This is a genomic window from Methanosarcina sp. MSH10X1, assembly GCF_004099695.1.
In the GTDB taxonomy this organism is placed as follows: Archaea; Halobacteriota; Methanosarcinia; order Methanosarcinales; family Methanosarcinaceae; genus Methanosarcina.
This window is the reverse complement of record NZ_SCHL01000013.1, coordinates 1-57,671: the sequence shown is the minus strand read 5'-3', so window position 1 is coordinate 57,671 and position 57,671 is coordinate 1. Positions and strand designations below refer to the sequence as shown.

Annotated in this window: 49 protein-coding genes and 2 pseudogenes; 23 read left to right on the top strand and 28 right to left on the bottom strand. The window is 43.8% G+C overall.

Annotated elements, in window-relative coordinates; all coding sequences use genetic code 11:
- Window positions 1-69 precede the first annotated feature (69 nt).
- Entirely contained in the window at window positions 70-1,494 is a 1,425-nt protein-coding gene (locus tag EQO05_RS10875; RefSeq protein ID WP_128506435.1) for an MBL fold metallo-hydrolase, read from the top strand.
- 122 nt (window positions 1,495-1,616) lie between these two features.
- Here EQO05_RS10875 and EQO05_RS10870 read toward each other — a convergent pair whose 3' ends face one another.
- The 4 genes from EQO05_RS10870 to EQO05_RS10855 form a co-directional block, all read right to left on the bottom strand.
- The gene (locus tag EQO05_RS10870) at window positions 1,617-2,432 is read right to left on the bottom strand and encodes a hypothetical protein (RefSeq protein ID WP_128506434.1); all 816 of its coding nucleotides are present in this window, start codon (window positions 2,430-2,432) and stop codon (window positions 1,617-1,619) included.
- Between the two features lie 266 nt (window positions 2,433-2,698).
- The gene (locus EQO05_RS10865; protein WP_240664585.1) at window positions 2,699-3,085 is read right to left on the bottom strand and encodes an SET domain-containing protein; all 387 of its coding nucleotides are present in this window, start codon (window positions 3,083-3,085) and stop codon (window positions 2,699-2,701) included.
- Window positions 3,086-3,230: 145 nt separating this feature from the next.
- On the bottom strand, window positions 3,231-4,550 hold the full coding sequence (locus tag EQO05_RS10860) for an APC family permease (protein ID WP_128506433.1): 1,320 nt from the start codon (window positions 4,548-4,550) through the stop codon (window positions 3,231-3,233).
- A 561-nt stretch (window positions 4,551-5,111) separates the two neighbouring features.
- Complete coding sequence (locus EQO05_RS10855) at window positions 5,112-5,756, bottom strand: hypothetical protein (protein WP_128506431.1); 645 nt, start codon at window positions 5,754-5,756, stop codon at window positions 5,112-5,114.
- 482 nt (window positions 5,757-6,238) lie between these two features.
- On the opposite strand from EQO05_RS10855, the gene EQO05_RS10850 reads away from it, so the two are divergent.
- Window positions 6,239-7,051, top strand: a complete 813-nt coding sequence (locus tag EQO05_RS10850; RefSeq protein WP_128506429.1) for a sulfite exporter TauE/SafE family protein — start codon at window positions 6,239-6,241, stop codon at window positions 7,049-7,051.
- A gap of 199 nt (window positions 7,052-7,250) precedes the next feature.
- On the opposite strand, the gene EQO05_RS10845 is transcribed toward EQO05_RS10850, so the two are convergent.
- Together EQO05_RS10845 and eno are read right to left on the bottom strand one after the other, a co-directional pair.
- Complete coding sequence (locus EQO05_RS10845) at window positions 7,251-8,420, bottom strand: ABC transporter permease (protein WP_128506427.1); 1,170 nt, start codon at window positions 8,418-8,420, stop codon at window positions 7,251-7,253.
- A 413-nt stretch (window positions 8,421-8,833) separates the two neighbouring features.
- Window positions 8,834-10,120 (bottom strand): phosphopyruvate hydratase, encoded by a 1,287-nt coding sequence (gene eno, locus EQO05_RS10840; RefSeq protein ID WP_128506454.1) that lies wholly within the window; start codon window positions 10,118-10,120, stop codon window positions 8,834-8,836.
- Between the two features lie 608 nt (window positions 10,121-10,728).
- On the opposite strand from eno, the gene EQO05_RS10835 reads away from it, so the two are divergent.
- A complete protein-coding gene (locus EQO05_RS10835) occupies window positions 10,729-11,118 on the top strand; it encodes a transcriptional regulator (protein WP_128506425.1) in 390 nt (129 codons plus the stop codon).
- Between the two features lie 238 nt (window positions 11,119-11,356).
- Here the strand turns inward: EQO05_RS10835 and EQO05_RS16230 are convergent.
- The 7 genes and pseudogenes from EQO05_RS16230 to EQO05_RS10805 all read right to left on the bottom strand — a co-directional run.
- Window positions 11,357-11,401: pseudogene (locus EQO05_RS16230) on the bottom strand (hypothetical protein); the annotation flags it as partial.
- Window positions 11,402-11,439: 38 nt separating this feature from the next.
- Window positions 11,440-11,673: a PCC domain-containing protein gene (locus EQO05_RS15990; RefSeq protein WP_240664584.1), complete on the bottom strand. Its 234-nt coding sequence runs from the start codon at window positions 11,671-11,673 to the stop codon at window positions 11,440-11,442.
- Window positions 11,674-11,682: 9 nt separating this feature from the next.
- Window positions 11,683-12,366 carry an ABC transporter ATP-binding protein gene (locus EQO05_RS10825; RefSeq protein WP_128506423.1) on the bottom strand — a complete coding sequence of 228 codons (684 nt, stop codon included), beginning with the start codon at window positions 12,364-12,366 and terminating at the stop codon, window positions 11,683-11,685.
- A gap of 153 nt (window positions 12,367-12,519) precedes the next feature.
- Window positions 12,520-13,401: a DMT family transporter gene (locus EQO05_RS10820; RefSeq protein WP_128506421.1), complete on the bottom strand. Its 882-nt coding sequence runs from the start codon at window positions 13,399-13,401 to the stop codon at window positions 12,520-12,522.
- A gap of 129 nt (window positions 13,402-13,530) precedes the next feature.
- Complete coding sequence (locus tag EQO05_RS10815) at window positions 13,531-14,424, bottom strand: EamA family transporter (protein WP_240664582.1); 894 nt, start codon at window positions 14,422-14,424, stop codon at window positions 13,531-13,533.
- Window positions 14,425-14,631: 207 nt separating this feature from the next.
- Window positions 14,632-16,284 (bottom strand): adenosylcobalamin-dependent ribonucleoside-diphosphate reductase, encoded by a 1,653-nt coding sequence (locus tag EQO05_RS10810; RefSeq protein WP_240664580.1) that lies wholly within the window; start codon window positions 16,282-16,284, stop codon window positions 14,632-14,634.
- A gap of 262 nt (window positions 16,285-16,546) precedes the next feature.
- Window positions 16,547-17,014: a peptidylprolyl isomerase gene (locus EQO05_RS10805; RefSeq protein ID WP_128506418.1), complete on the bottom strand. Its 468-nt coding sequence runs from the start codon at window positions 17,012-17,014 to the stop codon at window positions 16,547-16,549.
- Between the two features lie 649 nt (window positions 17,015-17,663).
- On the opposite strand from EQO05_RS10805, the gene EQO05_RS10800 reads away from it, so the two are divergent.
- The gene (locus tag EQO05_RS10800) at window positions 17,664-18,074 is read left to right on the top strand and encodes a hypothetical protein (protein WP_128506416.1); all 411 of its coding nucleotides are present in this window, start codon (window positions 17,664-17,666) and stop codon (window positions 18,072-18,074) included.
- A 229-nt stretch (window positions 18,075-18,303) separates the two neighbouring features.
- Here the strand turns inward: EQO05_RS10800 and EQO05_RS10795 are convergent, their stop codons facing one another.
- Window positions 18,304-18,939: a hypothetical protein gene (locus EQO05_RS10795; RefSeq protein ID WP_128506414.1), complete on the bottom strand. Its 636-nt coding sequence runs from the start codon at window positions 18,937-18,939 to the stop codon at window positions 18,304-18,306.
- Between the two features lie 311 nt (window positions 18,940-19,250).
- Here EQO05_RS10795 and EQO05_RS10790 point away from each other — a divergent pair, with 311 nt between their 5' ends.
- The 7 genes from EQO05_RS10790 (at window position 19,251) to EQO05_RS10760 (ending at window position 26,657) form a co-directional block, all read left to right on the top strand.
- On the top strand, window positions 19,251-20,054 hold the full coding sequence (locus tag EQO05_RS10790; RefSeq protein ID WP_128506412.1) for an indole-3-glycerol-phosphate synthase: 804 nt from the start codon (window positions 19,251-19,253) through the stop codon (window positions 20,052-20,054).
- A gap of 307 nt (window positions 20,055-20,361) precedes the next feature.
- A complete protein-coding gene (trpB, locus tag EQO05_RS10785; protein WP_128506452.1) occupies window positions 20,362-21,561 on the top strand; it encodes a tryptophan synthase subunit beta in 1,200 nt (399 codons plus the stop codon).
- Between the two features lies 1 nt (window position 21,562).
- Window positions 21,563-22,354, top strand: a complete 792-nt coding sequence (gene trpA, locus EQO05_RS10780; RefSeq protein ID WP_128506410.1) for a tryptophan synthase subunit alpha — start codon at window positions 21,563-21,565, stop codon at window positions 22,352-22,354.
- Between the two features lie 97 nt (window positions 22,355-22,451).
- Window positions 22,452-23,552, top strand: a complete 1,101-nt coding sequence (trpD, locus tag EQO05_RS10775) for an anthranilate phosphoribosyltransferase (RefSeq protein WP_128506408.1) — start codon at window positions 22,452-22,454, stop codon at window positions 23,550-23,552.
- On the top strand, window positions 23,549-24,259 hold the full coding sequence (locus EQO05_RS10770; protein WP_128506406.1) for a phosphoribosylanthranilate isomerase: 711 nt from the start codon (window positions 23,549-23,551) through the stop codon (window positions 24,257-24,259). The genes trpD and EQO05_RS10770 overlap by 4 nt, the downstream gene beginning before the upstream one ends.
- The gene (trpE, locus tag EQO05_RS10765; RefSeq protein ID WP_128506404.1) at window positions 24,246-25,889 is read left to right on the top strand and encodes an anthranilate synthase component I; all 1,644 of its coding nucleotides are present in this window, start codon (window positions 24,246-24,248) and stop codon (window positions 25,887-25,889) included. The genes EQO05_RS10770 and trpE overlap by 14 nt, the downstream gene beginning before the upstream one ends.
- A gap of 165 nt (window positions 25,890-26,054) precedes the next feature.
- A complete protein-coding gene (locus tag EQO05_RS10760) occupies window positions 26,055-26,657 on the top strand; it encodes an aminodeoxychorismate/anthranilate synthase component II (protein WP_205793787.1) in 603 nt (200 codons plus the stop codon).
- Here EQO05_RS10760 and EQO05_RS15575 read toward each other — a convergent pair.
- The 7 genes and pseudogenes from EQO05_RS15575 to EQO05_RS15985 form a co-directional block, all read right to left on the bottom strand.
- The gene (locus tag EQO05_RS15575) at window positions 26,630-26,779 is read right to left on the bottom strand and encodes a hypothetical protein (RefSeq protein ID WP_164888532.1); all 150 of its coding nucleotides are present in this window, start codon (window positions 26,777-26,779) and stop codon (window positions 26,630-26,632) included. The genes EQO05_RS10760 and EQO05_RS15575 overlap by 28 nt on opposite strands.
- A complete protein-coding gene (locus EQO05_RS10755) occupies window positions 26,760-27,512 on the bottom strand; it encodes a hypothetical protein (protein ID WP_128506400.1) in 753 nt (250 codons plus the stop codon). The genes EQO05_RS15575 and EQO05_RS10755 overlap by 20 nt, the downstream gene beginning before the upstream one ends.
- Before the next feature lie 1,272 nt (window positions 27,513-28,784).
- Window positions 28,785-29,669 carry a hypothetical protein gene (locus EQO05_RS10750; RefSeq protein ID WP_128506398.1) on the bottom strand — a complete coding sequence of 295 codons (885 nt, stop codon included), beginning with the start codon at window positions 29,667-29,669 and terminating at the stop codon, window positions 28,785-28,787.
- Between the two features lie 280 nt (window positions 29,670-29,949).
- On the bottom strand, window positions 29,950-31,452 hold the full coding sequence (locus EQO05_RS10745; protein WP_128506396.1) for a NosD domain-containing protein: 1,503 nt from the start codon (window positions 31,450-31,452) through the stop codon (window positions 29,950-29,952).
- Between the two features lie 478 nt (window positions 31,453-31,930).
- Entirely contained in the window at window positions 31,931-32,695 is a 765-nt protein-coding gene (locus EQO05_RS10740) for a hypothetical protein (protein WP_240664578.1), read from the bottom strand.
- Window positions 32,696-32,941: 246 nt separating this feature from the next.
- Window positions 32,942-33,883 (bottom strand): hypothetical protein, encoded by a 942-nt coding sequence (locus tag EQO05_RS10735; protein WP_240664576.1) that lies wholly within the window; start codon window positions 33,881-33,883, stop codon window positions 32,942-32,944.
- 326 nt (window positions 33,884-34,209) lie between these two features.
- Window positions 34,210-34,345 (bottom strand): annotated as a pseudogene (locus EQO05_RS15985) (monomethylamine:corrinoid methyltransferase); the annotation flags it as partial.
- A 119-nt stretch (window positions 34,346-34,464) separates the two neighbouring features.
- Here EQO05_RS15985 and EQO05_RS10725 point away from each other — a divergent pair.
- Window positions 34,465-34,785, top strand: coding sequence for a hypothetical protein (locus tag EQO05_RS10725; protein WP_128506393.1), 321 nt, complete (start codon window positions 34,465-34,467; stop codon window positions 34,783-34,785).
- 10 nt (window positions 34,786-34,795) lie between these two features.
- Here EQO05_RS10725 and EQO05_RS10720 read toward each other — a convergent pair whose 3' ends face one another.
- Window positions 34,796-36,250, bottom strand: a complete 1,455-nt coding sequence (locus EQO05_RS10720) for an NAD(P)/FAD-dependent oxidoreductase (RefSeq protein WP_128506391.1) — start codon at window positions 36,248-36,250, stop codon at window positions 34,796-34,798.
- Between the two features lie 950 nt (window positions 36,251-37,200).
- Between EQO05_RS10720 and EQO05_RS10715 the strand changes: the two genes are divergently transcribed.
- The 6 genes from EQO05_RS10715 to EQO05_RS10690 all read left to right on the top strand — a co-directional run bounded on the left by EQO05_RS10715 (window position 37,201) and on the right by EQO05_RS10690 (window position 44,157).
- A complete protein-coding gene (locus tag EQO05_RS10715; protein WP_128506389.1) occupies window positions 37,201-37,872 on the top strand; it encodes a flavodoxin family protein in 672 nt (223 codons plus the stop codon).
- 44 nt (window positions 37,873-37,916) lie between these two features.
- Entirely contained in the window at window positions 37,917-38,711 is a 795-nt protein-coding gene (locus EQO05_RS10710; RefSeq protein WP_128506387.1) for a DUF169 domain-containing protein, read from the top strand.
- Window positions 38,712-39,268: 557 nt separating this feature from the next.
- The gene (locus EQO05_RS10705; RefSeq protein ID WP_128506385.1) at window positions 39,269-39,670 is read left to right on the top strand and encodes a hypothetical protein; all 402 of its coding nucleotides are present in this window, start codon (window positions 39,269-39,271) and stop codon (window positions 39,668-39,670) included.
- 12 nt (window positions 39,671-39,682) lie between these two features.
- Window positions 39,683-42,346: a DUF5074 domain-containing protein gene (locus tag EQO05_RS10700; protein WP_128506383.1), complete on the top strand. Its 2,664-nt coding sequence runs from the start codon at window positions 39,683-39,685 to the stop codon at window positions 42,344-42,346.
- A gap of 393 nt (window positions 42,347-42,739) precedes the next feature.
- The gene (locus tag EQO05_RS10695) at window positions 42,740-43,582 is read left to right on the top strand and encodes a fumarate hydratase (protein ID WP_128506381.1); all 843 of its coding nucleotides are present in this window, start codon (window positions 42,740-42,742) and stop codon (window positions 43,580-43,582) included.
- Window positions 43,582-44,157 carry a FumA C-terminus/TtdB family hydratase beta subunit gene (locus EQO05_RS10690; protein WP_128506379.1) on the top strand — a complete coding sequence of 192 codons (576 nt, stop codon included), beginning with the start codon at window positions 43,582-43,584 and terminating at the stop codon, window positions 44,155-44,157. The genes EQO05_RS10695 and EQO05_RS10690 overlap by 1 nt, the downstream gene beginning before the upstream one ends.
- A gap of 107 nt (window positions 44,158-44,264) precedes the next feature.
- On the opposite strand, the gene EQO05_RS10685 is transcribed toward EQO05_RS10690, so the two are convergent.
- The 4 genes from EQO05_RS10685 to EQO05_RS10670 all read right to left on the bottom strand — a co-directional run bounded on the left by EQO05_RS10685 (window position 44,265) and on the right by EQO05_RS10670 (window position 47,612).
- Entirely contained in the window at window positions 44,265-44,543 is a 279-nt protein-coding gene (locus EQO05_RS10685; RefSeq protein ID WP_128506377.1) for an ArsR family transcriptional regulator, read from the bottom strand.
- A gap of 215 nt (window positions 44,544-44,758) precedes the next feature.
- A complete protein-coding gene (locus EQO05_RS10680) occupies window positions 44,759-46,585 on the bottom strand; it encodes an MFS transporter (protein WP_240664574.1) in 1,827 nt (608 codons plus the stop codon).
- A gap of 34 nt (window positions 46,586-46,619) precedes the next feature.
- The gene (locus EQO05_RS10675; RefSeq protein WP_128506375.1) at window positions 46,620-47,003 is read right to left on the bottom strand and encodes a hypothetical protein; all 384 of its coding nucleotides are present in this window, start codon (window positions 47,001-47,003) and stop codon (window positions 46,620-46,622) included.
- Window positions 47,004-47,042: 39 nt separating this feature from the next.
- Window positions 47,043-47,612 (bottom strand): HdeD family acid-resistance protein, encoded by a 570-nt coding sequence (locus EQO05_RS10670; RefSeq protein WP_128506373.1) that lies wholly within the window; start codon window positions 47,610-47,612, stop codon window positions 47,043-47,045.
- A gap of 641 nt (window positions 47,613-48,253) precedes the next feature.
- On the opposite strand from EQO05_RS10670, the gene EQO05_RS10665 reads away from it, so the two are divergent.
- From EQO05_RS10665 to EQO05_RS10655, 3 genes are all read left to right on the top strand, one after another.
- Window positions 48,254-48,775, top strand: coding sequence for a DUF367 family protein (locus EQO05_RS10665; protein ID WP_128506449.1), 522 nt, complete (start codon window positions 48,254-48,256; stop codon window positions 48,773-48,775).
- A gap of 98 nt (window positions 48,776-48,873) precedes the next feature.
- Window positions 48,874-49,356: a TIGR00725 family protein gene (locus EQO05_RS10660; RefSeq protein ID WP_128506371.1), complete on the top strand. Its 483-nt coding sequence runs from the start codon at window positions 48,874-48,876 to the stop codon at window positions 49,354-49,356.
- 356 nt (window positions 49,357-49,712) lie between these two features.
- Entirely contained in the window at window positions 49,713-52,004 is a 2,292-nt protein-coding gene (locus tag EQO05_RS10655) for a DNA topoisomerase I (protein ID WP_128506369.1), read from the top strand.
- 311 nt (window positions 52,005-52,315) lie between these two features.
- On the opposite strand, the gene EQO05_RS10650 is transcribed toward EQO05_RS10655, so the two are convergent.
- Window positions 52,316-53,440, bottom strand: coding sequence for a nitrous oxide reductase family maturation protein NosD (locus tag EQO05_RS10650; RefSeq protein WP_128506367.1), 1,125 nt, complete (start codon window positions 53,438-53,440; stop codon window positions 52,316-52,318).
- Between the two features lie 847 nt (window positions 53,441-54,287).
- On the opposite strand from EQO05_RS10650, the gene EQO05_RS10645 reads away from it, so the two are divergent.
- Both EQO05_RS10645 and EQO05_RS10640 read left to right on the top strand, forming a co-directional pair.
- Window positions 54,288-55,529 carry an MBL fold metallo-hydrolase gene (locus EQO05_RS10645; RefSeq protein ID WP_128506365.1) on the top strand — a complete coding sequence of 414 codons (1,242 nt, stop codon included), beginning with the start codon at window positions 54,288-54,290 and terminating at the stop codon, window positions 55,527-55,529.
- A gap of 64 nt (window positions 55,530-55,593) precedes the next feature.
- Window positions 55,594-56,139 carry a ferredoxin domain-containing protein gene (locus EQO05_RS10640; RefSeq protein WP_128506363.1) on the top strand — a complete coding sequence of 182 codons (546 nt, stop codon included), beginning with the start codon at window positions 55,594-55,596 and terminating at the stop codon, window positions 56,137-56,139.
- A gap of 166 nt (window positions 56,140-56,305) precedes the next feature.
- On the opposite strand, the gene EQO05_RS10635 is transcribed toward EQO05_RS10640, so the two are convergent.
- Window positions 56,306-57,463 (bottom strand): LL-diaminopimelate aminotransferase, encoded by a 1,158-nt coding sequence (locus EQO05_RS10635; RefSeq protein ID WP_128506361.1) that lies wholly within the window; start codon window positions 57,461-57,463, stop codon window positions 56,306-56,308.
- Window positions 57,464-57,671 lie beyond the last annotated feature (208 nt).

The window sequence follows — 57,671 nt, the reverse complement described above, 5'->3', positions numbered from 1 at the left end:
GATATTTATACATATAAACGTAAATTTGGAGGAAGTCTTTCATGCTTAACTATATAGGGGATATTATATTTGGTTCAGATAGATATTCTTGGAGGAAAGAATGAAATCGGTGGCAATAAAATTCTTGTAGAGCATGAGGGAACAAGGATCATACTTGACTTTGGAATGAGCTTTAATCAAAACTCTAAATACTTTTCTGAATTTTTACAACCAAGAAAATGTTCTGCTTTAACTGATTTCTTTGAGCTGGGTCTTTTACCTGACATAAAGGGGATTTACAGAACTGACTATCTCGAACACATGGGAAGACAACCAGAAGAACGAGAAATAGATGCTGTTCTCCTTACTCATGCCCATGCTGATCATGCTCAATATATCCATTTCTTAAGATTTGATGTACCAATTTTATGCACAAAAGAAACAAAAATCATATTACAGTGTTTGGAAGAAACAGGAAGTAATACATTCTCAGATTACATTAAAGCTTGTGAAGCCTTTAAATTTTATAGAAATACAAAAGGAAGCTTCTCGCGAGTTACTAAGAAACAACAAGACTTTTTGCATAAAAGAAATTTCCACTTAATGGAACCTGAAAAGAAACTGAAGATCGGCAGTCTCGAAATCGAAATGGTTCCGGTTGATCATTCTTTACCTGGTGCTTGTGGATACATAATTTATACAAGTGAAGGAAATTTAGTTTACACTGGTGATATCCGTTTTCATGGTTCAAACAGACAATTAAGTAGAAAGTTTGTAGAAAAAGCCAAATCAGTCAACCCAAGATGGCTAATCTGCGAGGGCACGCGAATAGACAAGCAGGAGATAGACAGTGAAGATAGAGTAAAAGAGGAAATTACCAGATTCATCTCAAAAGCCAGAGGTCTGGCTTTTGTTGAACACCCGATAAGAGACCTTGATAGAGTGAAAAGCATTTTCGAATCCGCAAGAACCAATGGTAGATATTTTGTAGTTCCTCTAAAAGCTGCCTACCTGATTGAATCGCTAGGTAATTTATGCCCCTTTTGCCTTGATGACGTGAAAATCTTAGTACCTAGGAAGAGCTGGGGATTAATTTATAAAGAAGGTTATGAGCAGGATTTGATAAATAAAGACTATGACTCTTGGGAACAAAATTATATTCATCGATCAAACTCAATAACCTGTAAAGAGTTGCGTCAGAATCCCCTAAATTATGTGGTCTCCATGAGTTTATGGGAAATAAACCAGCTTGTAGACATTCAACCACAAAATGCTATTTGGATAAAGTCATCATGCGAACCGTTTTGTGAGGAAATGGAACTTGATGAGGAAAGAAAGCAAAACTGGCTGGATCGCTTTAAAATTGTAAAATACTCAGCACATGCTTCAGGCCATGCATCTGGTCTAGAACTAATAAAAATGATAAACGAGATAAAACCTGATAGTGTTATTCCAGTCCACACCGAAAAGCCTGATCTTTTTAAGCAAGCTGAAGCAAAGATAATCGTCTATTGACGTTTTTCGATTTTGAGTGACTTTGATTCTTTTTCTTGTTACTAATTTAATTTTGGTATTTAATGCAGTTAGATAGATAACTGTTTATTGAACTGCGCTAGGACATATACCAAGCACACAAACTAATGAAAATAAGCCAGATAATAAGCAAAAGCGCTTAAAACTAGCCTGATTAAAGAAAATACAATCGAAATCATTGAGAAAGCCAGCAGATATACGTTTAGAGCCAGAATGTCCACAAAAAGCCCGGAAAAATCGGCATTTAGGATCAGAGCAACCAGGTTAACCAGCATAATAAAGGTAAAAATCGTTATCAAACCCCTGCCTGCACCTTTAAGGTCTTCCCGGCTCAGGGCTATATGGGAAGAGATGCCGATTGCGAGAGCAAAATAAATCCAGAAATTGAGGGAAAGCAGGTTTTCTGCCGAAAAAATACTTTCAAAAAGGCCCGTGGTAAGGGCGAAGATTTTTGTCAACATATACTGGTCCGGCCGGGCGGGTTCAAGGGCAAGATAATCGGCAGCCCTGGCAAAGGAATCCGGCAGGAGCAGGTGCATCCCCAGGATTAGAGCCGCAGTCCCGCTAAAGATAGGGCCCATACCTATGAAAAAATTCCCTATGTTCTGGTAGAGGCTTTTAGGGTTCCAGCTGTGGTTGACGTATCCAAGGACTCCGTCCTTTGCTTTGCGGTCGAAAAGTTTGAACTTATTTATTCTGTGACGGAATACGTAGCACATCAGCAGGTGGCCGAGTTCATGGATGGGAGTGCCTATCCAGGCTGTAGCCAGAATTCCTTTTCTGCCAAATGTTTTCTGGATATAGAAATTGGCGCGATTCTCAAGAAAGCCGAGTATCATGCCGACAAGAATGAGAGAGCCTGTGACGCAGAAGGTTTCGAACAGGCTTACCCGAAAAACCGTAAGAAGTATGTTTTCCATTTTTAATTCCTTTTATCTGTATTTTAATGAAGCTCCAGCTTTAAATTGTCCCTGATCGAATACCACAGGCAAGTTTTTTACTATAAGGTGGTTGAAGAAAATATAACCTCCGTGCCTGCCGCATACAGATGGAAACGGGCTCGGGAAGAGAAAAGCTTTAGAGCTTAAAAGCTTTCAAGTTTAAAAGCTTTCAAGCTTAAAATAAGGTTAAAAGAATTAAATACTTTTTTTCGAAGAAAAGATAAACATTGCCAACAACTTATTTTTCAGCAAACTTCGAGATCTTCCTGGCCTGCAAGGTCAAACCAGACCGGGGTTGTATCTTCAGGGTCGCAGTTATAGTTTATTGTAATTTCCTCGCCTTCTTCGATATCTCTTATACAGATATATCTCAAAAAGCTGTTGTCAAAATCCTTGCAGTACCTTGCATTCGGGGTGTATGAGTGGTTGTAGAGTGATCCATACCCCAGGGCGATAGCTGCATCTTTTGAATCCGGACCCCAGGCGAAGTAGTAATTATAGAGTTCGGTAAGTTCAAGTGAGTTTATCTCTTTAGCGGGTAAAACTATAACGGGACAGGTTTCTATTACCTCGCCTCGCTTAAAATTCCGCTGTGCAAATACCCCTCTACCTTTTCCAGGTGAATCTTTCACGCTTATCTTCAACATATGACCAGAGTCCTGCAAATCTTAAGAAATTGGCGGTAAACTCTTTTAAACTGTTTTATTATTTTACAAGACATATAATTTATAGATTTCCCTCAAATTTTTCCAAAATACTTTCTATTCACGAAATACCTTATTTTCCGGATACAGGACCTGCGGATTCTGAACTTCCGGATGCAGGGAATCCGGATTCGGGAATTTTATCCGTGTTCCTGAGAAACCTGAAATATCCAAAGCCTATCAAAAAGACAGGATAAACGATTTTCCAGGTAAACCCCGAGACTAAAAAACTCAGGGATAGGAGTGAAAGAACGGAAAAAACCCATTTCTGCCAGCCAGTTTCGGTTTTCCAGTAAGCGATTATAATGAAGGCGTAGAGAAAAACGAAGTTCTGGTTTACGAGCAGCATCATGGCTGACACTGGAATTTCGAAGAGGTAACTTCCGCCGATCAGGAAGATTGAAAGAATATACAGCCCTATCAGGCTGGCTACAGGGATGTTCCCTGTTGAGAGCTTTCCGAAAACCTGAGGGAAAATGCCTGTCCTGCCCCCGGCATAGAGCAGGCGGCTTGCAGTAAAGTTCCATGAGCAGGCATTTGCGGCAATAACTATTATCATGAGCCAGATGAGCAGGCTCCCTCCGGGTGTAAAAAGCACGAGCCCGGAAAGCCCGGCTGCGCCCTCAAGTGTCCTGCCTGAAGTACTGGCTCCCGCGCTGATAAGAGCGAGCACAAGGTATATCGAAGTCACGAGGACAAAACTAAGCCAGTAAAGGCGTGGCACGTTCTTCTCAGGGTTTTTTATCTCCCCCAGGGAAAAAGAAAGATTTTCCCAGCCCAGGAAAGCCCAGAAAAGCAGGGCTGCAACTTTCCAGATGTTATTCAGGTTTATTTGCCCTCCGCCGTTAACCACTTCACTGGCAATTCCGAGACCGGAGCCCAGAAAATCAAGGTTAAAGGCAATGAGCAGGCCTATAAGCAGGAAAAGGACAGCCAGAGCTGCGTAATTTATCATGGAAATAACCTTCATTCCCGCCAGATTGGAAAGAAACATCAGGGTTACAAGCAGGACCGCAAAAAGGGCTGCTTCTACCCCGGACAGCTGGAAAAGCTGCCTCATATATTCGCTGCCTATAAGGGCAACCGCAGGAAGCCCGAAAAAGAAAGAGCCTCCCACAAGATACGAAACCGCATATCCTCCCCAGGGTCCCACCGCTTCTTCAGCATACCCGGCAAGCCCGGCTGTCGAAGGAAATCTCAAACCAAGGCGGGAACAGATCGCAATAAGCGGGACTGCAGCAGCGGCTATAAGGAACCAGCCGAGAATCGCTTCATGGACCGTGCCTGCATCGAGTGCCAGGCCCGGCAGCGCCAGAATGCCTGTACCTATAAGCATGCAGATTGCAAGCCCCATACCCCGGCTGAAGGAAATTGTTTTTTCAAGTTCGGTCATTTTTAGCTCTTAAATTATCTGTAAAATGTTTGATATATTTATTCGTTCGCAAACAGGCTTTCGGATCTTTAACAGGTTTCCGACTATTGATGTGTCATTAGATATTTTCTATCCCGCCCTTCAGTAGAGAGAAGAAATGGATATGGAAGACATATGGAAGACATATGGAAGACATATGGAAGACATATGGAAGACATATGGAAAACATGTGAAAAGCATACGGAAAAGGTATGAAAATAAAGTTCTGATCTACCAGGATGACAGGGGAAGAGTCAGGTATCTTAAATATATAAGCTTTTAGGAGTACCAGCGGTAAAAATCCTATAAACCAGACAGGTTAAAAATATGAAAATTTAGTCCATTAATGCATGTTTAACTGAAAAAAACCTGTAATACAACGCTTAAGGAGGTAGATTTTCAAATCTATTTATCAAATTAATAAAAGACCGGTCGTGCGGACACGACCGATGAGAGCCTGAGGTTATAAGATCAACTCATTTCCAGCAAGGGTTCTAAGATTAATTCTTTCCAGCCGGAGCTGCTGAAAAGATATTTCCGGTTTTACTCTTTCTTCTCAATGCAAATGAGTTCTTCTGCGTACGGCAGGGTCTCTTTCAGCCAGGCGCAGAAATCCCTCCACTCGTCAAGCTTGTGGTGGCGGCGCTGGAAGTAAATGTTGCGGAGCTCGGCATAATTGGTTATAACGGTCCTTTTCTGCAGAAATGCGCTCGGCAGGTCCTGGACGAGTTCCCTGAAAACCGCTTTCCGGTATTCGTTGTCCTCTTCGCTGTCGCCCTCGCGGGATTTGTAGGCTTTGATAAGGCTATTCAGGTGCCGGATCTGGTCGTTCCTGTAATCGGTCAGCGTATCGTAGGAAAAGTCGTGGGGAGCAAGCTCCTTGCTTGTCAGTTTGTGCATCGTTGAGGTGGAGTTCTTTTCTGTGAACTTGTAGGTGTCAAATTCCTTCCACCAGTAGAGGGGAGCCGTAAGGTCAAAACAGACCGTAATGAACCTTAAGAACTTGCCGTGCTCATTCCCTGCAAGGGTCAGGCGCTGGGCCAGGTTCAGGTCCTTTTCCCCGAGCTTGCAGTTCCCCGCCTCGTCAGGCTCACTGCTGTCTATAAGGTGCCAGGAATTCATAGGATTCCTCATGCCGAGAATAGCATAATAGATATTGTATGTACCGTGTAATTTCATTTCAATCATAAAAGCGCCTCTTAAACCCATTACGATAGGCAATTTATAAATCTGTTTGTTGTGAATGATTCATAAAACGACGTGGTAAGCAATTTATAAACCTGTCCATCGTAAATAAACCAGCTCATAAACTGACTGATTTAAACAAATAATTTATTTTAGCAAATGACCGATTTTAAATAGGTTAGCTTATTTTAGACTGCAGGGAAATTGAGCCAGCCTATTTAAAAAAGTAGCCATTGCTCTCGGAGGGGAAATTATTTAAGAGAAATAGTTACCCTCTTAACCCATGTTTTATCCTGTCAGATATGACTTTTCTGCGAGTTCCGGGTATTTCCGTTTGACTATGAGCAGCAGCATCGTATTCTATCCGTACGAGACTGTTAACTTAGATAAACTCGCAGCCCCTTTTAAAAAACAGCCAGAAACCTCTACTTAAATCTGGCTGTTCCCGAACTCGGAAACCGGAATGAAAAAAGCACTGGATCGAAATGATTTCCGTAGAACCTCTTTATCTTGTAATTTTAATTTTCACAGGCGTGTTTACCGGCGTTATCTCGGGCCTGCTCGGTGTAGGAGGGGGCTTTGTCATGACTCCTGTCCAGTACTGGCTTTTGCAGGAAACCGGGCTGGAACCTGACCTGGCTATAAGAATAGCTCTCGGCACAAGCCTTTTCGTGATCCTGCTAAACTCCATGACTGTTGCTCTAAAGTATAACCAAAAGCAGGCAGTCCTGTGGAGGCAGGCAATGATTATGGGGGTTACGGGCTCGGTTTTCAGTTTTGGGGGAGCAGCCATAGCTTCCCGGTTATCGGCTTCAACCCTGAGCGCAATTTTCGGGATCGTGGTCATAATCGGAGCGCTGCGAACCTATGTGACGCCTGCGGTCCGAGAACAGAGTGAAATTAGCCCAAAACCTGAACTTTACATCCTTGCCGGCGTTTCCATTGGTTTTTTCTCAGGGCTTCTCGGCATCGGCGGAGGAGTAATTGCGATCCCTATCATGCTTATTATTCTACATTTCGAAATGCGGAAAGCTGTCGGAACCTCGGCTGCGGTGATAATTTTTACCTCTTTCGGAGGGTCAATAGGGTACATAATCAATGGCTGGGGACAGCCGGGACTTCCCCCTTATTCTCTTGGATATATCAATCTCATTAACTGGGTTATGCTTGCAGTCCCCGGATTTCTTGCAGCAAGAAAGGGCGCGGAAATTGCCCATCTGGTAAACCCGGAGCACCTGAAACACCTCTTTGTGCTTCTCATGGTCTACGTAGGGCTGGAAATGATAGGAATTATTTGAAAATTTACTACTGGAAAAATTATATCGGTACCTTATGATAAGGTTTTAAGATAATATTTTGAGAACATTTTGAGATAATATTTTTGAGAACATTTTGAGATAATATTTTTGAGAACATTGTGAGATAATATTTTTGAGAACATTTTGAGATAATATTTTGATATAATATTTTGATATAATATCTTAACAGAAATCCCCTTCAGGCACTTTCAATAGCCTCTACAGGATCGAGTCTTGCAGCTTTCCGTGCCGGGTAGATGCCTGAAATTATATTGATTATGAAAGCGAAGATAGCCGCATACAAAAAATTAAGGGGCTCAACCTCAAGAGGCAGGGTCTGGAGTCCGAAATACATTTCCTGCGGAACCTCGATCTCGTAGTTTTGAAGTATGACAGTTGCAACGTAGCCAAGAAAGGTGCCGAGCACAAGCCCTATTGCTCCAAGAATAAGGGACTGGAAAAGAAAGATAGTCATTATGCTCTTCTGAGAGGCTCCCATAGCTTTCAGGATCCCGATTTCCGGAGTTCTCTGGGCAACAATGGTAATCAGGGTATTTGCGATCCCGAAACCTGCAATTCCATAGATCAATAAATAGAAAATGTTTACAAAGACTCTCTGGGTATTAAGGAGATTCAGGATTTCCGCATTTGCTTCGAGCCAGCTGACAGCATCAAGTCCGGACTCTCCCTCAATTGAATCTGCGATAATCTCAGCCTGGTACGGGTCTGCGGCCCTGACGCCTATAGTGCTCACAACTCCGGGCTCATTGAAGAAATTCTGTACCGAATCAAGCCTTGCATAGGCTGTTACCTCATCTGCACCAGTTCCGGTGTGAACCAGGCCCACAACCTTAAAGGAAGTGGTTTGCGAGCCAGGAAAAACTGCATCTACACGATCTCCGGCATGAACCTCAAGATTTTCTGCAAGCTTATCCCCAAGCACTATTCCGTGCCTTGTATGGACAAGCGACAGGAAGCTCCCTTCTATCACATCTTCGCTTACTCGCATAACCGTATCTTCAGCTTCAGGATCAATTCCCTGCAGTGAAATTCCTTCGGCATTATCCCGGTATTCCAGGGCTGCCTGACCCATATATTTGGGAGATACCGCTACAACTCCTTCTTTTTCCGCAATCCGGGCGGAGTTATACCTGTAAAGGTGAATAAACTCTTCTTCTTTATCTTGAGGAGTTATAACAATATGCGGATTATTTTCAATGCTTGACTGCACGAGCTCCGCCTGAAAACCCGAAAGCATAGCCATCATTACCGTAATGACGGCTACGGCAAGGGCAACTGCCAGAATGGCAAAAAAGGTTTGCTTTCTTCGGGATAAAACCTGCCTTAAAGCGATTTTCAGCTCGTACATATTGAAAAACTCCTATCGGATGGACGTATCAAGATCAAATTCTATCTGGACAATTCCAATCGGATAAATCCTGTATAATGAATTCCGGATGCGTAAGAAAGTTTTCTTGCCAGTTACAGTCAGCGACCTATTTTTCCTGCCTGTCAGGCATCTGGAATTATTCCTGTAATTATTCTTGTGAAGCTGATTATAAATTAGTTTCCAGTATTCTCGGGAACAGCCTCAAACAACCAGTTGAGAGTGCTGAATCTGCAATGTGTGAATTACAATAAAGAAAAAAACAGGAAAAATTAAAAAAGAAGCTGAAAAAAGAAGCTGAAAAAAGAAGCTCAAAAAAGTTGATGAAAAAGGTTGATGAAAAAAATTGATGGAAAAAATTGATGGAAAAAAGTTGTAATGGGAAATTAAAAAGGTTAGAGTTGCACATAATGTGCAACTTCACCCAGATCTTCCTCGATTCTGAGGAGCTGGTTGTATTTTGCAGTCCTTTCTCCACGGGCCGGAGCGCCTGTTTTGATCATTTCTGCCCCGATTGCGACTGAGAGGTCCGCAATTGTGGTGTCCTCGGTTTCGGCAGAACGGTGGCTTACTATTACGGTATAGCCGTTCCTGGAAGCCATGCTTGCGGCATCAAAAGCTTCGGACAGTGTTCCGATCTGGTTGATCTTTAAAAGAAGGGCATTTCCAGCTCCCATATCAACGCCTTTTGAAAGCCTTTCAATGTTTGTAACAAAAAGGTCGTCACCGACAATAATCGTGTCCCAGAGCTCGTTGGTCAGGGCTTCGAAATCCTCAAAGGCTTCCTCATAGAAGGGATCCTCAATTGAGAGGATTGGATAGGAGTTCACAAGCTCAACGTAGTAGTCCATCAGCTCGGAAGCAGCAAGCTTCTTTCCGTCAATCGTGTAGAGTTCGTCCTCGTAAAACTCGGAGGCTGCAGCGTCAAGCCCGATAGTAACCTCGGTATCGGTGTAGCCGGCTTCCTCGATAGCCTGGACAAGAGCATCAAGGGCTTCAGTTGACTCGCTCATCTTGGGAGCATATCCTCCTTCATAGCCCACGTTAGTAGAAGATCTGCCGTATTTTTTTTCCAGCAGTTTTCCAAGAGTCTGATAAATTTCCGCCCCTATCTGGAGAGCTTCATAGAAGGTTTCCGCACCTTTGGGCTGAATCATGAATTCCTGGATTGCAAGCTCGTTGCCTGCATGCTTGCCCCCGTTAAGGACATTCATTGTGGGTACTGGCAGAGTGAAGGCGTTTGAGCCCCCAAAATAACGGTATAGTGGAATGTTGAGGGAATCGGCAGCGGCTTTTGCAACAGCCATGGATACCCCAAGGATTGCATTTGCCCCCAGATTTGACTTGTTATCGGTCTCGTCGAGCTCGATCATTAGCTCATCGATTTCCCGCTGGTTTCTGACATCAAGCCCCAGCAATTCCTTCTGGATGATGGTGTTCACATTCTTTGCTGCAGTGAGAACTCCTTTTCCTCCGTACCTGTTAGGGTCTGCATCCCGCAGTTCAAGAGCTTCATTCGTACCAGTAGAAGCCCCTGAAGGGACACTGGCTCTGCCAAATCCCTTCGGCGTAAACACATCAACTTCAATAGTGGGATTTCCCCTTGAATCCAGGATCTCCCGAGCATGTATCTTTTGGATTTTATATTCTCCAGAATCCTGCTGTAGACCGATATACGACATCATTTCACCCTTTTTAATCTCTGATCTATTTATACATATATTCTGTTATTTGAAACTTAACCTTAATTTGAAGCTAAATCTTGGTTTGAAGCTTATTTTAACGTGAAACTTAATTAACTTGAGACTTAATCGTTACATGTCCGAATTGTATTTAATTCTTTATCCGGTTAACGCGAATAATTTTAATTAAGTCTTACGCTATTTTCTCATAAGAAACCCTGATTAGCACATAAAGATTATATTCAGGATTCCCGAGGACGGAATTACTTTTGCCTCAAGTATCGGGTATCCTTACATTTCAGAATCCGGGAATATGAGATCCCGAGTGCCTGCAGGAGATTCTCTTACTCTGTAACCGTTAACTCAGGCTCTCCGAATTTCAGGAATGTCCATTTCCTGTAAACACTAGCTTTAAAGGTTTTGGTCAGGATTACAAAACCGATTTTTTTTCCAGAGATTTTCTAATATGAGTATTTATATTAAAACTTTCCAAAAAAGAAATTATCCGGGTTTGATAGTTATTTTACTCCCTAACAATACTCAATTTATTCAAAAAAATAATTTTATCTACATAAAATATATAAACATGAAAGTATTATTCACTTTCGATGACTGACGATTCTCCAGTTAATTTAACCGAAAAAGAGTATTCAATAATTGATATGCTCCAGAGCCTGGGACTCCCGAGGACGGAAGCCACTGCGATCGTATGTCTGAAAGACTGTAGAGAGTTAAGATCCCTCCATATCGAACTTGTATCAGGGCTGAGACAACCTGAAGTGAGTGTGGCCATGCGTCCCCTGAGGGATAGAGGCTGGGTGGATGAAAGGTCTGAAAAAAAGAATAAAGGAAAAGGCAGACCTGTAAAATACTACCAGTTAACAGTGCCTTTCCCTGAAATTGTAAGGGTACTCGAGGGAGAATACTTAAAAGACAATAAGGAAAAAATTATTGCACTCAAAAGGCTTCGCGAACTGGAGATAGTAATGCAAAATTGAGCTTGAGGAAAACTGCCGGACATTTTGCAGGTCTGTATTTTTAGTTCCAGTATTACGCCTGAACTTTCGAACCCTGATTATAGCCTGTTCTACTTGAGTGTTATTCCAGGTTCGAGACCTGCTCAAAACCTACAGGATCAAAACCCTGCTCTTCATCTTCAATTCTTCTGGCAGAAATACCCTCCAGCTCGAAGACGAAAGCCTCAACTACCATAAAAACTTCGCTCTCACCTCTTAAGCACCCGAGTTTTACATTATCCCCTCTGCCTGCACCTGTATGCAGATGGATCTTCGGTTTTCCATCCTTTAGAAAAATATTTCCTATTCCCAGAGTTCATGGGCGTCATTAAAGCCGGACCATACAGGCTCCGCAGGGATTTTATTTTCTTTTGGCCCCGTAACAAGTTTTGCTTCTTTTAATGCACCCAGCAGCATAAAGACCGCAGATTCGATGCGCTCCAGTTCAGCAAGTTTGATAAGCTCCAGAATCAGGTCATCCCCATCGTCAATCCTGACGGCAAATATTCTGCCTATCCTTCCCTTTGAGTACTCCATCTCCTCCCCTCACTGATCTGTGATTTTCCCGTCCACAAGTCTGATAATCCTATCAGCTTTCGAAGCCAGGTCTTCGTTATGAGTAACCACTATAAAGGTCTGATTATACTCTCTGTTCAGCCGCCTGAGCAGCTCATAGATCAGATCCCCCGTTTTTGTATCAAGATTTCCTGTAGGCTCGTCCCCGAGAACAATTGCAGGAGAACAGCTCAGTGCCCTCGCTACCGCTACCCTCTGGTTCTGGCCTCCTGAAAGCTCACCGGGTTTATGATCCATCCGGTCTTCAAGCCCTACTTCTTTCAGAAGTTTTTCTGCAATTTCTTTAGCTTCTTTCCTGCTTTTTCCTGCAATCAAGAGCGGCATTATTACATTTTCCAGAGCCGTGAAATCCGGGAGCAGGTGGTGGTACTGGAAGACAAAACCGAGCATCCTGTTACGCATCTCGGAGCGTTCCTTATCCGACATTTTCGTCACATCCCTGCCGTCTATAAAGAGTGTCCCCAGACTCGGAGTGTCCAGAAGGCCTATCAGATGCATAAGGGTGCTTTTGCCTGAACCCGATGGCCCGACAATTGCTACAAATTCCCCTTTTTTAATTTTCAAATTTGCATTGTCGAGCGCGCGAAATTCCATTCCGTTCTTATATGTTTTTGTCAGGTTTTTAAGCTCGATAATTGGGCTTTCCTCAGTCATGCTTTTCCTGCGTTTTCAAAACCATTATAATAAAAATAGAGAGCTCATAAGTAAATAGCTTTTGGGCAGAGCGCAGGATCTTGTAGAGAAATTCTATTTTGAGGCAACCCTTCCTTTTAATCCGAGAGGAGACTTCTATACTGCTCTCTTATTTCAGACCTTTACCCCATCCCTTTTACTTATCATATAAGCTGCTGCGAGAATGAAACTGCAGCCAAGAAGCGTCGAGATATAAAGAGGATTTTTGAGGACAGTAACGTCAAAGAAAATTCCGGAAACAGGTTCGATCAGGGCGAGAATACTTCCAGTCTGTGCCCTGATTCCAGATATTCCCTTCAGGTAGATTACAGCCGCAAAGGTAACAGTTAAGCCGAAGAGAAGCAGAGTATCAAGGTTTTTAACGAAAACGCCTGGTGGGGTGGCGAGTGCAGCCGGTAGCATAAAGAGAAGACTTATTCCAGTTAGCCAGAAAGTCTGAGCTATTCCTGAGTAATCGTCCCTGAGATACCGGATCGTTATTATAGTGACACCGAATGAGAGCCCTGACAGCAGCCCGAATATAAGTCCTTTCTGGAAATCAAGGCCCGTATCCATCAGGATTTCTCCCGGGCGGGCGATCAGTAAGACTCCTGCAATTGCAAGCAGGAGGGGAAGAAAGCTGTTATTATTCCTGCGCTCCCCGAGAATCGACGGAGCGAGCAAATTAACGTACACCGGAGCCGTATAAAGCAGAAGGACAGCAACCGAGATTCCGCTGTAGCGAATAGATGAAAAGTAACATATACCTGTTATTGCATTCAAAAAGCCCAGGAGCAGAAGGTACTCTCTTCTTTTTCCGGGTTTGAGCTGTCGAAGCCCTTGACTGAGCGACAAATAAATGAAAATCATGCAAAAGCCGAAAAAAAGCCTGAAGAAAAGGATAGATCCGGCTGACATATCCTGAATTCTATCCAGGAAAACCCCGATAGTGCCGTAAATTATGCTGCCAGCTACGACTTCCGAATAGGGCTTCAGAAAATTTTCCTGCACAGGCATGGCCGAGAGTTAAAAGCTTGCAGGTATATACTTTTTTGGATACTTTTTTGGGCTTCGGAAAAGTCAGAACCGGAAAACTTTAAATGATTTTAAAGAATAAAAATAAAAAAAAGTTAAAAGATAAGATTTTTACTTATTATGGATTCTTAAAACCGGTTTTCTCCTGACAAAAGTTTTCTTGCTAAAAACTGTTCTGTCCAGAATGAACAGTTTTCTTAGAGAAACCGAGCCGTCAAGGCTTATGACAATCGCCGCAGCAAGGATGAAAGTACAGCCAGTAAGCATCCCGCTGTGAATCGGATTTCCGAGTACCGTATAATCAAAAAATATGCAGGAAACCGGTTCAAGCAGAGTAAGTATACTGCCCGTAATAGCGCTCACGCCTGTCACGCCTCTTATATAAAACACTGCCCCGATGCCTGTAATCAGTAACCCGAAAAGCATAAGAACTGGAAGGCTTTCGACAAGCACATCCCGTGGTACGGAAACTGCGAAAGGTGAAAGGAAGAACAGGCTTATCACACTTTGCCAGAAGAGCTGGGTAAGCCCGTTATATTCATCTCTCAGGTAGCGAACAGAGATTATTACCCCACTGCTGAAAAGGCCTCCTGTGAGCCCGAAAAGTACTCCTTTAAGATAGTTGCCCCCAAAGTCAAGCTGTTCGAAGCCGCCTTCCGGCCTTGTCACATAGAAAACGCCTATTAAACCCAGGAAGAGAGCAAGTATGGTTTTTCCCGTATTTTTTTCTCCAAGCAAGAGAGGGGCAAGGATTGTCAGGTAAATAGGATCCGTATAAAGCAGCAGCACGGCTGATGAAGCTCCTAAATAACGGATTGCCGAATAATAGGAGAACATTTGTGAAACATACAGGATTCCCAGAAGGAGCAGATAATTTTTCTTTCTTTTCAGAGCGAGCTGACTTAAATTCCCGGTAACTGCAAGATAAAATAGAATGGCTGCGAGCCCGAAGAATACTCTGTAGAAAATAATTGAGCCTACGGACATATCCCCCAACCACTGCATATAAATCCCGACAGTGCCGTAAATTATACAAGCGATTAATAGTTCCAGGTGATGTTTAAAAACGGCAGTCATAGTTTATTTAGAGGGAACGAATGTATATATATTTTTAGTAAGATAATACTCCATAATAATGTTTATGAAGTTTGGTCCCGATAGCGTTTATAAGGTTACTCATTCATCCGTAAGATTACAAACATTTTTTACAGGTCATAGTTCAGTTTTGAAGTTTTTCAGATTGAGCACCACAAGCTGCCTGCTTCCCGTCCTGTAGATAGTAAGCCCTTTGAGCCCGTTTTTCCAGGCGTAAATCAGAGCCTGCCTGATATCCTCCTTTCCTGCGGAATCAGGCATATTGATAGTTTTCGAAATTCCGGCGTGACAGTGCCGTTGAAACGCTGCCTGCACATCAATATGAGCCTTCCAGTCAATATCAAGCGCTGACCTGAAGAGTCGCTTTTCTTCTTTGTTTACGAGTTCCGGGTTATCAACATTCTGCAGGGTACCGTACTTATAAACGTGCTCAGTAAGCCAGTTATAGTCAGCTTCAGGCAGTTTTGATTTGAAATGTGCCTTAAAATAAGGATGAACAAGCATAAATTCCCTGCCTACGGTCCGGGTCCGCCTGTATACCCAGCTAAAAACAGGTTCAATTCCTGCCGAACAGCTGGCAAGAATGCTGATCGTGCCTGTCGGAGCGACGGCCGTTAGTGTAGCATTTCTTATAGGAAGTTCCCATGTGGAGTCCTCGTACTCAGGAAAAGGTCCTTTTTCCGTAGCAAGTTTTCTTGATTCCCGGATTGCAGCCCAGGTAACCTGTTCCATAAGTTTTTCCCCAAGCACGAGAGCTTCCTCGGAGTCATAGGGCAGCCCGAGCTTCAAAAGCATATCGTGGAAACCCATTACCCCAAGCCCTACTTTCCGGGTCTTCTTTGTCGCAGCCTCAATCTCCGGAACAGGATATGTATTCTTATCAATTTCGTTGTCCAGAAAACGAATAGCTCTTCCGGCTGCCTGCCTGAGAAAGTCCCAGTTTAATTTTTCATCCACGACGAAAAGTGAAAGATTTATGCTGCCCAGGTTGCAGGATTCAAAAGGCAGAAGCGGCTCTTCTCCGCAGGGATTCGTGGCTGAGATATCGCCAATTGCAGGCGTGAAATTATCCCTGTTTATGCGGTCGTAAAAGAGGATACCCGGTTCCCCGTTTCTCCAGATTCCCTCGACAATTTCGGTGAATATCTGCCCGACTGTCACACCTGTTTGTCTGTTCCAGATTTCGCCGGCCCTATCGGCTTCAACAAGCTCCATGAAAGCATCAGGGACCATAACCGAGATATTGAAATTACTCAATTCCCCTTCGACCTGTTTTGCCCTGATGAAAGAAAGGATATCATTGTGGGAAATATTAAGGATGCCCATATTGGCTCCCCGGCGCCTTCCGAACTGTTTTACGATTTCAGTTGCCTCATTGAAAAGTTTCATGACAGCTACCGGGCCGCACGTCGCATCATCTTCATTGAGACCGGGAGAGCCGCAAGGGCGTATTTTTGAGAAATCAAAACCTGTCCCTCCCCCGGTTTTCTGGATCAGGGCTGCGGTTTTGATCGAATCAAAGATCTCCTCAACGCCGTCTTCCACGGGAATCACAAAACAGGCTGCAAGCTGTCCGAATTCAGTACCCGCATTCATGAACGTGGGTGAGCTCGGAAGGAAAATCTTTCTGACCATCAGGTCTTTAAATTTCAGATACTCTTCCTCAGTCATCGAAATTGCCTTTGCAACCCTCTCGCAAACGTCCTCCCAATTTTTTTCCCCCTCGCGCAGATATCTGGCTTTAAGGGTCTCACTTACCAGAAAATCCAATTCCTCTCCTGTTTCCTACACAAAAATCTTTTCTCCTGTGAACATCCAGCAGGCTTCAATCTCCGCTAAAAGAAGTTATATTCATATTGGACGGGCTTTTTTATCATTGTATCCGAAAATGCGGTTAGAACTTATGATGAGAAAGAGAGATCCATAAAATGTGTATGTAAGAAAGAATAAAGAGTAAAAATATAAACTAAAAGATAAAAAGTAAAAAAGGAACTAAGAAAAAAAGAATAGGGTTGCCCTGAAGCTTAAAAGTTCAGACCAGTTCAGCCTTTATAATTTTCACTTCAGTTTTCGGGCGGTCCTGGCGGTCAGTTTTTACTTTACCGATAGAATCTATGACGTCCATGCCGTCAACTATTTTCCCGAAGACAGGGTGCATTTTATCAAGATAATTGTTGTTCACAAGGTTGATAAAGAACTGGCTGCCGCCTGTGTTCGGGCCTGCGTTTGCCATTGACAGGGTGCCCCTGTCGTTCCGGTTGTGGTTCGTGAACTCATCCGGAATCTCGTAGCCAGGACCTCCCATACCTGTGCCTGTCGGGTCTCCGCCCTGGATCATGAATTTGTCAATGACCCTGTGGAAAATAACTCCGTCATAGAAGCCTTTCTCTACGAGTTTTGCGAAATTTCCTGCCGTAATCGGCATGTCCTCAAATAGTTCTATTGTTATATCGCCCATAGTGGTGTGCAGAACCACTTTCTTTCCTTTCCATACAGCCATTGCTTTTCCTCTGCCAGTCTTTTAATTTTATTTTTATTTGTTCCGGACTTTCTGTCGGCTTTTTGTGCACTTTATGCTCACCTTACATGTAAATGCTTCGCTGCCCGAGTCCCGCAAGCCTTTTTGTAAAAGGCTTGAGCGAAAACATTTTGAGAAAAGGTTTTATCGCAAACTTTTTTTGAAAAAGTTTGCGATAAAACCCATGCTCCATCTAGACCGGTGTAACCGGGGCGTGATAAACCGGCGCAACGGTTTCGGGTCAACGGTCGCAACACAACGGTTTCAATGCAATGGTTTTGATCAAGTGACGCTATACTTGCGCTCAAGAAGGCTAATTCAAGGAAAAAGATGCTGAGTTACGATTGAAAAAGCGGACTCAAGGGAAGAAAAAAAATTGTTTTTGAGCTCACGGAAGAGGATATTATGAATAAATAGTGCTGCTTTTTCTTCGCTCAGATAAAGTAACAGCTAAAAAGCTGGATTTTACTTAACTACAGGGTTTCTTTTAGAAGTCCGTTACTTTTGTGAATATGTTATACTTGTTCTATAATTTTATACGAATCGGTAATTCTTTATAGTCAAGTTGGTTTATACATTAACAATAGAGGATCTCTATTAAATTAGTGAAGTAATAGTGGGGGAAATTCTTATGAGCAGACGCCAGGTTTTTTACCTGCGGATAGCAGCAATTCTCCTGGTTATGCTACTGATGCTTCCGGTCTCAGTAGCGTTGGATCAGAAAATGGAGGATATTCTGGAGGATCAAATCGGTGGGACAGATTCTATAACAACACAAAATGAAACTGAACTGATGGTACAGGAAGTGGGCTCAAGTTTCAATTTCTCTAAATCCATGCTTCAAATGCTTGATCCCAACCTTAACCTCATAAACGGGGCTCTGGACGCCCTTGTTGGGGAATATATTTTCCTGCAGCCTGCAATCGAGGATACAGATATGATGGAAGCTGCCAATTCGACCCCTGGAGTGCCTGACAGTACCATACCCGTGATCGAAGGCATGTCCTACAGTTTGAAAACTATGTTAGAGGTGCTGAACTGAGGTTGATAATTAGGATTGAGAATGATATTTGAGAGTAATATTATTTTGAACACAGGCTAATAAGCTTATGTTTTGCAAATATCCAGATTGATTATCCGGTCATTTTAAGCCGATATCCTGTCGGCAGATTAATTTCTTTTTTAGCGGTCTGCAGGAAAGACTTTGCAGAATATATGGTATGCGCTGGCGCAGGCAATTCCATCGTCCTTCTGCCAGCTTCAGCCGCACGTTAACCAATTAACTCTTCTGAAGAGTCGATAAACGACTCTAATTTCCTTCTCACCTCTTCCGGATCATGTTTCCCTTCCATGCGCCAGACCTCACGTTCTTCAAAGTCGTATAATATTGATAGAGGCAACGTATTTTTCTCGTACCTATTCTTCAATTCCGGGCAGTTTTCTATGCTCAGTACCTCAATAGACAATGCATTGCTGAATTTGGGTTCTGTCAGCAGTAGCTCACGCATGAAAAGTGCCAAGTCCTGACAATCCTTGCAGTTAATTGATTTTGTATTTATACGGTACACCAGCTTATTGCCACAGTATGAAAGCAGCAAGCGTTGCAAGACCGTGTTTATTGATTCATCAGGGTGAATTTTAGCTTCATCAAGCCTGTTGTAAAGGTCTTGAGTGATTCTTACATTCTCCGTAGCATTCGACAGTTCATGAAACTTCCGTCTCCTGCGGTTAATCAGAAACCAGTAATTACCTTTCTCATGTGTAAGTTGACAGGTATCATCATATCGTGCCAGCAGTTTTGTAATTATCGTGCCTTTGGATTCCCATCCGCTGTCACTGTCCCTATCTCTGCAAAAATCGAGCGCTGCATATAATTCTGCACTGATTTTAATCGTTTTCGTTTCCATAAACGCACCTTAATCCGGTGCATACGTTTGGTTAAATATATATAGGGTTCGCCATGGCACCCGGGCGGTTTTCTAGTAAATGGTGACGGCTGGCTCGAAAAAGCCACAGACTTTTAGGTAAAAAGGATAAAATGTGGGTCTAGCTACCGGAGATAAGCCCGCTTCAGTGCAAGAAGCTCATCGATTTCTGTTTTTGTGAGTAAAAACCCCTGAGTGATTCACTGCTCCTGTTTTAGCCTTCATCCAAAACCTTTTTATAGAAAGTACTTCATTAGACGTTGATGTACACAAATATACTTCAGTGATAAACAATGCACGATTCAATTCTCCATATTCTCAACACAACAAAAACCCGCGTACAGGCTTTAGGGTCACAAACCTGCCTTGAAGACCTGAGCAGGGGCTTTGAGAGAAGGGATTTTTTCTCTGCGGTGGCAGATGCAAAGAATGACGGGCGGGTGCCTGTAATTGCTGAGGTCAAGCCTGCATCGCCAGGGAGAACTTTCAGGGAGATTTCACCTGCAACGGCTGCCAGGCTTGCCTGGGAGATGGAAGAAGCAGGTGCTGTTGCAGTTTCGGTCCTGACCGAGCCCGGAGTGTTCCGGGGTTCGCTTGAAAACCTGGACGCAGTCCGGAGAACCATATGCTTGCCTGTCCTGAGAAAAGACTTTATTATAGACAGGGTGCAGCTTGAAGAAGCAAAAAGTGATCTTGTGCTCCTTATTGCGGGCATTCTCGGGGAAGAACTTGAAGCTTTTGTCGAGCTTGCCCTTGAGAAGGGACTTGAGCCACTGGTTGAGGTTCATAACAGGAAAGAACTTGATTTCGCCCTGAAAACCGGTGCAAGAATTATAGGAATTAATAACCGGGATTTTGAGACACTAAAAATCAGCCTCGCTACCACGGAAGGACTTGCACCCGTTATCCGGGAATATGACCTTGACCACGGGACAAATCACCTTATAATAAGCGAAAGCGGTATGAACGGCGCAGGGGATGTAAGGCGGGTAATTCAGGCAGGTGCGGACGCCGTGCTTATAGGATCTGTACTTATGGAAAGCGCTTCTGTTTTTGATAAAACGAAAGAATTCGTCCAGAGCGCCGGTTGGCGTTAATAACTGTTTTTCAGACTTTTCGGTGCTTTCAGCCTGCTGGACAGGGTTGAAAAATGCACTTAAAATCAATTTAAAATTCACTCCGGATTCGTTAAGGGTTCTTTCAGGATCCGGCAAAGGTCCGTTAAAAACTAAATTTTGCTTCAGCTATCACGCTAAAAACCATGTTGCAATGTAGTTGAAATAACGCCACGGTTTATATCAAAAAGACAAGGGAGTAGTTGAATTGACAGAAATTAACATTTCAGAATTTCCGACAAAAATCTCATCTTTAAGTGAGCTCGCAGATTCAAAGGAAAATTCCGGAATTGGTGAGACAAGCCCGGTAAAAGGGAAATACGGGAAATATGGAGGACAGTACGTACCAGAAGTTCTCATGCCAGCCCTGGAAGAACTGGAAGAAGGCTACGAGCGGTACAAAAGCGACCCTGAATTCCTTTCCGAACTAGACTATTACCTGAAGGAATTTGCAGGCAGGAAGACCCCGCTCTATTTTGCCCGAAACCTGAGCAGGAAGTACGGGTCAAAGATCTATCTCAAAAGGGAAGATCTTGTGCACGGAGGAGCCCACAAGTTAAATAATGCCATTGGGCAGGCTTTGCTTGCAAAATACATGGGGAAAACCAGGCTGATCGCCGAAACCGGAGCAGGGCAGCACGGGACTGCAACAGCTATGGCAGGGGCAAATCTCGGATTTGAAACCGTTGTATACATGGGCGCAAAGGATGTCAAACGCCAGCAGATGAATGCCTACCGCATGGAATTAATGGGCACGGAAGTAAAGCCCGTGGAAACCGGCTCAAAAACCCTTAAGGATGCCATTAACGAGGCTTTCAGGGACTGGGTCACAAACATAGGAAACACGCATTACCTCATAGGCTCGGTTGTAGGACCCCATCCCTATCCTGTAATAGTAAGGGATTTCCAGAGCGTTATAGGGCGTGAGGTAAAGGAACAGATTTTGCAAAAAGAAGGGCTCATGCCTGATTCCATCATTGCCTGTGCAGGCGGCGGAAGCAATGCAATGGGAATTTTCCACCCTTTTGTCGAGAATACCGAAGTTGAACTGATTGCTGTCGAAGCCGGTGGAAAATCCCTGAAATGTACGGAAAAAGCAGCCCTGCACTCAGCTTCCCTCTGTGCAGGCGAAGAAGGAATCCTGCACGGAGCTCGAACAAAAGTACTGCAGGACAAAAATGGACAGATCCTTGAATCCGAATCCGTTTCAGCAGGACTTGACTACTCAGGAGTCGGGCCTGAACTGGCTTATCTGTCCGAAAGCGGACGGGTCACAGCCCGGTATGCTACTGACAATGAAGCGCTCGAAGCTTTCCATGAACTGAGCAGGCTTGAAGGAATAATTCCTGCACTGGAATCCTCCCATGCCCTTGCCTACCTGAAGAAAGCATCGGAAGCCGGAGAACTTGGAGAGATCGTGGTTGTAAACCTTTCCGGGCGAGGCGATAAGGACCTGGAAACCGTCCTGAGCCTGAGAGGGGGGATCTGAAATGAGAAGGCAAAAAATCTCCGAAAAATTCTCCGAACTCAGGGAAAGAAAAGAAGGAGCCCTTATCTGCTATGTAATGGCAGGAGATCCATCTGCGGAAGGAACCGGGGAGATTGTAAAGGCTCTGGTAGACGGAGGCGCGGATATCATAGAACTCGGTTTCCCTTTTTCTGACCCTGTGGCTGACGGCCCGACCATCCAGGTGGCAGGCCAGCGGGCACTTGCAGCCGGCATGGATACCCGGCGTTATTTTGAGCTTGTTAAAACCCTTGAGGTCCGGATTCCTCTTGTTTGTATGACATATTACAACCCGGTATTCAGGTACGGCGTGGAAAAATTTGTAGAACAGGCTGCCGACGCCGGGATAAGCGGATTGATAGTGCCTGATATCCCTGTAGAGGAAGCGGTTGACCTGAATAACAGCTGTGAGAAGTACGGGCTTGACCTGATCTTTCTGGTTGCGCCTACAACAACCGAAGGACGGGTCCGAAAGATCCTGGAAAAGGGTTCAGGTTTTCTCTATCTGGTCTCAAGGCTCGGGGTCACCGGTGCCAGGGAAGATATCTCATCCTCAACCAGAGAATTGCTTTCCAGAATAGAAACCGGGATTCCAAAAGCTGTAGGGTTCGGGATATCCACGGGAAAGCAGGCTGCAGAAGTCAGGGAAGCAGGAGCGGACGCAGTCATAGTCGGCTCGGCTTTTGTCAGGATTATAGAAGAAGGAAAAGATGTAAACGATAGGCTGAAAGCTCTTGCAGAAGAGCTCAAATCCGGGATAAGGAGAGCCAGTTGAAGGAAAAAACCCGGAAAATCAGGAACGCAGGCAATCACGAAAATTTTGAAACAACGCGGAAGGGGAGAAATCAGGAATTGAAAGGAGGCAGGAGAAAATGCAGAGGTACATTAAAAAGCTGGAAGAAGGCTGTGACCTGAGCCCGGACGAAGCCGAAGCGGCAGTAGGCGAGATCTTAAGTACCGCACATGACGGAGAAATTGGGGCATTTCTGCTTGCCCTGAGGGCAAAAGGTGAGAAGCCCGGAGAAATTGCAGGCTTTGTAAGGGGAATGAAGAAAGCTGCAAATACAATCCGGCCCAGGACACCTTTCAGGCTTGTAGATACCTGCGGGACAGGAGGGGACGGCCTTAACACTATCAATGTCTCGACAGCCGCAGCTATTGTAACGGCAGCTACAGGCGTCCCTGTAGCCAAGCACGGAAACCGGGCTGCCACATCAATGTCAGGAAGTTCGGATGTGCTTGAAGCCCTGGGAATTAAAATTGACCTGGCACCCGAACCCGTCAGGCAAACAATAGAAGAAATAGGAATCGGGTTCATGTTTGCCCCGGTTTTCCACCCTGCGATGAAAAGGGTTGCAGGGATCAGGAAAAAACTTGGAGTCCGTACGGTTTTCAATATCCTGGGACCCCTTACCAATCCTGCGGGCGCAAAAGGGCAGGTCATAGGGGTTTTTGATAAAAAACTCTGCGAACCAATAGCTTTTGCTCTTGCCGAGCTGGGAACCGAGCATGCCCTTGTGGTGCATGGGGATGGGATGGATGAAATTTCAAACACAGGTGAGACCTATGTAGCAGAGCTCAAAAATGGAAGGGTTTCCACCTATACCCTGACCCCTGAAGCCCTGGGTATGCTGAGGGCAAGCCAGAAAGAAATTGTGGGCGGTACTCCGAAAGAAAATGCCAGGGATTTGCTGCGGATTTTCAAAGGTCAAAAAGGCCCGAAAAGGGATCTTGTAGTCATAAATGCAGCCGCAGCTCTTTATGTGAGCGGGATTGTGGGCTCTATCCGGCAGGCAATTCCTATTGCCGAGGATGCCATTGACAGCGGAAAGGTCATGGTAAAATTCAACCAGTTCAGGATTTTTACCTCGGGGTTTTACGGACAGAACAGTAAGGTCACTCTTCCGGGAAAAGACATCGTAATACGCTCCAGATCTTCTGTATTAAGCCCGGCATCGGGGGAAAGGGCTTGAAATCAAAAACAAGAACGAAAATCTGTGGAATCCTTAGCCCTGAAGAAATCGAGCTCGCGGCTCTTTACGGAGCCGACGCAGTCGGATTTATCACCGAAGTCCCTGTTCAGAGCCCAAGAAAGCTCGATTCCGATACTGCTGCCTATCTGGTTTCCAGAGTCCCTCAAACCCTGAGCTCCGTGCTGGTTATTATGCCTGAAAATTCGGATACAGCCGTGAAGCTGATTGAAAAAGTAAATCCAGACATCGTGCAGATCCATTCCAGGCTGCCCCTTCTCGAACTTGAAATAATTAAAGAAAAAACGGACATCCCTATCATAAAAACTTTATCCGTAGCCATACAGGGAGAAAGTTCAGGCGAAAAAGCCGGAAATACGGCTCCTGTTTCAAATCTGCTCAAAAAAGTCAGTCTTCTAGAAGAAACTAATGTTGTGGATTCCATCCTGCTCGATACGGCAAGGTCCGGGAAACCCGGAGGCACAGGCTGTGTGCATGACTGGGCGCTGAGCCGGCGAATTTCAGAGAAAACACGGCTTCCCCTTATCCTTGCAGGGGGGCTCAAGCCAGGTAATGTGCAGGAAGCTATCAGGGCTGTCTCCCCATATGCTGTGGACACGGCATCCGGGGTTGAAACCTGCGGAAAAAAAGATGCCGTGAAAATCAAAAATTTTATTGAGGAAGTGAGGTGTGCCAATGCTTTCCTTTGACCTTGGAAAAGAAGAATTCAAAGAGCTTGCTTCAGGGATAAGCCAGCCAGGTTTTATACAGCTCCTTGCAAAGATCGATACCGTTACCTGTTCTCCCCTTGAACTTTACCGCATCCTGCGGACCTCAGGAACTTCGGGCTACTCCTACCTGCTGGAATCCGTGGAAAAACAGGCAAGCCGGGCAAGGTATTCCTTTGTTGGAAATGACCCGGATGCCTTAATTGAAATAAATGACAGGAAGATGTGTCTTGCGCTCCTGAACCCGGACGCTTTGCCTTTCTATGAGGATGTCCGGTCAAGAGTCGAGAAGGTCTGCGGGCCTGGAACCGTGCAGGAGGAAAATCCGGAGAAAAAACGCTCAGGACTGAAAAATATAAAGTTCACGGCTCCGGTTCCTCAGGGAAAAGATGCTTTCGATGCCCTTCGCCTGGCTTTTCCTCCTGCAAACGGGATGGGGATTCTGAATGCACAGCGTTTTGACAGGCAGACTTTCCTTGGCGGCGCCATAGGCTATACAGCTTATGATGCTGTCTATGACAGCTGGCTTGGAATCGAAAAAGGCTTCGAGTCCGAAATTCCTGAACTCCAGTACCTGCTGGTTTCGAAAACTTTTGTGTTCGACCATATAACTGATGAGATGTATATTGTGGTTTCACCTTTTGTAAATCCGGGCTCGGATGCCGGAGAAATCTATGAAAAAGCCCTTCTGGAGGCTGAAAGGCTCTGCTCCGTATTCAGGGAAGCTATCCTTCCAGGAGGTTTGACAGGAACAACAGTGCCAGGCGAATCCAACTGCACAGGCTTACCTGCTTCGGACTGCGGCATCGGAGAGCAGGAGTTTGAGGAATCCGTACTCCAGGCAAAAGAGCATATTTTTGCAGGAGATATCTTCCAGGCAGTCCTTTCCAGAAAATGCGAATTCAGGCTTGAGCAGTCGCCCTTCGAACTATACATGCAGCTCCGGGCAATCAATCCGAGCCCTTACATGTATATTTTCGAGTTTGGAGGGCTGGCTATCGTCGGGGCAAGCCCTGAGACTCTGTTGACGGTCCATAAAAGGACTCTAATCACAAATCCGATTGCAGGCACCTGCCCCCGTGGGAAAACTGAAGCCGAGGATGAAGCTTTTGCTTCACACATGCTGCATGATGAAAAAGAAAGGGCTGAACACGTAATGCTTGTAGACCTGGGGAGAAACGATGTTCGGATGGTTGCTGAGAGCGGCTCGGTAAAGGTTTCCGAGTTTATGAAAGTCCTGAAATATTCCCACGTCCAGCATATAGAAAGTACGGTTTCAGGAACTTTGAGGCCGGAATGCGACCAGTTTGACGCTTTCAGGGCAATATTTCCGGCAGGGACGCTTTCGGGAGCCCCGAAAATCCGGGCAATGGAAATTATCTCCGAGCTTGAGGCTTCCCCAAGAGGGATTTACGGCGGGGGGGTCGGATACTACAGCTGGAATGGCGATGCTGATTTTGCAATAGTAATTCGGACCGTGCTTGTACAGGGCAAGAAAGCCTCAGTACAGGCCGGGGCAGGAATCGTAGCGGACTCCGATCCGGAATACGAGTACCGGGAAACCGAGCGCAAGATGGCTGCAATGCTTGCGGCAATAGACGGAGAGCTTTAAAGCGGTGGCAAAGTAATTCCGGGGTGGAATATATGAGAAGAAGTTTAACGAAAGGCTTTCTACAGGAAGGGTATCCAGAAAACAGGTTCGCAGAGAAGGAGAGTTTGAAGATGAATAACGGGGATGCGAAATACCAGAAACGGCAAGCTCAGGGGGCTTTTTCAGGTGAAGATAGTTTTCATAAACAATAAAGATTCCTTTGTCTGGAATCTGGTAGATTATATATCTTATTTCGAAAAAGATACTCTGGTACTTCCCAATACGGTTTCCCTGGAAGAACTCCGGCAGATAAAACCTGATGCCCTGGTTATTTCTCCGGGTCCGGGGAGTCCTTCTGACTCAAGGGATATAGGTAACTGCCTGGAGATAATCAGGGAATTGGGCAGGGAAATCCCCTTGCTTGGAGTCTGCCTCGGGCACCAGGCAATCAATGTGGCTTTTGGCGGATTGGTCCGAAGAAGCAAAGTAGGACCGGTGCACGGGAAAAGTTCTAAGATCCTGCACGAGGAGTCTGCACTATTCTCAGCCTTTGAGAGCCCATTCGAAGCAGGCAGATATCATTCCCTTGAGATTGGCGAGCCTGCGCCCGGGATAAAAATTACTGCCAGGGCTGAGGACGGGAGCATCATGGCTGTGGAACATGTGCAGTATCCGATTTATGGCCTTCAATTTCATCCCGAATCCGTACTTACTCCGAATGGGCTGAAAATAATCGAGAATTTTCTGGAGCTTTCCAAAAATTATAAAAAAAGCCAGCCGGCTGTGTAAACAGCCAGAAGCATTTCCTGAGCCTCGGGCTCATTTATTTCCTGAGCCTCAGGCTCATTTGTTTCCTGAGCCTCGGGCTCATTTATTTCCTGAGCTTCAGGATTATTCTTCTTTTTTGGCACCCTCAGTTTGGGATTCCTGTTCTCCAATATCTCCTTCATCCTCAAAGAATTCCTCTTCTGTGAATTCTTCATTGGGTTTTGCCTCATAGCCTGCAGGCTGTAGATCCTGGAGCTCTGAATATTGACTTACAGTCTGCGCAATAAGCTGAGGGTATATTTCAATTTCATCTCTTGTCTTGAAGCCAGATAATTCTGAAGCTTCTATAATTTCTTCTCTGGCATCTACTGCTGCCTTACTTAAATCTTCAAGTTGCTGCCGGTTTGCAAGATAAGCCATTTCCCCGATAGCAAGGGTTGTCCACAGGGTTACGACTTCCATCTTCTTCTCAACAGCTCCCAGCCCTATCATCTTAAGAGTATCGAGCGCAGTTTTTGCAGGTTCAAGCATCTGGAACTGTACTGCTCCTTTTCCAATCTCCTGTACAGCTTTTGAAAAAGACCACATAGCGTTTGAGAAATCTTTGCTGAGAGCAGTTTCAGAAAGAGATTTAAGGTCGTTAAGGACCATTGACGCAATACCCTCAATCTTTTTCTGGATGGCTTTGTTGCCAATATTCCGGAGCGAAATAACGACCCTTCTTAGGTCCGCCTCTAAATCTGCCTCAAGCAGTTCTTCTCCGAGTTCCCGGAGGTAGTCAACATATTGGAGCGCATCGTATTCATTCTGTTCTCTTAATGCTCGCTCTCCGTTTTCTCCAAGTTCGATAGCTTTTTGTTCATTCAGTGAGAACATATTAAAACCCCTTTCCAGTAAAATCCTTTAGAAATTGCTCGGATTTTAAGAATTTAATTATTTATATAGGTTTACTCGGATATTAGGCTTCCTATATTTTAAAAGTATATCGGGAATTTCAGGGCTATTATTCCAAAAAAAGCTTTTTAAAACCCCTGTCAATAAACAGAAGATCCTTGATAACTTTATCAATTAACGGATAAACTGAGAAAATAGATTAGATAAATTAAAAGGCTGTAAAAGTAAAAATTTTAAAAAATTGCTAGAATAAAAAATAGCAATGCAGAAAATAGTCCGGATTTACTCATAAACTTCAGTTACTTTTTTTGCTAAATACGGAAGAGAAACCAACCCGAAAAGCCCACATACTAACTAAATAGAAAGAGTTATATACATTTCATGCATAATATATATCATATGAGTAAAAAAACTCATGCAGGTTTTCTGGCATATTCTCCTGCATGAGAGAGACAAAACTCCATGGTAGGGGGGAGGGTTCAACTCCTTACCTTCCTCCTACCTGAACAACTGTGTTGAATACTATGCACAGTAAAATACAAATGGTAAATCTAATTACTTCACTTCGAAACCTCAAGTTTTTTACTGGTAGAACGATGCTTTGCCTTAAAGAAATACTTCAGTAATTTATTTAAAACTTATGGTTTCAAGTAAGCAAGTAATTTTCAAAAAGTATTCGGGCGTTTTTTGCAGTTTCTGCCGAAACTGCTTTTTTAAAGTACTTCTCATACGGAAATCATATTCGAAATCATATCCGAAATCTTATCCGAAATCATATCCGAAACCATATTCGAAATTATATCCGAAATCTTATCCGAAATTATATCTGGAATTATATCCGAAAATAAGCCGGCAATCCTGATATCTGGTTAACCTGACTTAATTATTTCTTAAGAAGTTAGTCTTTTATCATGCCTGAGCCACGTGATACCCGTACTCGGGAGGAAGAGTTTCTGCTAAAAGCAAAATTTTACCTCCATCTAGAAATTGCTTGTAAGTTTCAGGAACATCCAGGAGATTATTTGTCCCATTTTTCGATAAGATTCAAAAATCAAGCAAAAATAGAAAAAAGAGAATATGTTAATTAAAAGTTAAATAGAAACTTATAAAGTCCGGATAAGTCCGGACTGTGGATAAAAATGAAGAGCCCGATTATATAAGGATTCTGGTTACGTGGGAGCTATTATGTTGAGAATTGGTTATATAAGGGGCTTATGTACAGAGAAGTGGACACATAACCTTCCTGGTATGGGTTTACAGGGCAGACTGGATTTCTTTCTGAAGGGCTTTTATTTCCTGGAATTTTTCCACTTTTTCCTCAGAATCCGTATAACCTGCATCTATGAAATTATCCAGAGCCAGTTCCGCCACTACTGAAGAGTTATTCAGGAGCTTCTCCTCAGCCTGAATACGGAGGGACTCAAGCGCCCACTGGCACTGCAAAACCGCGTCACCAAGTCCTTTCTTGATAGATAGTTTTCCTATTTCTTCTATGGAAAGTGCTGTTGAACTCAGGGCTTCGTCGAAGTAACTTTCCGCCGCAAGCTTGCCGATTTCCTCAAGCAAAAGCAGGGTGCTGACAGTCTCAATCTCAAGGCTTCTTGCTGCAACATTTTTCCCGATTTCTCCCAGACCTGTAACTGCACTGAGCACGACTTCCTCCATATCTTTTCTGGCAGCAGAGGCTCCTATCTCTTTAAAGAGCAAAGAAAAGGCAATTACTTTCTCCTGATCCCATGATTCTGAAGAGAATTTCCAGATCTCCGTAAGGGTTGTAGCAGCGACCTTCGAACCTGCTCCAAGTAAATGTGTAGCTGCAGTCTCTCCCACTTTACCTATTGCTATAAAGGTCCTGTTCAGGGCGTATTCAAATCCTTTATCTGCTGCTACCCTTGCCAGCTTCCCGAGAGACAGGATAGAATTGATGGTAACAAGCTCCATATATCTTTCTGCAGCCACCTGTGCTGCATTTTCAATGGATAGAATAACTCTCCTGGCATCTGCTTCTTCGTTTTCAGAAAGGAAATCTGCCGCAATCCCTGTAAGGGAATCCAGAGCCTCGAAAACTCTTCTCTCATCTCCTTCGTCAATTGCAGATAAACTTACTTCAACGGCCTCGGCTTCGTTTAATGTAATCATCCTTTTTGCCCCTCTTTAGTGATATTAATACATCTAGTCTCAGTTTTTTCTTATAGATCTTTTAATCATTGCCTGTGCATTTAATTCACACCTGACGTCAGTTTGTTACCTGAAGTATAGCTCGCACAGGAAGTAGAGTCGCGCTTACTCTATGAAGTTACGGGATTATTAGTGTTACTGTTTTGTAACCAGGACGTCTCATTTAAAAAGAATCTTATCCTTTTATTCTGAGGCATTATGAAGCCGAGTCAGGGTCAAGCCTACCGGTCAAAGGTTTCCCTCAACCGGATTTGACTCTTTCTTCGTAGGCTATGGCATGTTCCAAAACTTTTTCAAAGACGCTTTTATCTTCAAGCCCAACAATCCTTGCTTGAGCTCTATCTGTGGTAATATTCCCATCCTGCTGCATGTAAACGTATTTCCCATTCTCAATGCCCATAATTACGGAGGAATCAGGGATGTAGCCTACCTCAAAATAGGTTGCAAGCTGGACGTTCTGGTTTATATTTATGGACATAATTGTTGCTTTTTCCCCGTACCTGACTGCCAGTTCGTCAAGTATAGGTCCCATGGATTGGCAGGCTCCGCACCATTCAGCTCCGAGCCTCAAAAAAACCGGGCCTTCCTCAAGGGATGCGTTTATCTGCTCAAGCTCGGTCGTCTCGACAACAACATTTTTTTCCCGAGTACTGGGAGTGTTCGGAGGGTATTTTTTATTAAACAGGTTCAATAAGGCATTACAGTTAATACTCAGAGTTTGGGAACCTTTGCCTGAGGAGAGCCTGTTTACCAGAGGCATATAATCCGTAGCTCCTGCCGTCCGGTTTATGGCATAGGGAGTATCTATTATACCGTTTCCGTCAGCATCTGCTCCTGTATGGCTATCCCAGAAGTTACCTGCCAGGCTGCTGTTCCAGAGATTCCTTCCTCCGTCTACGGCATTGACCAGATTAATAAATTCATTCTCAGAGAATGAATTGTTAGAAGAATCGTTAAGGTGCACTCCAATATCATTAAGGTACAGGTTGTTACTGATCAAAACGTTTGACCCTGCCGTCTGCCCACGGATTCCATATTCGTTTTTCAAAATAAGGTTATTAGCAAGCCTGTTCCCCTGAGACGTTAGCAGGAAAACGCCGATTTCGTTGGAACCTGCGGTATTGTTAACAAGGGTATTATTAACGGAATTACTCAATAAAACTCCCTGGCTATTTCTTACTACCAGATTGTTTGATAGTATATTATCCTCAGAATTGTCAAGCGTAATTCCCCTGTTCCCAGAACTTACAAGGTTTCCTTTAAGATAGTTGCCCCGGGAATTCTTGAGCACAATGCCCAGATCATTGAGTATCAGCGTATTATTGCCTAATGAACAGTTCCGGACATTCTCAAGGTAAAGCCCGGCATTCCCGTACATATCCTTTCCGGAAGGATCTCCTGCAATATGAAAGCCGTCTATTGTTACGTTGCCAGAACTGATGCTGAAGACAGCATTGTCAGGTACTGCACCTATTACATAGGTACGATTAGTCGGCAGACCCGAGAGAGTGGAACTTGAGAGAATTGTGAGTTCCTTATCCACTATTATATTCTCTCTGTATACTCCAGGGCTTACAAGAATAGTATCGCCATTCTGTGCATTATTGACGGCTTCCTGAATCGAAGCATAGTCTCCTTCCTCGCTGTTGTTTACTGTAATAACCACAGCATCGGCCTGGGTTACGGCTGTCCCAAGCATAAAAAGGAAGATTATAATAATAATCTGAACTAAATTCCCTTTCATTAACCACTAGCCCCCTAATTAATAAGGATATTCCGACAAAGAATAAATCCTGCTTTTATAACAACGCGTAAGAATAATAATTTGGGATAATAAAATCATTTTGAAATACATATTCTGAAAAATAAACCTTAAATTTCATATGATCTTATTATTTTTAGGGCTAGCTAGAATTAGCATTGTTTCCAGTGCTCTGTAAATGCAGTCATCTATACTATATAATCAGCTAAAATTCAAAAATAGTAAAAACCTTTATTAAACCATTTCCAGCGGTTCCCAGCTTTATAATTTGCAGCTTTTACCTGGCATGCTTTTATTAGATTATGCATTGAAGCAGGTCAGGGCTGCCAGTGCGAGAATTGACAGTTTACTTATCCGGAGCTCTGAGTTTAACAGCCTATCCTGAAATCCGGAGATTTCCCGGACTGAAAATCAGATCGGAACTATTCGGAAGAGAGGCAATTCAGCCCTCTCGAAGTTTTCAGTCGAGAGATTCGGCTTCGTGTATATATTCCGAACCATTGAGAGTGTCAAGGGCAAGTTTCGTCATAAGCATATGGCTTATTAGAAACCTTTCTTTGACTTCGAAAATCATTGTTCCCAGGGAGTTGGCAGCTTTCATGATTATATTTTCAAAGTCACTGAAATCCGTGTAAGAGGATTCATTATCGGAAAGGGCAGGAGTATGCTGAGAGAGATCTGCTTCTCCTGCTTGCTGAATAAACAAACTTAAAATACCCGGAAATTCTCCGGAAAGGATAACTGCCTCTTTTCCGTAAGGGTGAGATAAGAGGACATATGACTTAGGAGGAAGAAAACCTCCGTTCTCCGGAACATGGATGCTTTGCTGCCCGAAAGTTTCTTTTCCTATGGACCCTATGGCAAGAGCCGCAGCCAGAGCTTCTCTCTCAGTTTTCTGAAGCGATGCGGAGTTTGCAATTTCTCCAAGGTACCCAACTGCAATCCTGACCGCTGACTCCATATTCTGCCCGACTGCCGCTTTCCCGATCGCACACAGAGAGTAGAGGATGCTCAAGCCGGTGTCGGTCATTTTCTGCTCTCTTGCGATTTCAGCCATCTTTCCAAGCGAAAAGAGCGATAAAAAAACCCCAATTTCCATTTTCTGGAAAACAGCCGCATTACCTATATCCCTTATGCTGATGACAGCCTTTTTCGCATCAGGCTCAAGTTTCTTATTTATATACTCGGTTCCGCGTTCCGTAAGGAAATCTATGGATCGTAGCACACCAAGTTCGTCATTATCCTTAACTGAAGTCAGCCCGAGGTCCGTTGCCCCAGATTCGTTTAAAATAGACGTTCAGAACACCCCACTAAAATTCTTATTTCGGGAAAGGTACCTTAAAGCCAGATAATTCTTCCTTCACTTCTTCCCCTGTAAGGAAGGCAGGTATCTCGATTCAATACCTGGTGATTTTAACTGATACTGAGTGATTAACTTAACAACAATACAAACTAACCTGAGTGGAAAAGTTCATAACCCTGTACCTGGCGATCTCCTCTTTCCCCTGGAAATCCTATTCAGTTTATCTTCCAGTCTTTGAATTTCCAGTTTTTCAAATTGCAGGAGAGCCACTTCCGCTATTATAGACGCGCTCATCAGGTAGCGATCCTCGGCATTGAATTTAATCGTTTCAAGCGAATAAGCTGCCTGGAGTAAAGCCCTATCAAGCCCCTGCCTGTCTGCGGTTTTTCCTATATCCCGGATAAAACGTACACTTATATCCACAGTTTCGCTCAGGTCTTTCTCAATAGCTCCGGCTCCGATTTCCTGAAGCAATAGCTCGGCATTTAACGCTGCGTCCTCAAATTTCTGACTTGCCGCGACCTTTCCGGTTTCTCCGAGAAGGGCTACTGTGCTGCTTGCGACATCCCCTAACCTCTGCCATGTAACGCTTTTTCCGATTTCGCCAAGAGCGAAAATGATTGCAATAGTTTCCTTTTTGCCTTTTTTGGAAGCTGCAGTGTTTCCCATCTCGCCAAGGCAGGAAGCTGCAATCTTTGCGGGAATCTCCATTTTTTGTCCTGCTGCGGCTTTCCCGATTTCTCCGAACGCAAGTGCAATGCTCACTAGAGCATTCGCCATGTGATTTCTGCATGCCTCTCTGGCAACCGGAGAAAGAAGCAGAAGCGTATTGACAACTATCGGCTCAAGACCGGCAATAGCCGCCGCTTTCCCTATCTCTTTAATATACTCGATCAGTCTTTTTGTGTCGCTTTCCTGCCCTTCTTTTGCATATTTCATTGCAAGCTCGGAAAGGTAGCTAAGGACTTCTTTAATGTCGGCTTCATTCTTTTCATCAACCAGAGTAAGCCCCAGTTCCAGAGCTTCATTTTCGTCGAGCGGTAGAATCCTTCGCGCCCCCAGGTTCTCTCTCAAGTAAGTATGGATATGTGAGGATATGAGCTTTATCATGGGAAAAAAGCACTGTTAAGGAATTTTTCTTAGCAGGAAGATCGGAAAGAGCCGGAAATCTTTAGACTGAGTACATCCGGTATTAAAAAAGCTTAAAAAGATTACTAACTCTATAAACTTTTATTTTCGGGGTTTTCTATGGGAATATGAGGTCAAAGCCTGGTAAACTGTTAAAAATCGAAGAGAAATGACAGGGAATCGAAGAGAAATGACAGGGGCGAGCCCGGAAGCCCGGGCACGATCGAGGTAAGCAGCCTGCGTACCGCTTTTTTAAGCCACCATATTTAATAACCGGTTTTTATTCCAAAAGGGGTTTCAATTTGATCTCATAATATAAGTCCGCGCTCTTCGAGCTTCTTTCTTGCTCCGTTGAAACCCTCATGTACTCGTCAGTTGGGTTACGATCTCTACGTTGTAGCACTCCTGAAAGGTCTTTCCTGCGGATGCCTTTGCGTAAGTCTTCTAGAGATCAGATAAAAGTGTGTGGAAAATATTAGAGATTAAATTGGAAATTAAAATGAAAAAAGTTCTTTTAACCCCGACTTCACCTGAAAAGGATGAGGAAAAAGATAAAGGACGCAATGTTAAGTAAAAAACCAAACACGCTTGCTGTAAGCCCTGCTTTCGCAACCGAGTCTTCGGCTTCTTTCAATCGGGATCTGGCAAGGATGATTCCGAGAATGGAAAAAGGTATTGCGAAAGAGGTTAAGAATAAGCTTCCTGCTCCAAGCCAGAAAGAAAGGGAAATAAGTACACTTATTATCCCCGATGTAAGGCTGAGAATTCCCTTCGACGCTGAAATGCCGCTGATTTTATCTCCTCCTGCCCGAAGTTCCGGTGGAATATTGATCTGCTTTTCAGTTCTAACCGGGAGCCGATCCTTCTCTCCTGCTCGTACATAAAGCCAATATTTTAATGGAGGTTTCCGTCCTCATTAAGAATTTTTAAAAGCTCGATGATTGAGTATGAAGCCCGTGTAATTCCCATACTACGTTTATCCGTATCCGTTCCCGCTATATAGAGATTCCGGATAGGAGTTCGAATATCTGCGAATTTCCCGTTAATCGTGACTGCGGCTTTTTCCGGAACCATAATCTGTTCATGTTTCATATCTATATGCTTTTCGAGATTCGGATGTGCGCGGAGAATCATTTCATAGGCCCTTTTAAGCTCCTGTTTCTCATTATTATTTTCGTCGATCACAAAGGAAAAGCCTATAAGCTGTTTGTCCTTGGGGGCAAGCGAAGGGTCATAGTTACTGATAGGCATTGCCCAGTAGGCAAAGTCCTTGAACCAGATCTCCGAGCCTGTATAATTAAACTCGGGAAGCTCTCTCTCCAGTCCAAGCCAGATAGTAAGGCTTTTGCTATGGACTATACCTCCCAGATCTTCCGCATACTCCCGTGGGAGGTCTTTTATAAGCCTGGGAAGTTCGGTTGCAAAACCTGTGTAAATAACAAGATCAGAAACGTAAATTTCGTCGGATTCTACACCGGAAATTTTTCCATCCTGTGCAAGGATGGATTTAACCTCACATTCTGTCTTGATTTCAACGGTCTCAGGCAGAGAATAAAGAATTGCATTGAGCAGGGCTTTTAAGCCCTTTCTGGGGTAGCCCTGAGAGTAATTTACATCATTCGTTGCAAGCCTTTCCAGAGAGGTAAAGGGCTGGGTGACCCTGGTCATCCTGGACTGAAGGGAAGCGTGGAGATGATAAGGAAGGATTGAGGCAAGGATAGACTCTGTAGACTGGGGTTTTTTCGGCTCCAGCTTCCCTATCATTGCATCAAACTGTTCCTGGGTGATGCTGTCCCTGACAAAACTGCTGCCTGACAGGACGCGCTGGGCAGAGGTTTCTTTCATGGACCTGCCTGAAAGGAAAGCTGATATTGTATCCACGAAATCATAGGTTTCCTTTGAAAGACCCTTTGGCAGGAAATCATACACTGACTTGTCAGAAAGATCTATTCCGAATGAAGACAGAGTAAAAGCCTTCGTCAGGGTTTGCGAAAGCAGTACTCTATCCTTTCTCGGAAGCACATCAAAAGTCACGAAATCCTTCAGGTTAGAAGGAACCTTAATAAGAGCATTTTCAGTCCTGATATAGTAGCGCCCGTAATCCTCGAATACAGGCAGAAAATCGAAATAGTTATCCATCAGTCTTTTAAGGGGGCCTTCAACCAGATGGGTTATTGCATGTGCTCCAGTGTCCACCTGATAGCCGTCTACCATGTAGCTGTTGCAGTTCCCACCCAGATGCCGTCTTTTTTCGAGAACAAGGACCTTTTTCCCATGCTTTGAGAGCGTCAGCGCCGCCAGAAGCCCGCTAATGCCCGCCCCGACAACAATCACATCGTATTTTTTCATTCCCTAAACTACCTCAGTTTTTCCAGTGAATTAAGCTATAATTATGCAGTTATGCACTTTATTCTTCTCAACTCACAACAGAACCCCACTACTAGTGGAAGGGTTAAATAAATATGTGAAACTATAAAAAATTACTCCAAGTCCGGGCTGATTCCGGAATAGTGTTACTTGCTTTCAGCTTACCAGTTGTACTTGATCCCGGACTTACAACGTAGAGTACAATAAAGAAAAAAATAGTATTTATAATTAGCAGTCGTTATATGACGAAGATTATTAAAAATTTATCCCGCATATTTCTATATTTATGCTGTTAGATGCTAATTGAGGTTATTTGAATTAGAGATCGTAAGAACTGGAGAAAAAACCGTCATTTTTCCTTCGGGACATTCAAGGATAATTATCAGCCGTGACTCCTACTTCTTGAAGGATTTATTCATAATCCTTTGCCGGCATCAGACAGGGAGAGGGTACCCTTAAGCATATACGAATTAAAAATCTCCTTTAACATAAAAAATTAAAACAAAAAAGAATTAAAATAATGTTATTCAAAAAATTGTTAGAATTTTCTAAGTTCATCCCTCCACATTTACTCTCTTAAACTTAAGGTAAATCAGTATCATTCCAACGAAACTGCCTAAGACTAGATATTTTATAACTTTTTTAATTCTTGCCACGACTACATACCCCTAATTTTGTTATAGCTTATATGCTTTACACATATTCAAATTTTCCTGTGAGAGATTCTCCTGTAATCCGGTACTCAGGTATCCCGGTACTTAATACATAGTTCTAAAGCCGCTTCGGACTACTGAGAGAATTCAGGAAATAGAAAAACCCCACTACCAAAATCATTCATATCAAACATAGCTCTTTAAAAGTTATAAGAGGGATAATAAAGCTTCAGTTAAATACAGTATTGTAACTTTTTAAAATAAACCGAGAGGAAACTTATGAAGATCGTTGGGATACAATCAAGTCCGAGAGGCAAGCAGAGCAATACTTTAAAACTACTGGACGCCGTTCTGGAGGGAGCCGCAGATGCAGGAGCAGAAACCGAATCAATCGACATTGCAAAGATGAAGATCAAATACTGCACTGCATGTAATTCCTGTCATGAGACGGGGGTATGCACAATAAAGGATGACTTTGAGCCTGTACTGAAAAAGTTACTGGCTGCCGACGGCATAGTTTTGAGCAGCCCCAATTACATAACGAATGTAACAGCCCAGCTCAAAACTCTGTTCGACAGAAGCCCGCTTGTTATCCACGAACAGCTCTTTGACGGAAAATACAGCCTTTCCTTAACAACGGCAGGTAGCGGCGAAATCGATTTTGTACTCGGTATAATGGATAATTATATCGTACAGTGCGGAGGCAAAACCATAGGAGGAGTGGGCTGCGCAATGTCAGAAGGTCCTTCGGCAATGGAAGCGGCTATTGTAAAGTCCCGTGAAATGGGCAAAGATCTTGTTACAGCGATAAAAGTGAAGAGACCCTACCCTGAACAGCAAGCCAGACAGGAAGCCTGGAAAGAGCGGTTCAAATACGTGATCCTTGCAAACAAAGAGCACTGGATGCATAATTGTGATTACTGGATGGAAAAAGGCTGGTTAAAAGAATAAGCCTTTGAGAAAAATTGTCAGTTAGTTTTTCTGGTGGGAACGTTATGTTAAGCCCTGAAGAGCTAGGAAAAAAACTTACAGAAGCCGGTAGATTGAAACTGCGTCCCTTATGTGTTTACGGGACGGACGAAATTCCCGAAGGAGCTATTCCTTCATACACTGTAGACCGCTGTATAGCAAAGGCGGTTTATATCTCCGCTTTTTTTGAAGCAACGCCTTCCCTCTATGTTGAGGCAGGCCACGAACAGTGCTGCACGGGCGGATTATTATGGATGGGGCTCGCAGAACCGCATCCAAAACTAAAGTACTTCGTGACTGTGGGCGCGCCAGATTTCCGTGGCGGCGCTGCCGAACATTTAAAGGCGACCCCTGAGCTGTTCGAGGAGCAGAGAGAACGAGCAGGAAAAATCCTCCCATATGGCAAATACATGGTTATTGCTCCCTGCACTGACGAAATTGCACCTGAAATTGTCAGGGCTTTTATTGTCTTTGCAGGCGCCGAGCAGATCAGGAATCTATGCGGGCTGGCACAGTTCAGCAGTTCTGATCCGTTCTTTAAAACCGTGATTCCCGGAGGACCTACCTGCACTACTATGATCGCTTTCCCGGCTGGCATGGCAGAAAATGCGCCTAAAAATTCGGCTTTTGTCGGGCCTGTCGATCCTACGGGAAACCCCTGGCTGCCTCCTGAATTAATGATTATGGGCATTCCTTCGGCACTGGCACAGCAGATGGGAGCCGACCTGAAAGAATCTTTTATCTGCAAGCGGAGCATGATAGCGTATCCTGAGAAACTTATGGTTATAAAACCGCATATAAAGGGTACAGAAAAGCGATGACGCGCATAAATCTCACGCTACACGTTGTAGTACCGAATAGCAGATAATCGGAGAATATTCAAGCTATGAGCCCGGCATTTGAAAAGCTGGCAGAAGAAACACCAAAAATAGTTTCAGCCAGCTAATTGCCAGGCAATTTATGCAGTAACTTTCGTTTTCAGGAAAAGGCAGGGAATTTTACCTGGGAATTGTACCTTTTATTGGCTCCAGAGGCTTTATCCAGTAACGAGAGTTAACTGGTTCTTCCCGAATTTGATGCATATTCACCCCGCTCCAAAAACCGCCACTGTAATTCTAAGTTACCTTTTTTCCGTAGTTTTGGTTCTGCTACTCTCAATAATGATAATCATATTATATAATTATAAGCATAATTTAAGACTCATTTTATTCTAGCAGGTAGATTAAGTTTTTTTCATTTTTCGATGGTATAATATTTTTTTGTCCTACGCAGGGAGTAAATAAAAAAAGAACTCAAAAACGAGATTTCAATAATAGCAGACATCCATGATGGGCTTAATATAAAAATGAAGTATGAGCGTTAAAAGTTGGGGTAGAAGATGCAAGAGAATGCGGAATTACCTTCATTTCAGCTTTTACTGGAATCGGAAGAAGCAGAAGAGTTGAGTGAATACTGGCAAAAGCAGTGCTGTTTTCTTTATAACACAATTAAACAAAATATTGAGGAAGGCTCAATAGAACCTTTAACCTGTAAGGCTGCGGAGGGTGAGAGAGCTGGATTAATTACACTATTTAGTACTCTTTCAGCTTCTGGTTTATCTATAAAAAGCGTTGGTCACATATTTGATTTAGTCAAAATGTGGTTGGATGTCAGACCGAGAGCAAAAGTCGTAATGAAATTTCCAAATGGAAATCTGATTGAGATTTCGGAAGTAACGGGATTCTCCAAATCTGATGTTTTAGACCTGTTTGAGAAGTCAATACAAACGAGTCAAGTATAAACGGGGAGCAGCGTGACTAACAATGAGCTTGGCAGAAGAATTGCGGTTATAATCGGCACCAACGAGTATTCAAAGGTGGAAAAATTAGAGTTCGCAGAGAGCGACGCAAAAGAGATGGGAGAAGTTCTGCTAGATCAAAAAATCTGCGGATTTGATGAAGTTATCGAGTTAATAAACAAATCTAAAGAAGAAGTTTCTCACAGAATAGAAAAAGTCTTTAAAAACGCAAAAAAAGAAGATGAGATTCTGATTTATTTTTCAGGCCACGGAAAACCAAGCTATAAATTTGATTTATGCCTGTTATTCAAAGATACTGACCCCGAAAGCCTGCTCTCTACCTCATTAAAATTCGATTATATTAACGAATGTAAAGATCAGTCAGCCTGCAACCGCGTGGTTGTAATTCTTGACTGCTGCTATAGTGGAACTGCTGGCATGAAAGGGGATTTCCTTCAAGAGACGCTCTCAAAGTACTCTGGTTCCGGTACGATTTTGCTTACTTCAACAGGACAATTAGGCTCAAACATAGCAAAAGAAGATAAAGAACTCAAACATGGAGTTTTTACACACTACCTGTTAAAAGGCTTGAAGGATTGGGTTGCTGACTATGACAGTGATGGAATTATAACGGTCGAAGATCTTTACAGGTACACGTTTAATGAAACTAAAGCTAAAGGCCTGCAGCGCCCCCAGATAAAAGGATCATATGAAGGAGAAATGGTTCTTGGGAGAAACCCTCAAAAAATTAGAGATAGAGAGTTTGAACAAAGAAAAGATAAATTGATTCAATCTCTCAATTCCGCCCCTTCTTTTGTGTTATATAAGTCGTTGACAATCCTTCAAAAAATCCATAACAATACTTCTGCTCTAGAACCTTCTGAAGTAAAAATAAAACCACACCTTGAGTCCCTTCTTAACGACGAAATTCAGGTTGAAGCCTACATAGATATCGTAAAGTATCAGGAAAAGCTTCGAAAGCAACAGGAAGAAGAACAAAAACAAAAAGAAAGCATGGAAAGAGAGAAAAGGGGAAAAGAGGAAAAGGAGAGGCTTCGAAAGCAAAGAGATGAAGAACTCCAGCGACAAAAAGAAGAGGAGGAAAGAAGGAAAGAGAGAGAATTCCTTGAAAGACAGCAGCAAGAAGAACAGGAAAGAAAACGTAGAGAAGGAGAAAAAGCCAGACTGGAGAGGGAAGAACAGAAAAAAAGGCGTATAGAAGAGGAAGTCAGAGAGGAAAAAGAAGGACAGGAGAGCTTACGGAAAGAGAAGGAAGAAGCTGAGAAACTAGAGGAAAGCAAAAGAAAGGCTCAGGAAAAAGTAGAGAGAAGAAAAAAGGAACAGGAAGAACTCCTCGAAAGAAAGCAGCTAGAAGACCAGGAAAGAAAAGGTATAAAGGAAGAAGATAAAGCCAGGAGAGAAGCAGAGGAGAAAATTAGAAGAGAAAAAGCTGAAGAAAAAGCAAATGAAGAGCCTGAGAAAGAAAAGTTTGAGGAAGCAAGAAAAGCTCAAGAAGCAAAACAAGCAGTTCATGGTCCTTCCGACAGTAAATTACCTCCAAAAATGCAGGAAGGGTCTTTAAGGAAAAAAAACCGTCATTTCGGCGTTGTTATCTTAACTCTTTTTGGAATATTTTTAGTATTTATTTTATTTTTAACCCTAAACGCATATAGCACCGTTTCTGTAATTGACACAGACACAAACAATATTACAGCGACAATGGCGGGATTTTATCATTCTCGGGGATTTATAGTAAGCCCGGATGGAAAAAAGGGATATGTGACTTCCGACTCCAATATTTACGTAATTGACACAAACACAAACACTGTTGCAGCAATAGTGAATGTAGAAGATGATTTAATTAATGATTTTGTAATAAGCCCGGATGGGAAAAAGATATATGTGACTTCTGATCCCAATATCTACGCAATTGACACAGATACTAACACTGTTATAGTAAGAATTAGTGCAGGGGGCTCGGCTAATATCGTCACAGTCAGCCCGGATGGAAAGAAGGTGTATGTGGCTTCCGAGCCCAATATTTACGTAATTGACACACGCACAAACGAAGTTACAGCAACAGTGAATGTAGGTGGCTGGTCTAAAGGAATCACAGTCAGCCCGGATGGAAAAAATATATACGTGACTACCGACTCCTCTATTTATGTAATTGATACAGACACAAACGAGGTTACAGCCACGGTGCCTGTAGGAGGCTCGCCTTTTGGAGTTTTAGTTAGTCCTGATGGAAAAAAGATATATGCTGCTTCCGAGCCCAATATTTACATAATTGACACAGATACAAACAATATTACAGCAACAGCGAATATAGAAGATTATTCTATTAATGACTTTGTAGTCAGCCCGGATGGAAAAAAGATATATGTGGCTTCCGACCCCCATATTTACGTAATTGATACAGACACAAACAATGTTATAGCAACAGTGAATATAGGGGGCTGGACTGATATAGTCACAGTCAGCCCGGATGGGAAAAAGGTATATGTAGCAAAGAGCGAGAGTGACACAGTCTCTGTAATTGATACAGAGACGAATAATGTCATAGCCGTAGCTGATGTAGGAAACGCTCTAGAAGGACTTGCAACAAGCACTCTGACGGAGATAACCGTCAGTCCAGATGGATCAAAAGTATATGTAGCGAGAACGGTTGAGAGATAAGCTGAAAAATTATAAGAATCGACAGAAAAGCCCAGGAAGAACTAGCAGATAAAGAGAATAGTATAAAAAACCAGAAGGAAAGAGAAGAATAGACAAGACAAATTTTGCAAAAACTGGACTGCTAATTCTCTTTGCGAAAACTGATTTACAATCGTCACTTATTCAACGTCTTCCTTTTCAGCGTATACTTTATTTTATATAACTTATCATAATCATTTCTCAAATCTGTTTTCTTGTTAGCAATTTATAAGTTTCAAGTTACCAGACGCTCGATATTAAATATTAAAAACACTAATTTTCCCTGTATTTTAGACTTTAAGGTGCTCACAATATACTCTGCATTCATGCCTTTATCTTACGAAAATTAATTTTTCCTCATAAAATGGTGATCTTTTGTCTTCGAAAATCAGCCGTGAAGATTTTATCCGGTCTATTGCAGACCTTTTAAGAAAAGCGGAAATCGAGCTTCCTGACGATGTAGTTGATGCGCTCAGGAAAGCTGAAGCCGCAGAAGAAAATCCTGTTGCAAAGTCTCAGCTCCAGGCAATCCTGAAAAACATTGAGATTGCAAAGAAGCATGGGGTACCCATGTGCCAGGATACGGGCATAATGATCTTTTTCGCAGAGATCGGGACAGGGTTTCAGCCCGGTTTTGACATTGAGGCCGCAATCAGGGAGGCTGTAATCCTTGCAACAGCCGAGATCCCTCTCCGGCCGAATGCCGTAGACCCCCTTACCCGGAAGAACAGCGGCAACAATACCGGAGCTGGAATTCCGGATATTCACTGGAAGCTCGTTCCCGGAAACCAGTTAAAGATTACTGCTGCCCCTAAAGGCGCAGGCTCGGAAAACATGAGTTCGCTGCGGATGTTTAACCCGACGGAATCAGGAAACATCAAAAATTTCGTGCTCGAAACCATAGTAAATGCCGGAGGAATGCCCTGTCCTCCCCTGACCATAGGTATCGGAATAGGAGGTTCTTTCGATGCGGCAGCCAGGCTTGCAAAAGAAGCTTTGCTTGAGCCCCTCAATGCTCCTATGGAAGAAATGGAGACCGAAATCCTTGAGGCTGTAAATGCGTTAGGGATAGGCTGCATGGGGCTCGGAGGCAGTACAACCGCCCTTGCAGTGAACGTGAAAACTGCTCACTGCCACACAGCGTCCCTTCCGGTTGCAGTAAATATCCAGTGCTGGGCAAACCGGCATGCTTCGGTCGTGTTCGGGGAGGAAGAATAATGGAACATCACCTGCAAACCCCGCTGAAAATCGAGGATATCAAGAAACTCAATGCCGGGGACATTGTTTATATCTCAGGAGAAATCCTGACAGCAAGGGATGAAGCCCATGCAAGGATTCTTGAGATGGACAAGAAAAAAGAAGAACTTCCTTTCTCCCTTGAAGGGGGAGTAATCTACCACTGCGGCCCGCTTATGCAGCAAACAGAAATCGGCTGGAATGTAATTTCGGCAGGCCCTACAACCAGCGGCAGGATGTCAAAAATGACGCCTCCCCTCCTTAAGGCTCACGGAGTTCGGGCAATCATAGGAAAAGGCGGTATGAAAGGCGTAACCGATGCCCTGAAGGACCGATGCGTTTATCTGGCTTACACAGGCGGATGTGCAGCCCTTGCCGCAGAGTTAATCAGGGAAGTAAAAACCGTCTACTGGCTTGATCTTGGAATGCCTGAAGCAGTCTGGGTGCTCAGGGTGGAAGATTTCGGGCCGCTTATTGTAGGAATTGATGCTAAAGGAAAGGATATCTTTGCAGATGTGAGGGAAAACGCTCAAAAGCAGCTTGGAAAGCAGGAATAAGCATAAAAAAGTCTGTTCAGTACCTTTGTGGTCTGTCGGATTCGCAGTTTAAGGAAAAAGTTTCTGTAACGGCTCTCGGTATAAGTATCCAGATATATAAAGGCGGTTTAATCGTAGTCTTCCTCAAGTTGCCTGAAGGCTTTTACAAGAGATTCCATTTTACGGACAATAATCCTCCCGAGCAGGGAAAGATCATATACCCTATCCTCCTGAATCACGAGCCCGTTTTCCTTTAGCTTTTTAAGCTGGGGCAGGATCGCGACGGAGTTCGTACCGAGCTCATTGTTGATTTCTTCAATAGTACAGGGCTTTTCTTTGAGAAGGAGAAGTAGCTCAGTTCTTTTTTCGGAAGAAAGCAGCACTGTGATAAGGGGGGATCTCATCATCTCTACTGCAAGAATTGTAGATATATATATTTTTTCATCCTCATATAATAATTCCTTAATAATTTAGCCCAAAAATTTTGATCGGCAAAAAAAACCCTTTTATTAAAGGAATTATCAGGAAAATGGACAAAAGGTTTTTGACCTCAATGAAAGAAATAAAAAAGGGGAAAAGCCTTTTCATCCTGAGATACGGTTCAAAAACAATTCTTACAATCCTAAATATGTTCGGATTTTTCCAGACTATCGGCTTTTTTCTGCTCGGTTTGCAAAGGACGCAGAACCTCAGGCGGCAGGAAGATTGAGGCGATTATGCCGAATACCGCGAAAATTACCAGCCCCGAGAGGGAGATTTTTATCCCATGAATGCGGGCTGTTTCGTTAATCCTCAAGATCTCCTGCGAAAGCTCAGGAGGGGCATCCCTCAGGATAGCTGTCAGTTCCTCATCGCTCAAAAAGCGGGCATTCTCCTCTACTGATGATATCACAGCGGGTTTGAGGTCTTCCGGAATAGCAGTACTGTCATCTATAAGGGTAGTGGCTCCTACTATCAGACCCCCTATAACGAGGGAGCCCATTATGGCAGTCCCGATAGACATGCCCAGGTTCTGGGAAGCGCTCATAAGGGCTGCTGTCTCGCTTGTCCTTTCAGGAACTACCCTTGAGAGAACGAGATTCATTATCTGGGATGCTACAACTCCTGCACCTATGCCTATTAACGCAAACCCGGTTAATAGCCCGAGCCCTTTAACCTCCACATTAATGGTTGCAATAGCCAGTAAAAGCCCAGCAATAAGTACGACTAACCCAACCTGGATAATGCGCTTCGGGGCTACTCGGGCAGATAAGCGGGATGCTGCAAGCGAAGCAATTAAAAGCGGTATGGAGAGGGGAAGATAGAGAAAACCTGTCTGCATTGCATTGAGGCCCAGAGCGATCTGAAAGAAAAGAGCCATGCTGAACAAGAAACCTCCTATAACGAGAGTCTGAACCAGCTGGACAAGAATGCCTGAGCTAACTCCGCGATCCCTGAGCACATCGAGCCTTATGAGCGGCATCTTCCCCCGAGTAATCAGATGACGTTCCCAGAGGGCAAAGCACAGCAGGATAACGATTCCAGCTAAAATAAACACCGGGGTAGGGGAAAGGCCGAACGGTGAAATTTCAATCCCTCCTATGGAATAAGGCTGACGTGCCTTCCACCAGCCATAGGTCCCTGCGAGTAATATGCCAAAAACAATAAACCCCATCCCAAGTGCAGAAAGTACAGAGCCAGCTATATCCAGTTTGGGCTTCTCTTCAGTCTTAAGGGGAGCATCCAGGATATACCGACTTAACAACAGGACAATGACCACGATCACAACCTCCCCGGCAAAGGCAAGCCTCCAGGTGTACTCGGTTGTCAGCCAGCCTCCTATAATTGGCCCCAGGGCAATTGCGCCTGCAACAATTCCCCCTAATATGCCGTAAGCAAGGGCACGGTCCCTTCCGCTGTAGTTTGAAGTCACGAGCGTCTGGATAGCAGGCATGACCAGGGTTGCCCCAAATCCCTCAAGGATCGACCAGCCCAAGACCAGTAAGGTCATTGTCGGGCTGACCGAAGTAAGAAGAGAACCGGTACCGTAAATGACCAGTCCTATCCTGAATGCCTTCTTTCTGCCAGTAATATCGCCGATTTTTCCCCCGGTGATCATAAACGAGGCCATTACAAGGGCATAAAGGGTAATAGCAGCCTGGACAGTGGCAACATTCGTATCAAAATCTTCGATAAGTGCCGAAATAGAGACATTCATAATTGTCGTGTCAATAACGAGTATAAACATCGCAAGCACGAGTGCAACAAGTACAGTTTTCCTTTCCACAACGATCACTTCTGGATGGAATAATATAAAGAGCGGATTATACCCCGGTAAGGTACTCTCTCCTGCGGCTCTATCCGAAATATCGACTGGTAGCTCTATTATCGTTTCTCTCTGGTTCAGGAGGTCCTCCACACCAGAATTAGCCTCAAGAAGGAAAGAAAGGAGATTAGAACCCTTTTTCATCCTTTTTAAATTACTGCTTACTGCAAGCCGATAGTCATGTTTCAGTCCTGAATGCCCCTCTCACCCCCGGCAGCATGATGTAGATGAGGATAAGAGTGTTCACGATAACTGTAAAGTTTACATCATACCATGAACCTCCAGTAACCAGCACCACAAAGCTCAGGCATAGATTGAATATCGTGATAATGGCAAGAAATATCCAGGCCTCCCTGTCCACCTGCCAGAGCATATAAGCTACCCACGCCCAGATATAGGCGAGCAAGCCGTACAACAGAGCATACCAAATGCTGAAGATACGGATATCCAGTACCCCTAGAGAGGGCAAGAATCCAAGAAACCGAAGCATTGCAATTGCATTTATAAATGCCAGCAATACAGCTACGAACGTCAGAATAGTAACACCAATAGGTCTGTCCATAACCTGTCTCCTCCTATTGTTTCCTGGAGAATTTTTTCTTCAGGTTCGCATTCTAAATCCTCCGATAAGTGCTCCAATCCCCCCAATAACGAGGAAAAACCCGAATACCCACGGGAGAACAAGGACTCCTGCCACAAAGTTAACTAAAAGCAGCAAGCCTAAAATTATTGTAAGGATACCAATAACTCCCGTACCCCATCCTCCTCCTTTAAGAGCAAGGACAACTTTTACCACCCCGTTGATAACAGCCCATATCCCTATGAAAATAACGAATAATGTGAGAACTACGAAAGGACTGTACACCGGATACGTCAGTATAACAACTCCTGCAATAATGCTCAGGATACCCGAAAGCAATTTCCATACCCTGTTCCCCGAGAATATTAAAGCTCCTACAACAGAAAGGATTCCTTCTGCCAGCCAGAAAATACCCAGAACCTGTATGAGAAAAATAGTGGTTTGTCCAGGCCTGTATAAGAGAAATAAACCTACAAGAATAGCAATGATACCTTCAAGAAGGACCACCCACCAGGGTACTTCCAGTGGTTCAAACTCCACCTCGCTATCAGAATCAATTGAGAATTCCGCAACATCAACTGGTTGTTCCATATAACCCATCTCCCCAAGCTGTATTCTTCAACCATACTTCCTGTAGCCGGAATACGGATGTAAACATAGCTAAAGGCATTATCCCTACGGATACAGGATTTCATGTTTCTGGATAACCTGTTTCTACTCAGGATAGCCAAAGTCAAAGAGAGTATAGCCTTCCCCTTTCACAAAGAAAAGCAATCTCTTTTTCCAGGTCAGTTCATCGATGAAATTTACTGTACATCGATGAAATTTACTGTAGTATATACGATATATCCTCCAGCAAGCTCCGCAAGTTCATTGCTAAAGCTTGTTTGATCGAATGCATATCTCCTATCAATGAAATAATGTCGTGATGCAGGCTAAGATAACTATTTATTACTACTTCAACATCGTGAAGATAGGATGTTATCAAGATATGAACTCTAGTATCAATTCCTCTCCACACTTTCCCGGGGACAACGCAGTGGTGCATATAGATATATATAAACAATTATATATAAATCAACTTATGATTAATTCTAAAAGACTTTTAGTTAAGAACAAATCTTTGATACGGATATGCAAAGAAACAGATAGAAGACGAAACAGGTAAATAAGGAGACTGTTTAAATAAAAGTTTTTAGCTCAGAGGATTAATTTAACTCAGAGGATCAATGATGAATCCGACAAATCAGCGGGATATTCCCCTTTATATCTACCATGCAGGACAGTGTGACCCGAAAAAATGCACAGGAAGGAAACTGGCTCGCTTTGATCTCGCCCGCCTTTATGACAGGATATCAAGGCTGCCCAGATCGGCAATCCTTCTGGATCCGACTGCAGAAAAAGCCCTCTCTCCTGCCGACGACGCCGGAAAAGGGATTGTTGTACTTGATTGCTCCTGGGAAGAGGTAGAAAGGATTTTTCCCGAACTTGCAAAGCTTAACCTTGAGCACAGGGCTCTTCCCTACCTGCTCGCAGGTAATCCTGTGAATTTCGGAAGACCCTTCAAACTTAACTCAGCCGAGGCTTTTGCAGCAGCCCTTTACATTCTGGGGCACAAAGAACAGGCTGAGAGGGTGCTCTCCAAGTTTAACTGGGGGCACAGCTTTCTCGAGCTGAATAAGGAACCGCTTGAGGAATATGCAACCGCGAAGAACAGTACTGAAATTGTGGAAATCCAGAGCCATTATATCTGATTTCTTTTGAAAGCAAGCTCGGGTTCTCTGGAATGAGAAAACAACAAGAAACTTGGACAAAGAAAAGGGCGTCTACCTGTTAGAGTATCGGTGAAAACGTGTCCAGAAAACAGATCGGAGTAATAGGTGCAGGGGTTTGCAGCAGCGAGGCAAGGTCACTTGCAGAAATGGTAGGGAGAGAGGTGGCAAAAAGAGGGGCGGTTCTGCTCTGCGGAGGACTGGGAGGAGTGATGGAAGCCGCAGCCTTTGGGGCAAAACAGGAAGGAGGGATAACCCTGGGAATTCTACCCGGAACTCTGAGAGAGGAAGCAAATCCCTGGATAGAGCTTGCGGTCGTCAGCGGAATGGGGCATGCCAGAAACGCGCTCATAGCACAGTCCTCGGACGCATTGATTGCAGTTAACGGGGAGTACGGAACGCTTTCCGAGATAGCCCTTGGCCTGAAAATGGGAAAGCCTGTGGTCGTGCTTGAATCAGGCTGGCAAATCAAAGGTGTCTACAGGGCAGAAAGTCCAGAGGAAGCTGTAGAACTTGCTTTCAGACTGATTGAAAGCTGTGAGAAGCCTGAAAAATCACCCTGAGGAAAGTTCGAGTAGGCTTAAGATGTGGAAAATTCGAGAAGGCTTAAGGTGTGGAAGGAATTAACTGGAAAGACCAGAGAAAGTTCTGGTAAAAGAATCCTGGTGAAGAAATCCTGGTGAAGAAATCCTGGTGAAGAAAGAATTTTCGGTCAAGCCTTTTAAAAAAGGCTTGAAGTAAAGAACTCTGTGCCTGAATTTAGTTACGGATGACAGCATATTTTAAGAGTCGATCCAAAAATTTATATTGCAAAAGGAAACTTCATGAATTAGGAGGCAGGCTTTGTCTCAGACTGGCAGGAGCTTTGGGGTAAGCCAGTATTCCCTCAGAATACAATAAAATTATACCGGAGTTTTAAATGCACCTTATCGTAACGGAAAAAAATATAGCAGCAAGGAGGATAGCTGCGATTCTGGCTCCAAAGAACCCGAAGAAGGACAGAGTCAGCGGAGTGGACGTATACCGGTATGAGATCGCGTCCGATGGGGATAAGCAGGAAACTGCAGTTGTAGGGCTGTCGGGCCATATAGTAGGAATCGATTTTCCCAAAGAGTACAATAACTGGCAGAAGGTAGATGCCAAAGCCCTTATCGATGCCGAGATCATAACAACTCCTATCAACCGAAAGATCGTAACTGCCCTGAGAAGCCTGGGAAAAGAGGCGAGCAGGGTTACGATTGCCACTGACTACGACCGGGAAGGGGAACTTATAGGAGCTGAAGCCCTCAATATTATAAAAAAGGTGAATCCGGAGGTTCCTTTTGACCGGGTCCGATACAGTGCAATTACCCCAAAGGCAATAGAAGCCGCTTTTTCAAACCCGACAGACGTCGATTTCAATCTTGCGGATGCAGGCCATTCCAGGCAGGTCATTGACCTCGTATGGGGCGCAGCCCTTACCCGTTACATTTCTCTTGCCGCAGGCAGGCTCGGGAAGATGTTCCTGTCGGTAGGCAGGGTACAATCGCCTACACTTTCTCTTATTGTTGACAGGGAGAAAGAAAGGAATATTTTTGTCCCTACCCCTTACTGGGAGATCCATGCCGAACTTCAGAATGCCGACGGAGAAATTTTTTCAGCTCAGCATTCAACCCGCCGCTTTCTGGATAAAGAGGAGGCAGCAAAAGTTTTCAAGAAATTGGGAAAACAGGCGGTATTAAAGGAAATTGAGAAAGGGAAGAAAACGGATCAGCCGCCTATTCCGTTCAATACTACAGGTTTCATAAGCGCAGCAAACTCAATCGGGCTCAGTCCCGCAAATGCAATGCGCATAGCCGAATCTCTTTACACTAACGGTTATATTTCATATCCGAGAACCGATAATACGGTTTATCCCGATACCCTGGACCTGAAAGCCCAGATCGAGATTTTCAGGGAGGGACCTTTTAAAGAATATGCAAACGCCCTGCTTGAGAAAAACGAACTTGTTCCCACGCGAGGCAAGAAAGAAACTACTGACCACCCTCCGATTTTTCCGGTCTCCCTTGCAAAAAAGGCCGATTTAAAAGAGGAAGAATGGAAGGTTTACGAGCTTGTAATCAGGAGGTTTTTTGCGACCTTTGCAGGGCCAAGCGAATGGGAAACCATGCGCTTGAAACTCGATATTCACGGAGAGGAATTCAAAGCAAACGGGGCAAGGCTTGTAGAACCGGGCTGGAGGTGGTACTATCCTTACAATGCACCTGAAGACAGGCTCTTCCCCGAGCTCCACGAAGGCGATTCCCTTAAAGTGATAAAGAAAGAGATGCTGGATAAAGAAACCCAGCCTCCGGGACGATATGGACAGGGTAGGCTTATCAACATTATGGAAGAGCTCGGGCTCGGGACAAAAGCAACCAGGCACGAGATTATCAGCAAGCTTTATTCAAGGGCTTATATCCACGGAAATCCCGTGCAGCCCACGAATACCTCTTTTGCCGTAATGGACACCCTTGAGAAATACTCCCCTACTATCACAAAACCGGACATGACAAAGCTGCTTGAAGAAAACATGGACCGGATTGCTGAGGGTCAGATCAAAGAGGATTCCGTACTTCAGGAGTCGCGGGAGATGTTAAAGCAGGTCTTCTCGGAACTCGACAAAAACCGGGAGAAAATCGTGGAATCCCTTCAGGCAGGCCTCAGGGAAGACAAGATAATAGGCACCTGCTCAGGCTGCGGAAACGAACTTATGATCCGCCGTTCTAAAAGGGGAGGCCGTTTTATAGGCTGCAGCAACTACCCGAACTGTACCTTTTCCCTCCCTCTGCCAAAAAGCGGACAGATCGTGGTTATAGACAAAATGTGTGAAGCCCACGGCCTGCACCACATCCGCATAATCAATTCAGGTAAACGCCCCTGGGACCTTGGCTGCCCTCAGTGCAATTTCATAGAATGGCAGAAAACCCAGCAGGAAGAGCAGGCCCAGCAGCCGAAAAAAGAAAGACCCAAATCAATCAAGGATCTCGAAGGCGTGGGAAAAGCTACAGCAGGAAAGCTGGAAGAAGCCGGAATTACAAGCGTTGAAGCCCTGGCTGAAGCCGATCCCATAGAACTTGCAAAAACGATAAAAATGAGCGTAAAGAAGGTTAAAAACTGGCAGGTTTCATGCAACGGCACAGTTAAAGATAATAGCACAGTTGAGGACAGCGGCGCAGTTGAGGACGCATGAAAATTGTCTTAACTGACGTCAGTTTTTTTATTTTTGGCTGTTTTTATAGCCGGTTATAAATTTGAACCTTAATTCTTGATCCGTGCGACCTTTTATTCACCTTATCTGGTCGCTTTTGCCACGCTCGACGAAGGAGAGCGGCTTTTACCAGAAAAGATAGAAAACACAATAGAAAGGTTCCTTAGCTGGATAGATCATGTAAATGAGCGTTTCCAGATATGAAATCAGAGAAGTATCGTACCCAGGAGTTGTAATGTTAGCAGCAGGAAATTAAATCAAATTTTAAATCAATTTTTTGATTAACTCCTGAATTACTTATATCCTCTTTTTCTAAATATTAAAGCTATAGTTGTAATTGCAATAATTGCTAGCACAAAACCTCTAAACGGCAATTCTTGAGCTGGACTGTTTGCTGAACCGTTTATTGTATTATTCTCTGGATCAACAACATGTATATTTTCTTTACCATTTGAATTTGCAATGTTACCAGTTAATATATTGTTCCTGCTTGAGTTATTAATGTTTATGCCATATCCCATATTATTTGATGCATTATTGTGATCCAACCTATTATCACTCGATTCGACTAAATATATCCCGTTATTATTGTTAAAACTTGCAGTATTATTGTATAGTGTGTTTTCTGCACTATACTCAAGATCTATACCACTCCAGTCATTTAATTTTACAACGTTGTTAATCAGAGAACTGCAGTTTGATTCGATAAGTAAAATTCCTGAAAAAGTGTTTGATATGGTATTATTTACGATTGTGTTGTTTTCACAATAAACCAAATCAATTCCAGATCTGGAATAATTGACAGTATTATTGCTTATTTCATTATTATTACTGAATGTGTATATAAATATACCTTGATGTTTGATCGCATTTATGAGGTTATTATCCACCTTATTTTTGCTGGAGTTCCAAAGGAAAATCCCACCAATGGTACTCATGTACGCACTATTATCGGCAAGTATATTGTTGTATGAGTCAAGTAAAGAAATGCCATAACCGTTTGAAGAGAAATTATTATTTTTTATGATACTGTTGTTTACACCCTCAAAATAAATTCCGGCTTTATCATCTCCATACTGATCTATTCTGGCACCAGTTATGCTAAAACCGCTAATGGTTACATTATCTGCTACAACACTGAATACATCATTCTCAGAGTTAGCAGCACGAATAACAGTATCAGCCGGATTTCCAGAGAGAGAAAGAATTTTTAACTCTTTATCAACATACACGTTTTCCGTATAGTTTCCAGGATATACAAGAATTGTATCGCCATCAGTAGCGTTGTCAACAGCATTCTGTATACTTTTATAAATTGCTCCCTCAACATCATCATCTACTGTGATTGTAACCGCTCCAGCACGTGAAATTATAGCCAACATGAAAAGTAGTATTAAAAAAAGAAACATTTTCTTCATGTTATATTTCCCTTTGTAATATGTAATTATCAGTCTACTAATTGGTAACAGAGTTTTCAATCAACTAAGGAATTGTCACAGAATAATCTATATATTTGTTCTATTGAACGATATGATTTTCCAAGATCCTGATTGTCAATGTAAAGTCCTGAGCATTGAGCTGATTCCACATTTCGAGGTAAAAGTAGGTAGGATTCATTTAGTAGTATATTAGAGGACAACGTTACAGCTGAGAATGTGTGAAGATAGTCTTCACTCACGCTGGCTTTTTATTTTTAGCTGTGTTTATAGCAGGTTATAAATTCGAATCTAATCCTGACCCATAACTTATTCGTCTTATCTGTTCGTTTTTGTCACACAGAACGCAGAATAATCTACCTATTATTACTGAGGATAAGTGATTACTCTTCAATCGGAGATATCTGAACAGATATTGCACATCATCCTGTCTTTAGAATGACATTCCTTCATATGATCTTTTGCATACCCCAGATCAACAAATACTGCTTCACAAAACATGCACGGATAGAAAGCGTCCATGTAAAAAAATTATGTTTTGATACTATATAAAAATATTGCTTAAGATGTGCAAGTGGTATATAAGAATCTAAAATGCAAACTGGAAAAGAGAATAATATAAAGAAACTGATTTAAGCAGATTCTTTACAAATTCGAGATTTTAATCTGGTAATTGTTTCCTGCCAGTATATCTTTCAACAACACTATAACATTCTGACATTGAATAATTCTAACTGCCTGAGCTCACAGAAGAATTTAACAAATATTATAGCAAATATTATATCAGATATTATAGTAAAGTCTTAATAGATTTTAAGAGGGTTTTATTCTGGAGCTTACCTTTAAAGGCGGATGCAGGGAAGTCGGACGTTCGGGTTTTCTTGTTAATGGGGAGGTTCTGCTGGATTACGGGATAAAGGCAGGAGATATCCCGGAATATCCTCTAAACGGCATGGAACCTAAGGTTGTGCTCGTTTCACACGGGCACCTTGACCACTGCGGGGCTGTGCCCAACCTGATGTACCAGAATCCCGATGTTTTCATGACCCCGCCAACCGCAGAATTTACTTATCTTCTCGGCAGGGACACCCTGAAGCTTGCAGAGAGTACCCTGTCAGGCGTATCCCCTTTTGATCCGGATGACCTCCAGAAGCTTGCCAGGCGAACACAAAAGGTAGATTTTAACAAGCCTTTCAAAAGCCACAGGTACAGGATTTGCTTTTACGATGCAGGCCACATCCCCGGAGCGTCCGGCATCTTCCTGGAATCCGAAGCAGGAGAGAGCCTGTTTTACACCGGGGATTTCAGCCTTCAGGAAACGAGGCTTGTGCCCGGGGCAGCCAGGTTTCCCGAAGCCGATACTCTCGTCCTTGAAAGCACGTATTTCGGGGAAGAACACATCCCGCGAAAGGAGACCGAAGAAAGGTTCATAGAATCGGTACTGGATACTGTAGACCGGGGAGGTACTGCTCTTATCCCCGCTTTTGCGATAGGCAGGACCCAGGAAATACTCATGCTGCTTGACGCCCACGGAATTCGGGCTTACGTGGACGGCATGGGCAGGGATGTGTACAAAATTCTTAAAAAGTACCCTGAATACCTTAAAGAGCCCGAGCGGCTTGACCGGGCTTTCGGGCGGGCTATTCCTGTAAAAGACCAGCAGCGGGATTCGGTGCTTAAAGAACCCTCAGTCATTGTTACCACAGCAGGGATGCTAAACGGCGGGCCTGTACTGTATTACCTGAGCCGGCTTTACAAAGACCCAAAATCGAAAGTCCTGCTTACAGGCTACCAGGTTGAAGGCACGAACGGAAGACTGGCGCTTGAACATGGATTTGTCGAGACCAGAGGAGATATCCTTACCCTGAAGCCCAGGGTGGAGAAGTATGATTTTTCCGCCCATAGCGGAGATAGCGAGCTCAAACAGGTTGTGAAGGATTTTTGCAGAAAAGGCACTGAGAGAGTTTTTGTAATGCATGGGGACAAAACCGAAGCTTTTGCGGAATGGATTCTGGAAGAGATTGGCGTGGATGCATATGCGCCTGCAAACGGGCATACATTTAGCTTTTAAGTGAGGAAAATCGCCGTTAAAAAGTTGCGAAATGCTTAAGCCCGGACAGTTCCAATACCTGAGCATGATCCTCAATCCTGAATCAGAAGTGCTTGAAGAACTTGCAAAGAGCATCCTTCTGGCTGCAAGGACTGCCCCGAAAGCCAAAGGAGTAGATGATATAGTAACTGCCCTTGTTGAAAAACAGGATATTGAAACGCTTGCCTCGACAATGGAAAGGCTGGCGGATGAAAAAGGGCCAGGCTTCGCTTTTCTGAAAAGAGACGCTGCAAATCTTCGAAATGCAGGGGCTGTAATTCTTATAGGGGTTAAAACCAGCGGGGCTGCAGGGCTGGACTGCGGAGCCTGCGGGTTTAAAACCTGTGCCGAGATGCTGGACCGACAAAAAGTAGAAGTTGAATTCAGAGGCCCAAACTGCATGCTCAAACATGTAGACCTTGGAATCGCTATAGGCGCAGCCGCTGCAAAAGCCAAAGATTTCTGTATCGACAACAGGGTTATGTATTCAATTGGCGCAGCCGCAAGGGTATCATTCATGCAGGATGCACATGTCGTTTTCGGAATTCCGCTGAGCGTAACCGGGAAGAATATCTTTTTTGATAGAAAATGAGAGTGTTAAAGGCTTCTAAGGCCTTTAGAAGATGGTTAAAGCCTGTTAGAGGTTATCAGGAATAAAATTTAAGAATATGGGATATTCTTGATAAAAAATAAATTTCTGGCCCTGTATCCCATGTGCATGGCCAGATTTATTTTTCCGAATTTCTTAAACGCAGCAGTTAGAATTGCAGCGTTTTCATCCTTTCTACAGCTTCTTTAATCCTCTCGACCTGCTTTGTAAGGGCAAACCTGATATAGCCTTCGCCGGCGTCTCCGAATCCGACGCCCGGGGTGGCAACAATGCCGGCTTCTTCGAGCAGGAGTTTTGCAAAGCTGATTGAGGTAAAGCCCTTCGGGACAGGTGCCCAGATATAGAAGGTGGCTTTCGGCGGCTTCACTTCAAGCCCCATAGCCGTGAGCCCCTCGATGAGAGCATCACGCCTTTCCTCGTAGATCTTATTTGTTTCTTCAACACAGTCCTGGGAAGAGCACAGAGCTGCAATGCCTGCGATCTGAATGGCATCAAAGACGCCTGAATCCACATTGGATTTGACTTTGCCGAGTCCTTTTATAAGGTCTTTGTTTCCTACCGCAAACCCGAGCCTCCAGCCTGTCATGTTATAGGTTTTGGAATGCGAGTAGAGTTCCATGCCAATATCCATTGCCCCGGAGGCAGCAAGGAAAGAGGGAGCTTCATAACCGTCATAGGTCATCTGGCAGTAAGCGTTATCGTGCACTGCAACGATGTCGTGCTTTTTGCAGAACGCAACGACCTTTTCGAAGAACTGCATGTCCGCAGTTGCAGCCGTCGGGTTGTTCGGGTAATTAAAGAAGAACAGCTTTGCCCTTTTAAGGACATCCGCCGGAATCGAGTCCAGATCAGGCAGGAAATCATTTTCGGCAGTCAGCGGCAGCGGATAAGGCTCTCCGCCTGCAAAAAGCGTCCCTATTTTGTAAACCGGATACCCCGGATCGGTATAAAGCACAACATCCCCCGGATTGACAAAAGCGAGCGGGATATGTGCAACCGCTTCCTTTGACCCTATCAGGGAAAGGACTTCAGTCGCAGGGTCGAGCTCAATTCCCTTATATTTCTTACACCAGTCGGCCGCCGCCTTCCTGAAATCCGCCATCCCGGCATAAGAAGGATACTGGTGCGTTTTCGGATTGCAAACAGCCTCCCGCATAGCCTCTACGATATGCGGATGCGTCGGCAGGTCAGGGTCTCCCACGCCAAGGTCGATTACGTCAACTCCCCTGGCAATTAATTCGTCCCTAGCTTCGTCTATAGCTGCAAAAAGGTATGGGGGTAATGCATTGATTCGGTCAGAGTACATTGATAAAGTCACCTGAAGATGATTGGCATGAGTAGTTCTCATAGTTACGGTATTGGGAATATTAAAAGGTATGGGATAAAAGGAAGTGTGAGTGTGACTCAAATACTAAAGTTAAAATCTTACCCTAAATCGGCTCTGTAGAAATCCTCTAAGTTCTATTTTTACCCAAAAATATATAAAAATAAAATTGTAAAAATGCTCCTTATTT

Excerpts from the sequence above, each read along its gene's own strand:
- EQO05_RS10870 (WP_128506434.1), bottom strand. The coding sequence starts at position 2,432 with ATGGAAAACATACTTCTTACGGTTTTTCGGGTAAGCCTGTTCGAAACC.
- EQO05_RS10860 (WP_128506433.1), bottom strand. The coding sequence starts at position 4,550 with ATGACCGAACTTGAAAAAACAATTTCCTTCAGCCGGGGTATGGGGCTT.
- EQO05_RS10855 (WP_128506431.1), bottom strand. The coding sequence starts at position 5,756 with ATGATTGAAATGAAATTACACGGTACATACAATATCTATTATGCTATT.
- EQO05_RS10850 (WP_128506429.1), top strand. The coding sequence starts at position 6,239 with ATGATTTCCGTAGAACCTCTTTATCTTGTAATTTTAATTTTCACAGGC.
- EQO05_RS10845 (WP_128506427.1), bottom strand. The coding sequence starts at position 8,420 with ATGTACGAGCTGAAAATCGCTTTAAGGCAGGTTTTATCCCGAAGAAAG.
- eno (WP_128506454.1), bottom strand. The coding sequence starts at position 10,120 with ATGTCGTATATCGGTCTACAGCAGGATTCTGGAGAATATAAAATCCAA.
- EQO05_RS10835 (WP_128506425.1), top strand. The coding sequence starts at position 10,729 with ATGACTGACGATTCTCCAGTTAATTTAACCGAAAAAGAGTATTCAATA.
- EQO05_RS15990 (WP_240664584.1), bottom strand. The coding sequence starts at position 11,673 with ATGGAGTACTCAAAGGGAAGGATAGGCAGAATATTTGCCGTCAGGATT.
- EQO05_RS10825 (WP_128506423.1), bottom strand. The coding sequence starts at position 12,366 with ATGACTGAGGAAAGCCCAATTATCGAGCTTAAAAACCTGACAAAAACA.
- EQO05_RS10820 (WP_128506421.1), bottom strand. The coding sequence starts at position 13,401 with ATGCCTGTGCAGGAAAATTTTCTGAAGCCCTATTCGGAAGTCGTAGCT.
- EQO05_RS10815 (WP_240664582.1), bottom strand. The coding sequence starts at position 14,424 with ATGCAGTGGTTGGGGGATATGTCCGTAGGCTCAATTATTTTCTACAGA.
- EQO05_RS10805 (WP_128506418.1), bottom strand. The coding sequence starts at position 17,014 with ATGGCTGTATGGAAAGGAAAGAAAGTGGTTCTGCACACCACTATGGGC.
- EQO05_RS10800 (WP_128506416.1), top strand. The coding sequence starts at position 17,664 with ATGAGCAGACGCCAGGTTTTTTACCTGCGGATAGCAGCAATTCTCCTG.
- EQO05_RS10795 (WP_128506414.1), bottom strand. The coding sequence starts at position 18,939 with ATGGAAACGAAAACGATTAAAATCAGTGCAGAATTATATGCAGCGCTC.
- EQO05_RS10790 (WP_128506412.1), top strand. The coding sequence starts at position 19,251 with ATGCACGATTCAATTCTCCATATTCTCAACACAACAAAAACCCGCGTA.
- trpA (WP_128506410.1), top strand. The coding sequence starts at position 21,563 with ATGAGAAGGCAAAAAATCTCCGAAAAATTCTCCGAACTCAGGGAAAGA.
- trpD (WP_128506408.1), top strand. The coding sequence starts at position 22,452 with ATGCAGAGGTACATTAAAAAGCTGGAAGAAGGCTGTGACCTGAGCCCG.
- trpE (WP_128506404.1), top strand. The coding sequence starts at position 24,246 with ATGCTTTCCTTTGACCTTGGAAAAGAAGAATTCAAAGAGCTTGCTTCA.
- EQO05_RS10755 (WP_128506400.1), bottom strand. The coding sequence starts at position 27,512 with ATGTTCTCACTGAATGAACAAAAAGCTATCGAACTTGGAGAAAACGGA.
- EQO05_RS10750 (WP_128506398.1), bottom strand. The coding sequence starts at position 29,669 with ATGATTACATTAAACGAAGCCGAGGCCGTTGAAGTAAGTTTATCTGCA.
- EQO05_RS10745 (WP_128506396.1), bottom strand. The coding sequence starts at position 31,452 with ATGAAAGGGAATTTAGTTCAGATTATTATTATAATCTTCCTTTTTATG.
- EQO05_RS10735 (WP_240664576.1), bottom strand. The coding sequence starts at position 33,883 with ATGATAAAGCTCATATCCTCACATATCCATACTTACTTGAGAGAGAAC.
- EQO05_RS10725 (WP_128506393.1), top strand. The coding sequence starts at position 34,465 with ATGTTAAGTAAAAAACCAAACACGCTTGCTGTAAGCCCTGCTTTCGCA.
- EQO05_RS10720 (WP_128506391.1), bottom strand. The coding sequence starts at position 36,250 with ATGAAAAAATACGATGTGATTGTTGTCGGGGCGGGCATTAGCGGGCTT.
- EQO05_RS10715 (WP_128506389.1), top strand. The coding sequence starts at position 37,201 with ATGAAGATCGTTGGGATACAATCAAGTCCGAGAGGCAAGCAGAGCAAT.
- EQO05_RS10710 (WP_128506387.1), top strand. The coding sequence starts at position 37,917 with ATGTTAAGCCCTGAAGAGCTAGGAAAAAAACTTACAGAAGCCGGTAGA.
- EQO05_RS10705 (WP_128506385.1), top strand. The coding sequence starts at position 39,269 with ATGCAAGAGAATGCGGAATTACCTTCATTTCAGCTTTTACTGGAATCG.
- EQO05_RS10690 (WP_128506379.1), top strand. The coding sequence starts at position 43,582 with ATGGAACATCACCTGCAAACCCCGCTGAAAATCGAGGATATCAAGAAA.
- EQO05_RS10685 (WP_128506377.1), bottom strand. The coding sequence starts at position 44,543 with ATGATGAGATCCCCCCTTATCACAGTGCTGCTTTCTTCCGAAAAAAGA.
- EQO05_RS10680 (WP_240664574.1), bottom strand. The coding sequence starts at position 46,585 with ATGAAAAAGGGTTCTAATCTCCTTTCTTTCCTTCTTGAGGCTAATTCT.
- EQO05_RS10675 (WP_128506375.1), bottom strand. The coding sequence starts at position 47,003 with ATGGACAGACCTATTGGTGTTACTATTCTGACGTTCGTAGCTGTATTG.
- EQO05_RS10670 (WP_128506373.1), bottom strand. The coding sequence starts at position 47,612 with ATGGAACAACCAGTTGATGTTGCGGAATTCTCAATTGATTCTGATAGC.
- EQO05_RS10665 (WP_128506449.1), top strand. The coding sequence starts at position 48,254 with ATGAATCCGACAAATCAGCGGGATATTCCCCTTTATATCTACCATGCA.
- EQO05_RS10655 (WP_128506369.1), top strand. The coding sequence starts at position 49,713 with ATGCACCTTATCGTAACGGAAAAAAATATAGCAGCAAGGAGGATAGCT.
- EQO05_RS10650 (WP_128506367.1), bottom strand. The coding sequence starts at position 53,440 with ATGAAGAAAATGTTTCTTTTTTTAATACTACTTTTCATGTTGGCTATA.
- EQO05_RS10640 (WP_128506363.1), top strand. The coding sequence starts at position 55,594 with ATGATCCTCAATCCTGAATCAGAAGTGCTTGAAGAACTTGCAAAGAGC.
- EQO05_RS10635 (WP_128506361.1), bottom strand. The coding sequence starts at position 57,463 with ATGTACTCTGACCGAATCAATGCATTACCCCCATACCTTTTTGCAGCT.